General features: G+C 62.7%; 43 protein-coding genes (1 of these 43 running past the window's edge). 11 read left to right on the top strand and 32 right to left on the bottom strand.

Annotated elements, in window-relative coordinates:
- Positions 1-1,135, top strand: the 3' portion of a protein-coding gene (gene gnd / locus NCR39_RS14695) for an NADP-dependent phosphogluconate dehydrogenase (protein ID WP_250452838.1). It extends 272 nt beyond the left edge of the window; the window shows 1,135 of its 1,407 coding nt (coding positions 273-1,407); its start codon lies off the left edge, out of view; the stop codon is at positions 1,133-1,135.
- A 49-nt stretch (positions 1,136-1,184) separates the two neighbouring features.
- Here gnd and NCR39_RS14690 read toward each other — a convergent pair whose 3' ends face one another.
- The 15 genes from NCR39_RS14690 to NCR39_RS14620 form a co-directional block, all read right to left on the bottom strand.
- The gene (locus NCR39_RS14690) at positions 1,185-2,306 is read right to left on the bottom strand and encodes a Gfo/Idh/MocA family protein (RefSeq protein ID WP_250452837.1); all 1,122 of its coding nucleotides are present in this window, start codon (positions 2,304-2,306) and stop codon (positions 1,185-1,187) included.
- A complete protein-coding gene (locus NCR39_RS14685) occupies positions 2,303-3,370 on the bottom strand; it encodes a sugar phosphate isomerase/epimerase family protein (RefSeq protein WP_250452836.1) in 1,068 nt (355 codons plus the stop codon). Before NCR39_RS14685 ends, NCR39_RS14690 begins: the two co-directional genes overlap by 4 nt.
- Before the next feature lie 45 nt (positions 3,371-3,415).
- Positions 3,416-4,381 carry a substrate-binding domain-containing protein gene (locus tag NCR39_RS14680; RefSeq protein ID WP_250452835.1) on the bottom strand — a complete coding sequence of 322 codons (966 nt, stop codon included), beginning with the start codon at positions 4,379-4,381 and terminating at the stop codon, positions 3,416-3,418.
- 31 nt (positions 4,382-4,412) lie between these two features.
- Positions 4,413-5,429 carry an ABC transporter permease gene (locus NCR39_RS14675; protein WP_250452834.1) on the bottom strand — a complete coding sequence of 339 codons (1,017 nt, stop codon included), beginning with the start codon at positions 5,427-5,429 and terminating at the stop codon, positions 4,413-4,415.
- Positions 5,410-6,897, bottom strand: a complete 1,488-nt coding sequence (locus tag NCR39_RS14670; RefSeq protein WP_250452833.1) for a sugar ABC transporter ATP-binding protein — start codon at positions 6,895-6,897, stop codon at positions 5,410-5,412. Before NCR39_RS14670 ends, NCR39_RS14675 begins: the two co-directional genes overlap by 20 nt.
- A 2-nt stretch (positions 6,898-6,899) precedes the next feature.
- Positions 6,900-7,919: a LacI family DNA-binding transcriptional regulator gene (locus NCR39_RS14665; protein WP_250452832.1), complete on the bottom strand. Its 1,020-nt coding sequence runs from the start codon at positions 7,917-7,919 to the stop codon at positions 6,900-6,902.
- Positions 7,920-8,158: 239 nt separating this feature from the next.
- Positions 8,159-10,027, bottom strand: a complete 1,869-nt coding sequence (tssF, locus tag NCR39_RS14660; RefSeq protein ID WP_250452831.1) for a type VI secretion system baseplate subunit TssF — start codon at positions 10,025-10,027, stop codon at positions 8,159-8,161.
- Positions 10,024-13,575 (bottom strand): ImcF-related family protein, encoded by a 3,552-nt coding sequence (locus tag NCR39_RS14655; RefSeq protein ID WP_250452830.1) that lies wholly within the window; start codon positions 13,573-13,575, stop codon positions 10,024-10,026. The genes tssF and NCR39_RS14655 overlap by 4 nt, the downstream gene beginning before the upstream one ends.
- On the bottom strand, positions 13,541-14,869 hold the full coding sequence (locus tag NCR39_RS14650) for a KPHS_23130 family T6SS system protein (RefSeq protein ID WP_250452829.1): 1,329 nt from the start codon (positions 14,867-14,869) through the stop codon (positions 13,541-13,543). Before NCR39_RS14650 ends, NCR39_RS14655 begins: the two co-directional genes overlap by 35 nt.
- A 3-nt stretch (positions 14,870-14,872) precedes the next feature.
- Positions 14,873-15,133: a PAAR domain-containing protein gene (locus tag NCR39_RS14645; protein ID WP_250452828.1), complete on the bottom strand. Its 261-nt coding sequence runs from the start codon at positions 15,131-15,133 to the stop codon at positions 14,873-14,875.
- The gene (locus NCR39_RS14640) at positions 15,134-15,796 is read right to left on the bottom strand and encodes a hypothetical protein (protein WP_250452827.1); all 663 of its coding nucleotides are present in this window, start codon (positions 15,794-15,796) and stop codon (positions 15,134-15,136) included. It abuts the gene before it with no gap.
- 506 nt (positions 15,797-16,302) lie between these two features.
- Positions 16,303-16,797, bottom strand: coding sequence for a hypothetical protein (locus NCR39_RS14635; RefSeq protein ID WP_250452826.1), 495 nt, complete (start codon positions 16,795-16,797; stop codon positions 16,303-16,305).
- 937 nt (positions 16,798-17,734) lie between these two features.
- Positions 17,735-18,211, bottom strand: a complete 477-nt coding sequence (locus NCR39_RS14630) for a hypothetical protein (RefSeq protein ID WP_250452825.1) — start codon at positions 18,209-18,211, stop codon at positions 17,735-17,737.
- Complete coding sequence (locus tag NCR39_RS14625; RefSeq protein ID WP_250452824.1) at positions 18,208-20,400, bottom strand: M23 family metallopeptidase; 2,193 nt, start codon at positions 20,398-20,400, stop codon at positions 18,208-18,210. Before NCR39_RS14625 ends, NCR39_RS14630 begins: the two co-directional genes overlap by 4 nt.
- Before the next feature lie 84 nt (positions 20,401-20,484).
- On the bottom strand, positions 20,485-22,854 hold the full coding sequence (locus tag NCR39_RS14620; RefSeq protein ID WP_250452823.1) for a type VI secretion system Vgr family protein: 2,370 nt from the start codon (positions 22,852-22,854) through the stop codon (positions 20,485-20,487).
- Positions 22,855-23,135: 281 nt separating this feature from the next.
- On the opposite strand from NCR39_RS14620, the gene NCR39_RS14615 reads away from it, so the two are divergent.
- The gene (locus NCR39_RS14615) at positions 23,136-23,552 is read left to right on the top strand and encodes a YciI family protein (protein ID WP_040049691.1); all 417 of its coding nucleotides are present in this window, start codon (positions 23,136-23,138) and stop codon (positions 23,550-23,552) included.
- Positions 23,553-23,570: 18 nt separating this feature from the next.
- Here the strand turns inward: NCR39_RS14615 and NCR39_RS14610 are convergent, their stop codons facing one another.
- Positions 23,571-24,278 (bottom strand): SDR family oxidoreductase, encoded by a 708-nt coding sequence (locus tag NCR39_RS14610; RefSeq protein ID WP_250452822.1) that lies wholly within the window; start codon positions 24,276-24,278, stop codon positions 23,571-23,573.
- A gap of 79 nt (positions 24,279-24,357) precedes the next feature.
- Positions 24,358-24,786 (bottom strand): MarR family winged helix-turn-helix transcriptional regulator, encoded by a 429-nt coding sequence (locus tag NCR39_RS14605; protein WP_250452821.1) that lies wholly within the window; start codon positions 24,784-24,786, stop codon positions 24,358-24,360.
- 344 nt (positions 24,787-25,130) lie between these two features.
- On the opposite strand from NCR39_RS14605, the gene NCR39_RS14600 reads away from it, so the two are divergent.
- Positions 25,131-26,291 carry a branched-chain amino acid ABC transporter substrate-binding protein gene (locus NCR39_RS14600; RefSeq protein ID WP_250452820.1) on the top strand — a complete coding sequence of 387 codons (1,161 nt, stop codon included), beginning with the start codon at positions 25,131-25,133 and terminating at the stop codon, positions 26,289-26,291.
- On the opposite strand, the gene NCR39_RS14595 is transcribed toward NCR39_RS14600, so the two are convergent.
- A complete protein-coding gene (locus NCR39_RS14595) occupies positions 26,272-27,201 on the bottom strand; it encodes a LysR substrate-binding domain-containing protein (protein WP_250452819.1) in 930 nt (309 codons plus the stop codon). The genes NCR39_RS14600 and NCR39_RS14595 overlap by 20 nt on opposite strands.
- A gap of 115 nt (positions 27,202-27,316) precedes the next feature.
- Between NCR39_RS14595 and NCR39_RS14590 the strand changes: the two genes are divergently transcribed.
- Positions 27,317-28,471 (top strand): methionine aminotransferase, encoded by a 1,155-nt coding sequence (locus tag NCR39_RS14590; protein WP_250452818.1) that lies wholly within the window; start codon positions 27,317-27,319, stop codon positions 28,469-28,471.
- A gap of 24 nt (positions 28,472-28,495) precedes the next feature.
- On the top strand, positions 28,496-29,278 hold the full coding sequence (locus NCR39_RS14585) for an ABC transporter substrate-binding protein (protein WP_250452817.1): 783 nt from the start codon (positions 28,496-28,498) through the stop codon (positions 29,276-29,278).
- Positions 29,279-29,319: 41 nt separating this feature from the next.
- Here the strand turns inward: NCR39_RS14585 and NCR39_RS14580 are convergent, their stop codons facing one another.
- Positions 29,320-29,658 (bottom strand): type II toxin-antitoxin system PemK/MazF family toxin, encoded by a 339-nt coding sequence (locus NCR39_RS14580; protein WP_250452816.1) that lies wholly within the window; start codon positions 29,656-29,658, stop codon positions 29,320-29,322.
- Entirely contained in the window at positions 29,655-29,942 is a 288-nt protein-coding gene (locus NCR39_RS14575) for an AbrB/MazE/SpoVT family DNA-binding domain-containing protein (protein ID WP_250452815.1), read from the bottom strand. Before NCR39_RS14575 ends, NCR39_RS14580 begins: the two co-directional genes overlap by 4 nt.
- A gap of 204 nt (positions 29,943-30,146) precedes the next feature.
- On the opposite strand from NCR39_RS14575, the gene NCR39_RS14570 reads away from it, so the two are divergent.
- Positions 30,147-31,718, top strand: coding sequence for a DHA2 family efflux MFS transporter permease subunit (locus NCR39_RS14570; RefSeq protein WP_250452814.1), 1,572 nt, complete (start codon positions 30,147-30,149; stop codon positions 31,716-31,718).
- Between the two features lie 32 nt (positions 31,719-31,750).
- Here NCR39_RS14570 and NCR39_RS14565 read toward each other — a convergent pair whose 3' ends face one another.
- From NCR39_RS14565 to NCR39_RS14555, 3 genes are all read right to left on the bottom strand, one after another.
- Entirely contained in the window at positions 31,751-32,242 is a 492-nt protein-coding gene (locus tag NCR39_RS14565; RefSeq protein ID WP_250452813.1) for a DUF29 domain-containing protein, read from the bottom strand.
- Between the two features lie 39 nt (positions 32,243-32,281).
- Positions 32,282-35,956 carry a DUF748 domain-containing protein gene (locus NCR39_RS14560; RefSeq protein ID WP_250452812.1) on the bottom strand — a complete coding sequence of 1,225 codons (3,675 nt, stop codon included), beginning with the start codon at positions 35,954-35,956 and terminating at the stop codon, positions 32,282-32,284.
- 115 nt (positions 35,957-36,071) lie between these two features.
- Positions 36,072-37,538, bottom strand: a complete 1,467-nt coding sequence (locus tag NCR39_RS14555) for a DUF1254 domain-containing protein (RefSeq protein ID WP_250452811.1) — start codon at positions 37,536-37,538, stop codon at positions 36,072-36,074.
- 279 nt (positions 37,539-37,817) lie between these two features.
- On the opposite strand from NCR39_RS14555, the gene NCR39_RS14550 reads away from it, so the two are divergent.
- The 5 genes from NCR39_RS14550 to purU all read left to right on the top strand — a co-directional run bounded on the left by NCR39_RS14550 (position 37,818) and on the right by purU (position 47,153).
- Positions 37,818-38,468, top strand: coding sequence for an FMN-binding negative transcriptional regulator (locus NCR39_RS14550; protein WP_250452810.1), 651 nt, complete (start codon positions 37,818-37,820; stop codon positions 38,466-38,468).
- Positions 38,469-38,574: 106 nt separating this feature from the next.
- Positions 38,575-40,869: a heavy metal translocating P-type ATPase gene (locus NCR39_RS14545; RefSeq protein WP_250452809.1), complete on the top strand. Its 2,295-nt coding sequence runs from the start codon at positions 38,575-38,577 to the stop codon at positions 40,867-40,869.
- Between the two features lie 684 nt (positions 40,870-41,553).
- On the top strand, positions 41,554-44,622 hold the full coding sequence (locus NCR39_RS14540; protein ID WP_250452808.1) for an acetoacetate--CoA ligase: 3,069 nt from the start codon (positions 41,554-41,556) through the stop codon (positions 44,620-44,622).
- Positions 44,623-44,820: 198 nt separating this feature from the next.
- Positions 44,821-46,137, top strand: a complete 1,317-nt coding sequence (locus NCR39_RS14535; protein ID WP_250452807.1) for a glycosyltransferase family protein — start codon at positions 44,821-44,823, stop codon at positions 46,135-46,137.
- A 140-nt stretch (positions 46,138-46,277) separates the two neighbouring features.
- Complete coding sequence (purU, locus tag NCR39_RS14530; RefSeq protein WP_250452806.1) at positions 46,278-47,153, top strand: formyltetrahydrofolate deformylase; 876 nt, start codon at positions 46,278-46,280, stop codon at positions 47,151-47,153.
- 69 nt (positions 47,154-47,222) lie between these two features.
- On the opposite strand, the gene NCR39_RS14525 is transcribed toward purU, so the two are convergent.
- The 9 genes from NCR39_RS14525 to NCR39_RS14485 all read right to left on the bottom strand — a co-directional run.
- A complete protein-coding gene (locus tag NCR39_RS14525) occupies positions 47,223-48,077 on the bottom strand; it encodes a glycine betaine ABC transporter substrate-binding protein (protein ID WP_250452805.1) in 855 nt (284 codons plus the stop codon).
- Between the two features lie 110 nt (positions 48,078-48,187).
- Positions 48,188-49,378 carry an FAD-binding oxidoreductase gene (locus NCR39_RS14520; protein WP_250452868.1) on the bottom strand — a complete coding sequence of 397 codons (1,191 nt, stop codon included), beginning with the start codon at positions 49,376-49,378 and terminating at the stop codon, positions 48,188-48,190.
- A gap of 23 nt (positions 49,379-49,401) precedes the next feature.
- Complete coding sequence (locus NCR39_RS14515) at positions 49,402-50,697, bottom strand: aromatic ring-hydroxylating oxygenase subunit alpha (protein WP_250452804.1); 1,296 nt, start codon at positions 50,695-50,697, stop codon at positions 49,402-49,404.
- Between the two features lie 58 nt (positions 50,698-50,755).
- Positions 50,756-51,514, bottom strand: coding sequence for an electron transfer flavoprotein subunit beta/FixA family protein (locus NCR39_RS14510; RefSeq protein ID WP_250452803.1), 759 nt, complete (start codon positions 51,512-51,514; stop codon positions 50,756-50,758).
- Positions 51,511-52,671 carry an electron transfer flavoprotein subunit alpha/FixB family protein gene (locus tag NCR39_RS14505; protein ID WP_250452802.1) on the bottom strand — a complete coding sequence of 387 codons (1,161 nt, stop codon included), beginning with the start codon at positions 52,669-52,671 and terminating at the stop codon, positions 51,511-51,513. The genes NCR39_RS14510 and NCR39_RS14505 overlap by 4 nt, the downstream gene beginning before the upstream one ends.
- Before the next feature lie 3 nt (positions 52,672-52,674).
- Positions 52,675-54,588: a (Fe-S)-binding protein gene (locus NCR39_RS14500; RefSeq protein ID WP_250452801.1), complete on the bottom strand. Its 1,914-nt coding sequence runs from the start codon at positions 54,586-54,588 to the stop codon at positions 52,675-52,677.
- A gap of 15 nt (positions 54,589-54,603) precedes the next feature.
- Positions 54,604-56,667, bottom strand: a complete 2,064-nt coding sequence (locus NCR39_RS14495; protein ID WP_250452800.1) for an NADH:flavin oxidoreductase — start codon at positions 56,665-56,667, stop codon at positions 54,604-54,606.
- Positions 56,668-56,722: 55 nt separating this feature from the next.
- Positions 56,723-57,265, bottom strand: coding sequence for a DUF5943 domain-containing protein (locus NCR39_RS14490; protein WP_250452799.1), 543 nt, complete (start codon positions 57,263-57,265; stop codon positions 56,723-56,725).
- 22 nt (positions 57,266-57,287) lie between these two features.
- Positions 57,288-57,671 (bottom strand): membrane dipeptidase (locus NCR39_RS14485; RefSeq protein WP_250452798.1); only part of this gene is annotated, 384 nt, incomplete at its 5' end.

Below are 57,671 nucleotides of genomic sequence, written 5' to 3'. Positions count from 1 at the left end.
GGAAAAGGGCGACATTCTCATCGACGGCGGCAACACGCATTTCACCGATACCATCCGCCGCAATCAGGACCTCGCGAAGTCGGGGCTGCATTTCATCGGCACGGGCGTGTCGGGCGGCGAGGAAGGCGCGCTGAAAGGGCCGTCGATCATGCCGGGCGGGCAAAAGGAAGCGTACGAACTCGTCGCGCCGATTCTCACCGAAATCGCCGCGAAGGCGCCGGACGGCGAGCCGTGCGTCGCGTACATGGGACCGGACGGCGCGGGCCACTTCGTGAAGATGGTGCACAACGGCATCGAGTATGGCGACATGCAGTTGATCGCCGAGAGCTATGACGTGCTGAAGCGCGTCGCGGGCCTGTCGAACGAAGAACTGGGCAAGGTGTATGTCGAGTGGAATCAGGGCGAGCTGGACAGCTATCTGATCGAGATCACGTCGAAGATCTTCTCGAAGAAGGACGAAGAGACGGGCAAGGATCTCGTCGATGTCATTCTGGATCGCGCGGCGCAAAAGGGCACCGGCAAGTGGACGAGCCAGAACGCGCTGGATCTCGGCGCGCCGCTGCCGCTGATCACCGAGGCGGTGTTCGCGCGCGTGCTGTCTTCGCTGAAGGATCAGCGCGTGAAGGCGAGCAAGGTGCTGAGCGGCCCGTCGCCGAAGTTCGAGGGCGATCGCGAGGCGTTCGTCGAATCGGTGCGGCGTGCGCTGTATCTGTCGAAGATCGTGTCGTATGCGCAGGGCTTCGCGCAACTGCGCGCGGCATCCGACGACTACAACTGGAATCTGCAGTACGGCGAGATCGCGAAGATTTTCCGGGCGGGCTGCATCATCCGCGCGCGCTTCCTGCAGAAGATCACCGACGCTTATGCAGCAGACAAGGATCTTGCGAACCTGCTGCTCGACCCGTATTTCAGCGATATCGCGGCGAAGTATCAGGACGCGTTGCGCGATGTGGTCGTCGCGGCGGTGAAGGCGGGAATTCCGGTGCCGGCGTTCTCGTCCGCGATTGCTTATTTCGATGCGTATCGTTCGGAGCGGCTGCCCGCGAATCTGGTGCAGGCGCAGCGGGATTTCTTCGGCGCGCATACGTTCGAACGGACGGACAAGGCGGGGAGTTATCACGCGAACTGGGCGTGATGCGTTAAGAGGTTCATCGAACGGGGCGGCTTGCGGGCTGCCCCGTTTTTCATTCGACGCCAACCCAACGGCCATCCTCCCCACTACTCCGCAACACCGCCTCCACGAACCTCAACCCCGCGACGCCATCCTCGACCGTGGTCAGCCACTCGTCGCCCTGCGTGGTCCCGCTCGCGATGCACGCCGCCGCATCCGTATAAACCTGCGCGAACGCCTCGATATACCCTTCCGGATGCCCCGCCGGCACGCGCGTCGCATGCTGCGCTTCGGTCCCTTGCACGCGCCCGCGCGTGATTCTCTGCGACGCCTCGCCAACCGGCGTGAACCACAACTCATTCGGCGATTGCTGATCGAAGCTCAAGCCCGCCTTCGTTCCATACACGCGCAGCCGCAAGCCGTTTTCCTCGCCCGCCGCGACCTGGCTCGCCCACAACATGCCGCGCGCGCCGCTCGCGTAACGCAGCATCGCCTGCACGTGATCGTCGACACGTCGCCCCGGCACGAACGTCGTCACTTCCGCCGATAGCTCCGAAGGCCGCATCCCCGTCACGTACTCGGCCAACTGATACGCATGCGTGCCGATATCGCCGAGGCAACCGGCCGGACCGGCAAGCGCGGGATCCGTGCGCCACGCCGCTTGCCTGTTCGACGCGTTCTCCACCGGCAACGACAGCCAGTCCTGCGCATACTCCACCTGCACCACGCGGATATCGCCGAGCAAGCCCTGCCGCACCATCGCGCGCGCATGACGCACGAGCGGATAGCCCGTGTACGTGTACGTCACCGCGAACACGAGTCCCTTGTCGCGCGCGAGCTTCGCGAGCGCTTCGCCTTCATCGAGCGATACGGCGAGCGGCTTGTCGCAGATCACGTGGATGCCCGCTTCGAGAAACGCCGTCGCGATCGGCGCGTGCAGATGATTCGGCGTGACGATCGCCACCGCTTCGATGCCATCGGAACGGCCCGCTTCGATGCGCGCCATCTCGCGATAATCGTCGTAGCTGCGCGCGAGGCCGATCGCCGCCGCGCTCGACGCCGCCCGCCGCGCATCCGACGACAACGCGCCCGCCACCAGCTCGTATCGATCGTCGAGCCGCGCCGCCATCCGATGCACCGCGCCGATGAACGCGCCCTCGCCGCCGCCGACCATCCCCAAGCGAACGCGATTCATCGCTTGCCTCCCGCATCGATGCCGAGCACGTCGCGCATCTTCTCGCGGCTCGCGCCGCTGCCCGCGAAGTCATCGAACGCGCGCTCGGCCACGCGGATGATGTGGTCGCGTATGAACACCGCGCCCTCGCGCGCGCCGTCTTCCGGATGCTTCAGCGCGCATTCCCATTCGAGCACGGCCCAGCCGCCGAAGTCGTATTGCGCCATCTTCGAGAAGATCGCCTTGAAGTCGATCTGACCGTCGCCGAGCGACCGGAAACGCCCCGCACGATCCACCCAAGCCGAATAGCCGCCATACACGCCCTGCCGTCCGTTTGGGCGAAACTCCGCGTCCTTCACATGAAACGCCTTGATGCGCGCGTAATAAATGTCGATGAACGCGAGATAGTCCAACTGCTGCAAGACGAAATGACTCGGATCGAAGAGAATGTTCGCGCGCGGATGATCGTCCACGGCGGCGAGAAAGCGCTCGAACGTCACGCCGTCGTGCAGGTCTTCGCCGGGATGCAACTCGTAGCACACGTCGATGCCCGCGCGATCGAACTCGTCGAGAATCGGACGCCAGCGTGTCGCGAGTTCATCGAATGCCGCTTCGACGAGACCCGCCGGACGCTGCGGCCACGGGTACACATACGGCCACGCGAGCGCGCCCGAAAACGTCACGTGCGCGTTCAGTCCCAATCGCTTCGATGCCGCCGCCGCATGCTTCAATTGCCCGATTGCCCATTCGGTGCGCGCCGCCGGATTGCCGCGAACGTGCGGCGCGGCGAAGCCATCGAAGAGCGTGTCGTAAGCGGGATGCACCGCGACCAGTTGCCCTTGCAGATGCGTCGACAACTCCGTGATCTCGACGCCGGCCTCTTCGACGGTGCGGCGGATATCGTCGCAATACGCATCGCTCGATGCGGCTTTCTCGAGATCGATCAGACGCGGATCGCACGGCACCTGAATGCCCTTGTAGCCGAGCGAAGCCGCCCACGCCGCGAGGTTCTTCAGGGAATCGAACGGCGCGGCATCGCCCATGAATTGCGCGAGAAAGATCGCGGGGCCCTTGATGGTCTTCATCTTTCGCCTCGATAAGAATGCCGGCCACGCGTGACCGGCCTGCGCTCAGAACGGCGAGTTCGGGTAATAGAACTGCTTCGCGTTGTCCTTCGTGATGAGCACGGAAGGAATGATGGTCGTCGGCGGCAGCTTGTCGCCCTTCAGGCGCGCTTCGGCGGTCAGCTTGATCGCGTCGTAGATGAACTTCGGCGAATACGACACATCGGCCTGCACGCGCTTGTCGCCGTCGATGATCCGCTTCACCGCTTCCTTCGATCCCGCGCCGCCGAACACGATCTTGATGTCCGTGCGCTTCGCCTGATCGATCGCCTTCAGCACGCCGACCATCATGTCGTCGTCGGCGGCCCAGACCGCGTCGATATGCTTGAAGCGCGTGAGATAGTCCTGCATGACCTTGAACGCGTCATCGCGATTCCAGTTCGCGTACTTCGCATCCAGAATCTTCATGTCGGGATGCTGCTTGATCACGCCTTCGAACGCGGTCCAGCGTTCGTTGTCGAGCGTCGTCGGAATGCCGCGCAACGCGACGATATCGCCCTTGCCGTTCAACTGCTTCGCGAGATACTCGGCGGGAATCTTGCCGAACGCGGTGTTGTCGCCGGCGACGTAGGCGTCCTGCGCGCTGGTGTCGGTGAGGCCGCGATCGACCACGGTCACGTACACGCCCTTCTTGTGCACCTGCGCGACCGGTTGCGTGAGCGACGCCGATTCCTGCGGGAAGATCACGAGCGCATTGATCTTGTTGACCGTCACGAGATCCTGCAACTGATTCGCCTGCTCGGGCGCGCTGCCGGCCGTTTTCACGATCACCTTCAGATCGGGATGCGCCTTCTCCAGCTCTTTCTTCGCCTCGTTGGCCCACCACACGATGCCGCCCGTGAAGCCGTGATCGGCGGTCGGAATGGCGACGCCGAGTATCACCTTGTCGGCGGCGAGCGCGGACGACGAAGCGAGCGCGACCGCGCTTGCCGCAAGCGTGAGCGCGCCGAGCGCGCGAAGCATTTTCTTCATGACGATGTCTCCGGTTTTTTGAAAGCTCTTGCTATCGACGACCGCGCTGCAGGAAAGCAACGAGAATGATGACGGCGCCCTGCACCGCCGCGTTCAGATACACGCTGATGATGCTCGTGAGATTCAGGATGTTGTTGATGACCGAAAGCAGAATCGCGCCGATGACCGTGCCGATCACGCGCCCTTCGCCGCCCTTGAGCGCCGTGCCGCCGACGACCACCGCCGCGATCGCTTCGAGTTCCCACAAGAGACCCGTCGTGGGCGTCGCGGAACCGAGGCGCGGCACGTACAAAACGGTCGCGACGGCCACGCACAGACCGAGCAGCACGTACGTCGCGATCTTCACGTTGTCGACGCGAATCGCCGCATAACGCGCGACCTGTTCGTTCGATCCGATGGCCTGCACATGCCGCCCAAACACCGTGCGATTGAGCACCAGCGCGCCGCCCGCCGCGACGATCGCGAAGACCCAGATCGGCACGGGTATGCCGAAGAGACTCGCGTAATACACCGGGCCGTAGAGATCCACGAGCGAGTTGTCGAGCGTGAGCGCGCCGCCGTCCGCGAGCCACGTCAAAAGCGCGCGAAATACGCCGAGCGTGCCGAGCGTCACGATGAACGGCTCGATGCGCCCCTTCGTCACGAGCAGGCCATGCGCGAGTCCGAAGAGCGCGCCGAGCACGAGCGCGAGCACGATGCCGAGCGCGATGATCAGAAGCGGCGGCACCGTATGACCATGAAAGCCTTGCATCAGCCCGTTCATCATGTAGATCATGCTGCCCGCGATCAACGCGGCCATCGATCCCACGGAGAGATCGATGCCGCCCGAGATGATCACGAACGTCATGCCCACCGCGATGATCCCGATGAACGACGTGCGCGTGAGCACGTTCATCGCGTTGTCGAAGGTGGCGAAGTCGCCGTTGAGCAGCGTGCCGCCGACGCACAGCGCGATCAGCCCGATGAGCGGCCCGACGCCGAACAGAACGCGCGAGAACGCGGCAAAGCGGCTTTCGCTCGCGGTGTCTTCAGTGTGTGCCGGTCGCATGCGCGATCAACCTCTCTTCGGTCAGAAGGTCCATGCCGAGCGTCGCGACGAGTTCGCCCGCGCGCATCACCGCGACGCGATGGCATAGCCCGATCAGCTCGATCAGCTCGGAAGAAATGACGATCACCGCGCGCCCTTCCGCGGCGAGGCGATGAATCAGGAAATAGATGTCGCGTTTCGCGCCGACATCGACGCCGCGCGTGGGTTCGTCGAGCACGATCACGCGCGGGTCCGGATGCAGGAACTTCGCGAGCGCGAGCTTCTGCTGATTGCCGCCGGACAGCATGCGCGCGCGGCTCGACGGATTGCCCGTGCGAATGCCGAAGTCCTTCAGCGCGACGGAAAGCGCCCCGCGCTCCGCACGCTTGTCGATGAGCGGATGCGCGTAGCGTTCGAGCGTCATCATCGTGAGATTGTCTTTGAGCGCCATGTCGACGTGCAGGCCGCGCCCTTTGCGGTCTTCGCTCAGATACGTGATGCCGTGGCGCATCGCGTCGCGCGGACTTTTTAGCGTCGCGGTTTCGCCCGCGATCGACACGCGCCCCGCGCTCAGCGCACGCAAGCCGACGAGCGCTTCGAACAGCTCGGTGCGCCCCGCGCCGACGAGTCCCGCGAAGCCGAGCACTTCGCCTTCGCGCACGGAAAAGCTCACGCCATCGGCCCAGCCCGGCACGGATGCGCCTTCCACTTCGAACGCGACGCGCGCATCGTCGATGAGCGCGGGCTTCGGCGGAAACATGTCGGAGACTTCGCGGCCGACCATCAGATTCGCCATTTGCCGCCGCGTGAGATCGGACGTCGGCGCGCGCGCGACGAAGCGGCCGTCGCGCATCACGATCACTTCGTCCGTCACGCGCTCCACTTCATCGAGCTTGTGCGAGATATAGACGATGGTCGTGCCCGCGTCCTTCAGGCGCGCCATCAACGCGAACAGGCGCTGCGTTTCGGACGGCGTGAGCGTCGCGGTCGGCTCGTCCATGATGAGCAGGCGCGCACGGCGCAGCATCGCCTTCGCGATCTCGACGAGCTGCTTCTCCGCGACGATCAGTTCGCGCACCTTCGTATCCGGATTCTTGTGCAGGCCGACATCGGCGAGCGCGGCGCGGGCGTCGTCGCGCATCGCGGCTTCGTCGAGAAAGAAGCCCTTGCGCACTTCGTGCCCGAGAAACATGTTCTGCGTGATGCTCAGGTGATCCGCGAGATTCAGTTCCTGATGAATGAGCACGATGCCCGCGCGTTCGGCATCGCGGGAGTTGGTGAAATCGACGCGCGCGCCGTCGATCGACACGTCGCCCGCGTTCGGGCGCTCGTAGCCCGCGAGAATCTTCATGAGCGTGGACTTGCCCGCGCCGTTTTCGCCGAGCAAGCCGTAGATGCGGCCCGGCGCGAGATCGAAGCTCACGCCGTGCAGCACGCGCACCGGGCCGAACTGTTTCTCGATTCCGTCGAAACGCACGGCAAGACTCATCGTCAGGCGCTCCTTCGTTGAATCAGCCGATGCGGCAGCAGCACGCCCGGCACATGCGCGCGCGGATCGCGCAGGCGCTTGAGCAGCAGATTGGCGGCGGCTTCGCCGAGCGCCTGCATGGGTTGCGCGACGGTGGTGAGCGGCGGATCGACGTGCGCGGCCACGGCGATATCGTCGAAGCCGACGACGGCGACATCTTCCGGAACGCGAAGGCCCGCACCGCGCAGGCCGTTCATCACGCCGATGGCGAGCGTGTCCGAGACCGCGAAGATGGCCGTCGGCCTTTCGCGTCCGAGCGATGCGAGTTGCGCGGCGGCGCGCCCGCCTGCGTCGTAGTCGAGGCTGTCGAGTTCGATCTGCCACGCCGGATTCGCCGCGATGCCGGCGGCTTCGAGCGCATCGCGATAGCCCGCGAGCCGCTGGCGTCCGTACAGATAGCCGTGGCCGGAATTGATCAGCGCGATGCGGCGATGGCCCTTCCCGATGAGATATCGCATGACGTCGCCCGCCGCCAGATGATTGTCGATGCCGACATACGGCACTCCCGCGTCGGGATCGAATTCGCAGCACGCGACCCACGGCAGCGCCGATGCTTCCTCGGCGAGCGCGTTCTGCACGGCGGCGGGATCGAGACAGATGGCGCCATCGGCGCGGCGGCCGCGCAGGAGATCGAAGTAGCTTCGTTCGCGCAACGGGTCCGCGCCGGTATCGCAGAGCAGCATGAAATAGCCGTTCTGACGCGCGACGCTGTCGATGCCGCGCACGATCGCCGCGTAGAACGGATTGCCGAAGTCGGGCACCATGGTGAGCAGCAGGCGGCTTTCCGCCGTGCGCAGATTGCGCGCAAGCTCGTTGATGCGATAGCCGCTCGCCGCCACCGCCGCGCGCACCTTTTCGCGCGTCGCCTCGCGCACGTTCGTGTGGCCGTTGAGCACGCGCGACACCGTGGCGACGGACACACCGGCGCGCTCGGCGACATCGGCAATCGACACTTCCTCGCGGGAACGAACGGTATCGGACATGCTGCGCGCCAACTGCGGCGGACGAGATGTAATGGATTACATTATTTGGTCCGATGTGCGCGCAAGGCAACCGGAAATGGATAGGGATAAACGCTTAAGGCCTTGTCGTCTTGACCTTACGACAGACGACAGGATGGCTTCCGGTGGGGCGTCCGAAGCTTCGGCGGTCAGTTCTAGTGAGAAGGCTATCGCCATCCTGCGCATTGCACCACGCGCCTTCTGCACGATCCATCTCCTCGTTAGAACGGCGCTCCTTCGTATTTCATGACCGGATAGAGGGTTTCCTGACCGTCGATTTCGAGCGCGAGCCGCATCGCATGATGAAAGCTCGCATAGCGGCCTATGAACCGGGCCAAAACATCGCCGAAGAGCGCTGCGTCGCCCGGCCCGTCGAATGCGGTCGCGTCGAGCCGAATGTGCATGCGAATCTCGCGCTCCATCCGCCCCTTTCCGACCGTCTCATGGTGGCTCAACCGCACTTCCTCGATCGCGTCGATGCGCCGCGCAATCCGGTCGTCCGGCGACCAGTCATAGAGTTCCAGCGCTTCGCGCAGCACCGGCGAGCCCGCTATTCCGATCATGTTCAGTTCATTGGCGCCACCCGCCGCGAAATGCCCGAGCACGCGCCAGTCGTACGTTGGGTGATGACGCGGCGGATACAGCGGCAGCGTCGGTGCGCTCAAGTTGCGCACGGACGCGATGCCAGTGAAACCCGTCACCGTCTCGGTGATCGTCGCCTCCGCGAGCGCCATGCGCGGCAGGCGGCCGTTGTTCGCAAGCGTACGCACCGTCAGATATCGGTCCGGTTCGGACCGGTCTTCGTCATAGCGCGCGTCATCGTGGAAACGCTCCCAGAGTTGGCCCGAAAGCGTCAACCACAGTTCACGGCCGGTCACGCCGAAGCGCTTCGATGTATGAAAATACCGCTCCGGCTTCTCGTAGCGCAACTTCCAGCCACGATGCCGGAAACTCGTGAACGCCTGATAGGCATGACGCGCGCTATCTTCGGGATCGGCGGCGGTCACCGCTAGCACCTCATACGGCTCGATGTGATCGGCCGCGCCGGGCTGCACGAAAACGCGGTGTTCGCGGTCATGCCAGTCGGTCGGCCGCAGCGGCAGTGCATCCACTTCGAACAGATTGATCACGGGCGTGCAGAAGAGACGGAAGCTCTCGCGGCTGACTGAATAATCGCCCGGCATGCGACCGTCCAGCTCGATCTCGAACGTCATTTGCGACTCGCCCGGCGGCAACATCGAGGCGTCGAAGCCGCACAGATCGACGAAATGGAATTTCTGCGGAAACACAAAATACTCGAGCAGCGTCTGCTCGCGATCCAGCCGCCGATCACGCGCGGGCTCCGCCACCGGCCATAGGCGGGTAGACGGCCCGAAGCCTGCTGCTTCAAAGTGCACACGATGCACGCCGTCAAGCGGCCGCAGTTCGCCGTTGCGCACCGAAGGCAGTCGCAGGCCGATCGACGCGACCTGATGCATCAGCGCTGCGTACAGCGCGGCTGCGGCAGGACGGTCGCCGTGCAGGTATAGCCGGATGCGTGACAGGTCCGTGGCCTCGCGCTGCTCGCCCAGCCACAGTTTGAACGTGAGACGGACGACCGTGCGTCCGCCATCGCCCACCGCGATCTGCGCATCCTCGACCGAGAGCGGCAGCAATTGGACGGCCTGAGTCGTTCGATAAAGACACCGCACCTGACCGGGACCGACTGGCGCCGAGCGCACGGTGGCGCCGACGGGGATCTGCGCCGCAGCAGCGGCCCCACGGCCCAGCGGCGTACATTCGATGATCGAGAGTGAAGGGATCGCCCGGGCAGCATGTTCGTAGACGTTATCGAGCAGCGCCTCAGTAAATTCCGGGCCGCCATCATCGAGCTTCATGCGCAGACGCGCCATGAGCAACGCAAAGCCCTCGAAGGTTGCGTGCACACTGTCACCCGCCTCGCCATAGCGCATATCGAGCCGCCGTGCGGCGTCTGGTTGCCCTCGAGCGAATTCCGACGACGCCGCGCGCAGATAACGCATCTCCGCGTCGAAGTATTTGAGGTACGGATTCTCGTGCTCGAGCGCGGAATGTTTCCACGGTGCGGTCATGGCAGCATCTCCGGTGGCAACGGCGGCAGCGACGCGACGCCTGCGGGCACGCCGCCACGACGCAGGGTGAAGATGCGCTGTGGCATCTTGAACCCGCGCAGCTTGAGCAAGTCGAGCGGTCCCGCGCCGACCTGCGCCTTGAGGTCATAGTGCAGCGGGAAGCCGTTGCCTTGATTGAAGGTCAATGCGTAAGTCGTGCTGTCCAAAGGTTTCACCTGTGCCGTGCCGAGCAAGCGCAGCCAGGCCCAATCGCCGTTAGCGGCAAATGCTATGCGCGTACCGGCGCCAACGGATTCCCACTTCAACTGCACGCGTCCGTTCTGGGCATTACCCGGCCACACAATCGACGTGTTGGTTTCCAACTGGTTGAAGTACTCGATCTTCGTGCCGTCGATGGTAAGGATGCTGCGTGTCACTTCGGGCGTCGGATGCGGCATGATCTGCAACCTATAGCTAGCGTCGCCCTGCGCGTAGAGCTGTGCACCGATTGTCGATAGCTGCCGCAGTGCCGAGAGAAACCCGGCATCGAATTGCAGTGCCTGGGGCGCGAGTTCATTCGGCGCCCAAGCGTTGCCTTGCTGTTGAAGAATGCCAGCGAGTTGCGTCGTCACGAAGCGCGAAATTAACCCGGTATCGGGTTTGATGTAACGACCGAGTTCAACGAACGAAGCATCAGCGTCGGTATCCGAGAACGGGTAGTGCCCATCGAAGGCGCTGGTGAAGGGTCCGGCCACCGACACGCGCCATGCTTCGTTCAGGCTCGCTGCTGCTGGTTGGAGAATGGTTTCCCACGCCACGTCGAGAGGTCGCGCGAACAGCGCTTCGCCTAGGCCGGACCACTGCGAGCCGAGGCTCGCGGCCGTAAGCGCCGCATCGTCGCGCGCCTGCGTGAGTTCGGAGAGCTTGCCCTGAAATACCGCCTGCGCCATCTGTCGCGCCATCGACTGCGCGTCAGCGCTGGCGGCGATCTGCTGCAACTTCAAACGCATTGTCGTGGCCACCGTCAGAAAGTGCGCGAGACTCACACCGCTGAAATCGGTGGCGCTCTTGGTCGATTTGCCGCTGGATTTGCGGTTTAAATCGCCATTGCCGGTGACTACGTCATCACCCATGAGCGCGAGTAACGGCCCGAACGGTTTATCGAGCGGATTGATCTCCGCCGGAGTCGTGATGCCTGTCTTATTTCCGATCAGATCCTGCGCCTTTCGAACCAGAGTATCGGCCAGCGCCTGAGACGGACGCCCCGCCTGCGCCTGATACTGGACCGACTTCATCAACGCAATGAGCGGCGACGTTTGCGCATCGGTGAGGCGCGTGAGTTGGCTTATGGCGTCGCTCAGATTCGAGGCGTTGCGCCACTGGATGCTATTCAGCATTGCCTGCCAGGCGGCGGTGTACTCAGCAAAATAGCGCGCGCGCAGTCGCTGCTTCACTTCTTCCGTATCCTGCTGCGCCTCTAACGCCGAGCCGGGAACGCGTGCGGCGCGCTCATCCGCGAGCACCCAGTCGGCGGCGACGCGGCCTTCCCTCGCTGCTTTATCGATCGCGTCGCCGATCATGCCGTCCCACGCGGCGCGTGTGTACACGCCCGGCACCGTCTGGCTGGTCGAGAAGAGGCCGCGCGCATCCGCGCCACTGATGAGCGTGGTCAGCGACATGTCCGCATACTTGCCCTTCGCCTGCTCGAGCACGGACTGATAGAGCGTGTCGTCGGAGTTCTGCAGGCCGATCTGATTGACGAGCATGTTCCGCGCGGCGCTGGTTAGATCGTTCGACGCAGCGAACTTCAATTCCGGATGCGTACCCAGATGCGCCGCGTAGAACGACGCGAGACGTCCCGACGTGTCGAGCCATTCGCCCGTGCTCATGCCGGCCACGACGGGCCATATGGCGGATAGTTGCTTGGCGAGATAAGTCGCATCGACGTGTTGAATCTGCGCCAGCATTAGATAGGTCTTGAGCGCATGGTAATCGTGCTGCTGTTCCTCGGTGCTCGGGAGGGAATCGGCGCGTGCCTGGGCCAGCTGGGCGAGCATCGCTTCGAGCTGGCGCACGGCAGGGTCGCGCAGGTTACGCACAGCTACCGTCGCATACGACGGCCAGAGCGCGGCGAGAATGGCATCGTTGTGGTTAAGGCCCGCGCGCAGATGCCACGGTGCGCCGTGCTGCTGACGATGCTCCAGTACGTCGATCTGTTGCTGCAGCGCCAGTTGGGCGCGCAATGCGGCCGGCGTGCCTGGCGTGGCGGCGAGCGCCGTGTCGGCTGCCGCTTGCGCATCTGCCATCACCGCTCGATTTCCGATAAACGAAACGGTCATCGCCACGCACCAGCCGATCGCCCCAATCATCAACAGGACTGCGAGCGCGTTCGGCCAATGGAGCCCAATGCGGCGTCCGTCGTGCGGCTTCACGCGGGCGGCTATCTCCTGCCAAACGCGTTGCAACGCTCGAGGCTGCTCGCGTACTACCCCGGCGCGCTGCGCAAGACGCTCGGCGACATCTTTCGCAATATCTTCGGGATCGGCCGGCACAGGCGTCGGCACGACGGGCGCGGCGAAGACCGGGGCGAACATCACGCCCGCCAGCGGCGCGCGCCGCCATTTCGACAAGCAGTGCGTCCGCCACGTCTCCACAATGAATTCGCGGTGTGCGGTAATGTACTGCGATACCTGAGCGAGCGAGACGATCGGCTTGGATCGCGCGCAAAGCCTGATGCTCGCGTGCGCAGTCATCTGATCGAGTATCTCCAGATGATGATTGAAATCGTCGGCCGCGCCTTTCGCGTCCGCATGCAGTGGCGCGTTGACGAAAGCGCCTATCGCGCGGAACGCGTTTTGATCCTCGCCCCTCGCCTCGATGGCGTGAAGGAAGACGACGGGCGCAGCCCAACGGAGCTCACGAGCGAGCTTTGATAGGGTGCGCGGCAGTTCTTCGGCGGAGGGCGACGGCGTGCCTGTCCGTACCACAGGGATCACCGCATCCACTGGACTTGCGCGGCCCAAGCGGCGAAGCTGGCGGTGCCACGTCTGCGTATCGATGCCATTGGGTTCAGCGTGCACGAGCACGATATCGCTCGTTCGCATCACGCCCGCCTGTTTGAGATCCGGCGCGACTGCGTCGATCAGCCCGTCATCGCCCGTGAGCATGAGCCACGGCATTGCGCGACGCCATCGCCAGCCGAACGCCGTGCGCAGTTCATCGTGAAGATATTGCAGGCGAGCGTCGTATTTGCTTGTCTCGCCCTTCGCGTCATCAGCCACGCGGCCGATGCGGTGCGCAAGCTTTTCGTAGACCCCAAGCCAAAGCGCCAGGAGATGCATCGCCAGCACAATGCCAAGCGCCCCGAAAATCTTTAGCAGTGCCGAAATATGCATTTCGAGCGAGTTGAGTCCGGTGATGCCGGGCTGACCCCACCACGCCAGTGCGGCAAGTGCAGCCGCGAACAGGATGGCGGCCAGCGGCACACCCCAGAGTTTCAGGACGCCGGAGGAGGTGCTTTCGGCATGTTGAGAGTCAAACGACTTCAGGTTGCTGCTCGGGCTGGTCATGCGCAAGTGGATGTACGTGAAGAACGGATGCCTGCGTTCGATCGAGGATCAGGTGCGGGCCGGTTGTGCCGGATTCGATGGCTCCCGCGATGGAAAGCCACGGGGTGGCTGCGCCTGTATCGCCGACAAGCCGATCGAGACGGCGGTGTGCCTGGTGCGACGCAATGCCGGCGAACCGCGCTCGTTTCAGTTCATCGAGCAGCGTGCGATCGTGGTCGGCGTCCAGGCGTGTAATCCAGGCCTGTCGGAGGTCGCGCGGTTCGGTTTTGCCCCATAGCGCAGCGTTGAGTGCCAAGTCGCGGAGCGTTTCGGCCTCGGCCCGGTCTTCAATCGGCCGATGGAGGATCGCCAGTGCTTGCACCGAATCGGGCAACTGATAAAAGCCACCGTTCAGCAGCACCGCAACAGCGGCTTCGCTACTTCTTTCCGGCGGCTCTCGGTCGTGCCATGCATATGCGAGGACGAGGAGCGCACGCCGTTCGCGGGTGTCGAGCCAGCCATCGGCAATCATTAGGCTTTGCGATTCCCCTACGGCGACGCAATCCAGCGCGGGCAGGCCTGAAAGACGCAATGCGTCGCGCGCGTGCTGTTCGGCATGGTGGGCCTGGTCGTCAGTGGCGTCCTTATCGGACGGAACCAATATGCGCACGAGCGGAGCGTATTGAGGCCCATATTGCGACAAGGCCTGCAATACGGGCACGAGCGGCTCGATCGCTTTAACCAGTTTGAGGACGATCGTGGCGACGCGGGCCGGCGGCTTATGCGTGGACGAGCTCGACTCGCTATCAAATGCCTCTTCCCACTCGTCCGCAAGCACAGCCTCTTCGGACCACGATTCTCCATCGAAGCGGTTATGAACCACATGGCCGACGCCATCGCGTGGGCGTTGCGATTTGAGCAGCGAATTTTTCGCCGTGACGACATTCGCAAGACTTGATGTCACAGAGGGCACGCAATAACCAACACCCAAGACTTGCAAGGGCTTCTGCGCAATACGGAGGCGTTCAGTGAGCCGTCTCGCTCTGGCCCGATTGCGATTATGCGCGTTGGTCCACAACGCCTCATAGCCCAGGCGCGCGATGCATAGCAGCAAAAAAAATAGCAAATTTGGCAGACCGATAACGGCGCCCCAAAACGACGGCCCGCTCGCGGGTTCCTTCGCCGGCCAGGCGAGCAGGATCAACGGCACGCTAAGCGCGAAACACGCGAGCCATATCCCGAGCCACGGCAACAGCCGCGGGCCGCAGGCAGGATACGGGCAAACCTCACCGACCTCGGACAAATCAACCGGCATGCGTCAGGCGAAGTTTACGTTCTGCAAAGACGAGAGAAGACGGCAGCCGCATGCGCAGCGATGGAGATGCATCGCGTATGGCTGACCGTCCCGGTCGGGGAAACGTGTGTCGCCTTCGGCGATCATCGTGTTGCCGTGAAGATCGCACTGCGCACTGTCGCCCACGCGCGCGAGCCTGCGCCCCATAAAGGTGGTGAACGGCGAGCCACTCGTGACTTCGCCGCCGTGTTCGAGTATGTCGTATTCGCGGATTGGGGAATGCATTCAATTTCTCACTTGCTCTAAAATCTTATCGGCCAAAAAGAGGGCCGAACAAGAACTTTGATCAGTAATCACTCGCTCATTCTTCGATATATCCCACACGCCGGGATAGGAGTCTCCAGCACAAGTTATTTCCCCGCTGGGTGAAACGTAACGGCCACTTGGCGATATAATCGACGTTCCTGCGTCGCCGCTGCCACCGAAGGCGTGCCTTCTCATTTCACTCGGCAACTCACCCAATCTGTAGGCACCGTTCAAAGAAACTAGATTTCTCGACGAGCCAATGCGGGCGACAGTTGCTAACCACAAGTAAGGTTGCACTGAAACGAACTCTAAAGCCACATATACGCGTCTCGACAAATTGATATCGGACAATATTCCCAGCTTTCTCGATATATGGGAGGCATGCAAGACCCCGCTAGCCGAACATTCGCCGAGGGCTTTTGTACTCACGTATCCTGTGTCAGATATTATGAGAGCTGATTTATCGAAGCTTTCGATGGCGTAGATGGCTTTGTCGTCTAACTTGCACTTGCGAGAATGCAAGCCGTGACTAGCTATCTCAATCTCACCTCCGACAACCTTGTATTCAGGTTCCGCAAAAACCGTCACCGCAAAAATACCTGTTAGAACAGTACAGCCAATTGTAAAAAGCAACTTCCACATCGCCCGTGACTCGATTTTCCGATTTGCTCTGCTAAAACCTTTCGTCGATTTTTTTAGCGAAAAGTGCCCCTGGTTGCGTCACTGTTAGAAAAATTTCAAATTTTCATACAACCTCCAAGACCTTGCGGCGGCTAATCTCAAAATAAATCAGCCGGATATTCGCATCTCGCTGCCTAAAAGTCGAATGGCCGTCGCAAGAAATTCATCATTCGTACGCTCATGCCACTTTGTATTGAGATGCTCGTCGTGCGCGTCGGAATTTCGTTAACGCGTCTCGCTCTAAGCGCGTCGAGAAACGCACGCCGCACAGACGTTTGGTGTTGCGAGATATAGTAATATACAGACCACAAAGCCTGCGGCTTGAACCCAATCGGAATATTCATCACTTCCTTGAAAATACAGCGGTCCGTTGGATTGTCGGTTCGACACGAATAAAAGGTATTGAAAACGTGGCGAACAGCACAGCGACTGCCGGCCGTTCCACCATAAAACCAAATCATTTGCGTTCACATCGTTGCATTTTTTAATTGCGGCACAAATGCCGCTTCAAATGATTGAGTATCCTTCGTTTTTATATTTATCACATTCACGCCAACCTGATTTTCTACGACAGTAACCTTCTGACCGCTGTCAAACGAAGCAATATATACGCCGCCACCATATCGGCTCTTTACGATAAGGCGAAATCTTGGTCTAAGAGAGTAGAGGGAAATATGGGTCACTTGCGCGTAACGCACATTTGCCTCTCTGGGCAAGCCGAATACAATCAAGTAGGAATCGTCGAGGCTGAACGTCCCGCCGTCAATGGCGTGATCTAACATGATTGAGCCGATAACCTTTCCTGATTGCTCAACCGCCATGCTGCCGTGCTCGCCAATTTTTGCCGAATATTTTCCATGGCAAGAAGAGACCATCTCTGCTTTTGCAGCGCCTACAAACATCGAAAACAAAAAGAATATGGAGCGTGTTTTGATAGCTGATTTTCTAGTGCCTTGTTCCATTCGCGCGGCGCCTTGCATACGATACGGCACAACCGTTAGCGCATTGAGGCATTTAAACAGTCGCACTGAAGTCTGTTTCTCACCTTTACCGTGCGCGCCATAAGCGCAGCCACGGCAACAGATGCGGACGGTGAGCCAGATGGCATGTGCCCGATTAGGGTCTGTCGTCTCGCCAACCCAAACAAAGTCAGCCGGGTCTCGCATCTCGTTGCCTGGAAATTCGAATGGTTGTCGCAAGACTATCGCCGTTCGTACGCTCATGGCAACCTGTATTGAGTAGCTTGTTCTGCGCTTCGAAATTTCGCGAACGCGCCTTGCTCCAGACGCACTCCATGAAAGCACGCCGCAGATACGTCTGACGCTGCGTAATATAAAATTATAGAGCCATCTGACTGCGGCGAGAATGTGATTGGAACATTTATCAATTCGAGCTCCCACCCTGCGCGATCAAGGCACTCCCGCTCGTTCATATTAACCCGCCGGTAGCTGGCCGCCGCCGCGTCGATAAGCTCGGCCCTAAGAAATAAGCGATCGCCAGATCTAGTGCCTATGTTATATATACGGTTCAAGTCGAGGCGCTTCCCACTGTCCTTTTCGAACGCTACACCATATCGATACGACGATGAGTGTATTCCGTCACAAATCATAGAACCTGAGACTTCTAAAACGAGAACTCGCCCCGTATCAAGCATGTTCTTGAACGCCGCGCTATATTGCCCGACAGCTTCCATCTCCTTTGCTGTCTGCAGACAAGCTCGCGCGTCAGCCTGAACGCGGATCCTTATTGCGTTAAGCGAACTTTTCAGTTCTGGAGAAGCATTTCTGATTGTTGGAAGTAAGCCGATCCCTGCTACCTGCGGTCCGGCACGAACGAAGGATGCCGCCGACATGGCGAACAGCACTGCGAGTGCGAAGTGTTTCACTACTCAACCCCATATCACTTACGTTCGCATCGTTGCATTCTGAACTGAGGAACATATGCCGCGTCAAACGATCGAGTGCTCTTTCTCTTTATATTTATCACATCCACTCCGAACTGATTTTCCACCACAATGAATCTTTGGCTACCATCGAAAGCAGCACTATACACGCCTCCACCATACACGCTCTTCTTCACGAGGCTAATTCTTGGCCTAACCGAGTAGAGAGAAAGTTGGGTCGCTTGCGCGTAACGCACATGTGCTTCATTAGGTAAGCCGAATACCACCACATAGGAATTGTCAAGGCTGAACGTTCCGCCGTCAATGGCGTGATCTAGGGGGATCGAACCGACGATCCTTTTTGATCGCTTGATCACCATGCTGCCGTGATCACCAACTTTTGCCGAATATTTGCCATCGCAAGAAATGACGATTTCTGCTTTCGCGCCGCCTACAAATATCCAAAGCAAAAAAGATACGAGGATTTTATTCATAGCTGATCTCCTAGCACCTTATAAGCGTAGACGGTCTCATCGCGACGCAAAGGTGGGCTTTTCGTATCGTAAGGATTTACTATTTTCGTCACCGCGAATGAGGCCATTTGTGAAATACCAATGTCCGCCGCTCTTGCAACGACATAACGTGCACAAAAAAATCCGGCTGTATCAACACATGAATAAACGTCATTTCCCACCACCTCAGGATGATCAATTACAGGGCCAGCCTTAAAAAGCCCGTTCTCTTTCTTATTGAACCAGCCATGATCATATGATTCCCTATTGAGCCATCCTCTGAATGCCCAGTATTCCGAATAATTATAACGACCTGTCAGCTGCTTGAATCCTCTTCCCCGAAACTTGATTCCGTCATCTCGATCTGTATTACCCAAACTGAGCCTACCCTCATACCGCCTTAGATAGGAGACGTCAGCTTCGGCGGCTGGCGGAGATTTCAAGTAACCATTCAACTCAGGCATGATTGAGACATGACTCGTCCTAACCGCTTTAGCGATAGCAATAGCGGACTCTCGAACCACCATCATATAGTAGGATTCGACTGCGCTCTGACCAAAGAAATGTGCGCCACGAACCGGACTGTTGAAACCGTATTTTCTCAAGACCGCATTAATGCTCCCTCGATAACGCTCTTTGTACTCGTTCCCTGTCTTACCTAGAGTCGTATATCTCGCCTCGTCATAAATCTGCGATAATTCGTCCCTGCTCAGCCACCCGCATTTCCTAAAGTGCCGAATAAACGCAAGCGGATGAAAATGCCAAAGCTGGTGCCCCGGGGCGAGGCCGGTTTTGTCCCAGAACTGAAACGACTTCAGCCGCTTCAAGAATGCCGCGTAGCCCGCCTGGTCCCCGTGATAGAACTCGCCTTCGTCCTTGAGCTTGCTGTACCGAGCTTCGTTCTGCGAGCTGTCCCATTCGCTCGGCGCTTCGCAGACAAACCCGCGCAACTGCTCGCGCACCGAGTCATTCGATTTGACGTACTGCGCAAGCACGTCCTCCTTCTTGTTGTCCTGCCGCAGTGCTGCTTCCTCGGGTGTCTGATGGTCCTTTACATCCTTTAGGAGCTTTTTAAGCGCATCGATATCGCACAAGCCGTCGGCGCTAAATGGCGTATTGCCCTCCGTGATTTTCTGCCAACCCATGAAAGTCGAGAAATCCGCGTCCGACAACTTCACGATTGACTCATCACTCATGTCGATGTAGCCCTCTTGCCCAGCCGCGAACGTCGCGCGCATCCAGGTGGTGCGGGCCGCAGGCGTAGCGAGCGTCACGGGCGTCGAAAGAATTCGCCCGAAGCGCAACAACTCGTATCCGTCGCTCGCGCATGTCGAGTACAACGCGGTAGCACGCTTGTACAGGTCGTACTCATAGTCGTCCTCCTTCACGGGCGTGGGTGTGAGCAAAGTCCGCTTACCGTCGCTCGCCACTGCCCACGCATTCGTGTACTTGCTGCCTTTGTGGAAGAAAACTTCCACGAACAACTGCACGGCGTTCTGCCCTGCCTGCAATGTGCTGAAGCGGATGCCCTTGAGCTTGCCATCCGGTCCAGCGCCATCCGGTAATCTCAGGAACGATTTGCCGGCAGGAATCGTGAAATAACTATGCCCCCAACAATCGCTGCCTGTCGCCATGCTCGGCGTTGCATGACCCAGTTGAGTACGTGCGAAATACGCATCGTGATCCGTTTGGGTCATGAATACCTCAAAGTGCAAAAGCCGCTGCCCCTGGCATCCGCCGACCCAGCCGAGCACATCTTTTCTCCGCACCTTGTGCGTGCCACCGGCCTGCGCCGGCGCAGGTTCCAGGTCGCCACCGGGCGAAGATGTGCGCAAAAACTTAGGAAGCAGGTTGCCATCCGCGCTCATCGACGGGTAGCTGCTTAAGTCCAGCAGATGCATGTACAGCGAATAGAACGTCAGAGTCCTGCCTTCGCCGGTTTCCGTCGTGTGCTTGAGCAGCACGAAGCCCGCATGGCTATCACACGCGCCATCCCCGCCGTCGTAGGCCTTCTGACACACGCGGTAGGCCACGACGTCGCCGTCGGCGATGGCGCGGACTTTCTCGTTCTGTGTCGACGGCATCAGATGCACGCCACAATGCCATCGGCGATCGAACGCTATCGGATAAATGCCGTGCGCAAGTTCGAACGTGTCGACCAGATCCATCATCGCATCGGGCTTCGGCGAACGGGCTGCGTTGTCACCAGCGGTCAGGCCCGCGGCTGGAAGAAAGGGAGGGCTGATAATCATGAATCAACGGGTAAGCGGATACGAATTGGTCGGGTTGAACTCACTTGCAGGCAGCATGGGCAACGGGAGATCGGCGTTTTCCGGCCCCTCAAACGTGAACGAACCCGCCTTGATCTTGAAGTCCCCCGGACAGATCACCTCCACGCTGCCGTTCTCGATCTTGATTGCCGCACCGCCGCTGGCCAGCACCGCCTTCGTCTTGCCGTTGACCAGCACGTTCGCGTTCGCGCTCGACACGTGTAGCTGCTGGTCGGCGAACAGGTCCAGGGGCGCCTCTTGCGCCTGCACTTCAATCTTTCCTTTCGAGAAAATCCGGATGCCCAGCTTGTGCGCGCACAGGGAGATGAGTTCTCCCGCCACCATGCGCAGCCGCTCCGTGATGCTCACGTCCATATGACGGCCCGCCGTGACGATCACGTTCTCGCCCGCCGAGTGCTGGACCGATTTCGGCGTGGTGAATGCCATCCCGCCCGGTGCACTGGCCAATAGCCCCGCGTCGCAGAGCTGGCTCAGGCCATCGAGCAGCGCCGCCTGGGTGGCCTTGTCCGCGGCATCGCCCTTGGCCTGCGTTGTCGCTGTCGCCAACTCCGTTACCCGCTGCAGCGCCGACTTTAGTTGCCGAATGGCTGCAGGCATGTCCAGATGCGGCGTATCGGCGCCAGCGGCCGTATCCGCCGATAAGAACAGCCCCTTCGCCGCGCGAATCGTGCCCCATGCCTGGGTTGTCGCTTCGAACCCCTCGCCTCGGGGAAGCTTCTTGCTGTCAAGCAAATAGCCCTGATTGAATGCCGACTGCTTGTAGACCGTCGCAATGCGCGCGCTTTCCTTGCCCTGCAGGTCGTTGAACACGACCTCCGCGCCCAGCAGCGGCGAGCGCCAGATGGCATAGCTGAACAACGAATCCGTACCCCGCACCAGGTCGGGATGCGAATAGTCATGCAAGGCGCCAGCGATATGCAAACGATCGATGTCCGCATGTGCGCCCCACAGTAAAACTTCCGTGGTCGGGAGCAAGGGCGCATGAAAGCCGCCCTGGTATGACGAAGACGGGCGCAAGAGGCGCAGCTTGAGCAACTGTTTGTCGGCGTTGGCCGTGCCCTGCAGGAACTTCGGCAGGACCGGATACCGACCATGCTCATCCATGCACCCGTAGGGCGACGAGTCGAACGTCGTGACGACGCCGACGACAGGACCCTTCAGAAACCGCCAATCGCGCTCGTATACGAAAGCGGGACGGTACGCGAGATGCGCGGGCAGCGCTTTGAAACGCACGAGCGCCGGTTTCGTGCGGCTACCCGTCATCGTCATCGATTCGATCACGAACCCGTAAGGCGCACTCGTCAGCTTTGCATTGGTCAGCTTCACGACGACGCCCGGCGCCACGCCCTTCGCGTTGGTCGTGCCCGAGAGTCTCGCCTGCCTGGCGATCTGCTCATCGCGCCGCGTCAGCGCCAACGCCTCGCCCTGCGCCTGCGTCAGATGGAACTCCGCACTGCGATTGATCTGTCCGAATACCGACCGATCGTCTACCTCATCGGAGACATTCGCCGTGGCCCGCAACGCATCCTCCGGCGTGCGATAGTTGCGCTCCCACACCTCGATGGTGGCCGGCACCAACGTGCGCGCCTCGCTGACCGACAGCACCGCTTCGTGCCAGTTGTTGTTGAGGCCCGACTCCGGCATCAACGGAACGTCGATCGAGCGCACGTAACCGCGCGGGTTGTCGGTGAATACGAGCGTGTCGAGTTGCCCTTCCTTGCCCCTGCCTTGTTTATAAAACCAGACAATGCCCTTGCGTTTCGCGTGACGGGCAATCATGGCCCACACGGACTCCTCGTACATCACGATCTGCTCCATCTTCTGCTGCGCGCCTTCCAGATGGAACTCGACATCGAAGGCGTCGAAGTTCTTGCGGTCGATCAGCAGTTGGGTGACGAGCTCCTGAAACGTAATGTCCTTGAAGACATCTGATTTATGCACTCGCTTGCACAGGGCGGCAAACCTTGGCTCGATTCGAATCTTGTAAGTCGCCTCGTCGCGACTCGCGCGAATGCGCTTGCAGCGGGTGACGATGCCGTTGAAGGTAGCGGCCGCATGATCGACGGGCTCGAAGTAGTTCACTGAGGGTACGGCGACCCGCTCGTCGATTTGCAGACCCGCGCGCCGCCCGACCACCAGCTTGCCGTCGATATCGAGCAGTGACGAGGTCGCGGTCACTTCGACCTTGTAGTCGCCGCAGAACTTTGCCTTGACCTTGAATCTAAGTACGTCGAGGTGGAGATCGAGCGTACCGATCCATATGCTTAGTTGCTGCGTGAGGCGCGCGCCTGGATGGCTCAGTGCGTCTGTCAGCGTCTTCGTTACAGCGTTCATTCGCATTCCTATCTCATCATAAGGGACGTTAGGCGATCCACGGTCCCGCCCCTTCACAGAAATTTAGGGTTGCAACAGCAGCGTGTCAATAAATAGTCTGACCAATCCATAAAAATCGGATTAATCTTGCTGCCGTGACAAGACACTCTACGCACTGACGGCTTGAAAACATGCGAACTATGTCGATTATCAATGTCGAGCCGGTCGATCCAACGCTGGCTCGCTCGTCGTGATGTATGAGCACCTCACCGCTCGCCGACAAGCCCACACGGAGCACTTACATGCGATTCATGATGCTGATGATCCCGCACGGCTACGAGAACGCCGAGCCCGGCACGATGCCGAGCGCCGAAGCCGTCGCCGCGATGATGAAGTACAACGAAGACCTGCAGAAGGCGGGCGTGCTGCTCGCGCTCGACGGGCTGCATCCGCCGTCGATGGGCGCGCGCGTCACGTTCGAAGGCGGCAAGCCGCGCGTCACCGACGGCCCGTTCGCCGAAGCGAAGGAAGTGCTCGGCGGCTACTGGATGATCCAGGTGAGTTCGCGCGAGGAAGCGATCGAATGGGCGAAGCGCTGCCCGGCATCGCCGAACGAAATGATCGAAGTGCGGCAAGTGCAGGAGTTCGGCGACTTCCCGCCCGATGTGCAGAAAGCCGCCGCAGGCTTCGACGACATGCAGAAAGCGGCGAAACGCTAACGCGCGTTCATCGCGCTCTCAACGCGGAATGCCCGTGATGTAGATCGGCGTTTGCGTGGAAAGCGATTGCTTCACGGCGCGGCCGGTGTCGTCGACGAGCACTTCTTCCTCGTCACGCTCGACTGCCGCCAGCACCTGCTCGACCACGCTCGCCGGCGATGTCTTCGGCGCGGTGACTTCCGCGACCATGTCCGTGTCGATGTAGCCGGGATGCACGCCGACGACCAGCGTGCCCTGGCCGCGCAACTCGTCGCGCAACGCGTTGGTCACCGCCCACGCCGCCGACTTCGACACGCTGTACGCGCCGCCATCCGGCAACACGACCCAGCTCAGCACCGACAGCACGTTGACCACCGCCCCGCCGCCATTCTTCCTGAGCGCGGGCGCGAACGCCTGCGTGACATTGAGCGGACCGATCGCGTTCACTTCGATAAGATCGCGCACGCCCTGCGTCGATGCCGCATCGAGCAGCGCGCCGCGCGTCAACGCGCCCGCGTTGTTGACGATCACCTGCACGTCCGTGTACTTCGCCGCGGCCTGCGCGATGTCGGCGGCATTCGTCACATCGAGCCTGATCGCTTGCGCGCCTTCGATATCGACGCTATCCGGATTGCGCGCCGCCGCATAGACTTTCGACGCGCCCGCATCCAGCAACGACTTCACGAACTGCTTGCCGAGACCGCGATTCGCGCCCGTGACGAGAACGACCTTTCCCTTGATCTGCATGACGGCTTCTCCATAGTGCATATGCACTTTTAGCGACTTAAAAAAGCCCGCGCGAATGCGGGCCACGATTCGATTCAACTCACTCCATCGCGGTCAATTCGAAAAGCGACTTGCGCAACGCTTTCGCGCGCTTTTCGCCGACCTTCGCTTCGAATTCCGCCTGCGCCGCGCGCCATTGCTGCACGCCTTGCGCAAGCATGGCCTTGCCCGCCGCCGTCAGCGTGAGACCGACCGCGCGCGAATTCGGCGATTGCTGCTCCATCTCGACGATGCCATCGCGCTGAAGCGGCTTCAGCGCACGCACGAGCGTGGTGCGGTCCATCACCATCGATTCGGCGAGTTCCGCCATCTGCACGCCCGGCTTGCGATCGATCGACGCGATCAGCGTGAATTGCGCCGACGTAATGCCGACCACGCTCATATGCCGCTCGTAAAGCTGCGACACGTAACGCGCGGCCTGACGAATGGCAAAGCAGTTGCAGTCCAGAGGAGATGAGTTCGTTGTCATGGCACGCAGCTTAATAGTGTATATGCACAACCGTCAAGCGCGGCGTTTCTATCGATGCGATAGACGCGGCACAAATCGTCGCGTGCGGAGAGACGTTGAAACGCGCGGCGCCGCGTCCGACGTGCGAAAGCGCGTGATCGCACCTGTGCCGAAATCCGCATTCAGTCCGCGACGATTCGACAAGACGCGGCGAATTTGGCTTCCTACATTGCGCATGTCCGCCGTTCTGGCGAGGGGAATTCCGTCTTGCCGGCGGGTAATTGGTCGTGTTCCATGCGGTGGTCACGCGCAAACGCGGCGGCCACGTTCGATTGGATTGCCAAACCACAACAGGAGAGGAAACCATGCGTATCCGTACGAACCTCAAACCGGCGGCATGGCTCGCGGCCTGCGCCACCGCCGCGTTCGCCGTCGCGCCGATGACGGCCGCAGCCGAAGACGTCACGGTGAAAGTCGGTTTCGCCGCGCCGCTCACGGGCGCGAATGCGGGCTACGGAAAGGATCTCCAGAACGGCGTGCAGCTCGCGCTCGACGAAGCCAACGCGAAGAAAATCAGCATCGGCGGCAAGACGGCGAAGTTCGAGATCGCGGCGGAAGACGATCAGGCCGATCCGCGCGTCGGCGTGCAGGCGGCGCAGAAACTGGTCGATGACGGCGTCGCGGTCGTCGTCGGTCACTTCAATTCGGGCACCACGCTGCCCGCGTCGCCCATCTACAACAACGCCGGCATCCCGATGATCGATCCGGCCGCGACCAATCCGACGATCACCACGCGCGGCCTCGAAAACGTCTTCACGGTCATTTCGAGCGATGCGCAGAACGCGGGCAACGCCGGCGTCTACGCGGTGACGACGACGAAGGCGAAGCGCATCGCGATCATCGACGATCGCACGGCCTTCGGTCAGGGCGAAGCCGACGAGTTCGAGAAGGCGGTGAAGGCGAAGGGCGGCAACATCGTCGCGCGCGAATTCAGCGACAACCAGACCGTCGATTTCAGCGCGCAGCTCACGCGCCTGAAGGCCGCGAACGCGGATCTGATCTTCTTCGGCGGCCTCGACCGGCAGGCGGCGGCCGTCGTCAAGCGCATGAAGCAGCTCGGCGTGAACGCGCAGTTCGTGGGCGGCGGCGGCGTGATGGACGCGGATTTCCTCAAGCTCGCGGGCGACGCCGCCGAGGGCGCGCAGGCCTGGGAATACGGCAGCCCGCTCGACAAGCTGCCGCAAGGCAAGGCGTTCGGCGACAAGTTCCAGAAGCGCTTCGGCGTCGCGATTCTTTCGTATGCGCCGTTCGGCTACGACGCCGCGTGGGCCGCCATTCACGCCATGGAACAGGCGAATTCCGCCGATCCGAAGGTGTATCGGCCGGTGCTGAAGAAGATTTCGTTCGAAGGCATCACCGGCCCGATCGCGTTCGACGACAAGGGCGCGCTGAAGAACGCGTCATCGACGCTGTATCAGGTGAAGAACGGGCAGTGGGAAACCATCGTCACGAAGCACGGGATGTAGCGTGCAGCCGCTCGCGCGTCGTCGCGGCTTCGTTTTCGAGCCATAGCGCGAACTGCTGCAAGGCGGGCGACGGCGCGGGCCGCTCCGGATAGACGAGGGAGTAGGCCGCGCCGCTCGGCACGCGCAGCGGAAACGGCGCGATCACGCGTTTCGCGCGCAAGTCTTCCTCGATCAGCGATACATCGCCGATGGTCACGCCAAGCCCCTGCATCGCGGATGAGATCGCGAGGTCGAGCGTATCGAAATGCTGCGCCTTCGTGGACGGCAAGCCGTCGTAGCCATACGCGCCGAGCCACAAGAGCCAGTCGCGGCGATCGCGCGTCGGGTGCAGCAGCGTCTTGCCGGCGAGGTCGTCGGGCGTGGGCGTCGCGTGCCTGCGCGGCTTCCAGAGTTCGGGCGCGCACACGGGCGTGAGCACTTCGTCGAAGAGATGATGCACGGTCACGCCTTTCATCGACGAAGCGACGCCCGGCACGCCGAACACGATGGCGGCATCGAAATGTTCGGCGTTGAACTCGACGCCATGCGACACCGACGCCGTCACTTCCACCACCAGTTCCGGCCGCTCGTTCTGCAGGCGGATCACGCGCGGCAAGACCCAGCGCATCGCGCAGGTCGGGCATTTCACGCGCAGCGTGCCGGACTGGCTGCCGCTCTTGGCGAGCGCGTCGCCGATCTGCGCGAAAGCCTGCTGCAACGGCGCGACGAGCAGCGCGCCGTGCTGCGTGAGCGCGAGGCCGCGCGCCTGCCGCACGAACAGCGCGTAGCCGAGATGCGCTTCCAGCCCCGCGATCTGCCGGCTGACCGCGCCTTGCGTGACGTTGAGCACGTCGGCGGCGCGCGTGAAATTCAGCTTCTGGGCGACCACCAGAAAGGTCTTGAGCACGTCGAGGGAAGGCAGCGGTTTCATCGGGTTTTTGGCGAGTAGCCATGATCGGCAAGCATGGCTAGTATGACAAAGTTTCGATTGTCGGCGCTTTATTGCCGCGGTTGAATCGCCGGAACGCAATCTGGAGTCATCCGTCGTGCAAAGCGCCTGCAATCCCGAGTCGAAGCTGCCTAACGTCGGCACGACCATTTTCACCGTCATCGGCCAGCTCGCCGACGAACACGGTGCGCTCAATCTGTCGCAAGGCGCGCCCAACTTTGCCTGCGATCCGAAGCTCGTCGAAGCCGTCACGCGAGCCATGCAGGCAGGACATAACCAGTACTCGCCGATGGCCGGCGTCTTCGCGCTGCGCGAGGCGATCGCGCTGAAGACGCAGAAGCTCTACGGCGCGCAGTACGATCCGGGCACGGAAGTGACGGTCGTCGCGAGCGCGAGCGAAGGCCTGTACGCAACGATCAGCGCGCTCGTGCATCCGGGCGACGAGGTCATCTACTTCGAGCCGTCGTTCGACAGCTACGCGCCGATCGTGCAGCTTCAGGGCGCGACGCCGATCGCGATCAAGCTGTCGGCCGCGGACTTCAGCATCGACTGGGACGAAGTCGCCGCCGCCATCACGCCGAAGACGCGCATGATTCTCGTCAACACGCCGCACAACCCGACGGGCAGCGCGTTCACGTCCGCGGACATCGAGCGGCTCACGGCGCTCACGCGCGGCACGAAGATCGTGGTGCTGTCGGACGAAGTGTACGAGCACGTCGTATTCGACGGCGCGCTGCATCACGGCATGGCGCGCTATCCGGAACTGGCGGAACGCAGCGTGATCGTGTCGTCGTTCGGCAAGTCGTATCACGTGACGGGCTGGCGCGTCGGCTATTGTCTCGCGCCCGCCGCGCTGACCGCCGAGCTTCGCAAGGTTCACCAGTTCATGACGTTTTCCGCCGATACGCCGATGCAGATGGCGTTCGCCGAGGCGCTCGCGGATGAATCGAGCTATCTGCATCTCGGGCCGTTCTATCAGCACAAGCGCGACGTGCTGGCGAAGGCGCTCGAAGGTTCGCGTTTCGAGCTATTGCCGAGCGCGGGCAGCTTCTTCATGCTGGCGCGTTACAGCGGCATCTCGGACGAGCGCGACAGCGACTTCGTGCTGCGGCTCATTCGCGAGGCGCGCGTCGCGACCATTCCGCTGTCGGCGTTTTATACCGACGGCACCGACAATCGCCTCATTCGTCTTTCCTTCGCGAAGGACGACGACACGCTCATCGAAGGCGCGCGCCGCCTTTGCCTGATTTAGCCTTGTTTCCCGGAGACCATTACGATGAAGAAGAACCACATTGCGGCCGCGCTCGTTTTCGCGTGCTCCATCGCGAGCGGCGTCGCGCATGCCGCCGACACGCTGCGTTTCGGCCTCGAAGCGCAATATCCGCCGTTCGAATCGAAGTCGGCGACGGGTGAGCTGGAAGGGCTGGACATCGACGTGGGCAACGCGGTTTGCGCCGCCGCGAAGATGCAGTGCAAGTGGGTCGAGACTTCGTTCGACGGCCTCATTCCCGCGCTGCAGGGCCGCAAGTTCGACGCGATCAACTCCGCGATGAATGCCACCGAGCAGCGCCGCCAGGCGATCGACTTCACGACGGTCGTGTATCGCGTGCCGACGCAACTGATCGCGAAGGCGGGCAGCGGCATCGAGCCGACGGCGGCGTCGCTGAAAGGCAAGAGCGTGGGCGTGCTGCAAGGCTCCATTCAGGAGACGTTCGCGAAGGCGCACTGGGAGAACGAAGGCGTGAAGGTCGTGCCGTATCAGGACCAGAATCAGGTCTATACGGACCTGAAATCCGGCCGTCTCGATGCGACGCTCGTGCTCGCGCCCGCCGGACAAAGCGGCTTTCTCTCGAAGCCGGACGGCCAGGGCTTCGCGTTCGTCGGCGCGCCGGTGCGGGACGACAAGATTCTCGGCAGCGGCATCGCGTACGGCATCCGCAAGGGCGACGATGCGCTCAAGACGAAGCTGAACGCGGCGATCGCCAAGGTCAAGGCGGACGGCACCATCGACAAGTACGCGAAGAAGTATCTGGGCAATATCGATATTTCGGCGAAGTAAAGGTGCTGCGCGCGCGGTGGCGGCGCTGCGCGTGCGTCGTGTCATAGCTGCAGAAAGGCGCGAATGGCGAACTTGGCGGCATCGAGTTCGTCTTCGGTCACGGTTTCGCCTTTGAACGTGACGTCCCGGGCGACGTGGCTCCAGCTTCGAATCTGATCGACGAGCGCCACGCCAGGGCGCTTCAGGCTGTCGATCGGCACTTCCGTTTCCCAGCCTCGAATGGACGTCGTGACCGGCAAGCCGGTGAAGCGCCCGGTGATCTCGTTGACCACGAGATCGGAAATGACGAGCACCGCGCGATAGCCGTCCTGTTCGTTGCCCTTCGATGGCCCGACGTGCAACCGCACGATGTCGCCGGCGTCTGGAATGCCATATTTCATTCGATGCCCTCGCGCGTCGGATCTTCCGGGCCGCCCCATTCCGCGCCCGCCGGATCGCCGAAATCGATCTCGTCATGGCGCTCGAGTTTGCCTTCCCGATGTTGACGAATCAGGCGTTCACGCGAGAAACGCCGGATGACTCTATGCGGCCGCACGATGACCTGGCCGTCTGCTACTTCGACTTGCACTTCCTGCCCCTCCTCTAACGAAAGCTCGCCAGCGATATTCGCAGGAATGCGCACCGCAAGGCTATTACCCCAACGTTTTAGGATTTGTACCGGCATGACAGCTCCTTGCATGTAGATACGCGTAGATACATCGATCGTAGTCTTGGCGTTCGTCATGTGTCAACGTGTCGATACGCGCTACGACGTGCGTTTAGCGCAGGCATCGTCCACCTGGCCAGCAACATTCGCTGACAACAGGCACACTTGCGGATCGACCAACCCGCCGTGACCCGAAAGTCGCGGCGCTTTCATTGGAAACGCATGAGCACGCCGCCGTCAGCCAACGCCGCGCCGCCCGCTGCGCCGCCGCTTCAGGGCGCGCAACTCGTCCTCGCCACGTTCGCCGTGGCGCTCGCGACCTTCATGAACGTGCTGGATTCGTCGATCGCGAACGTCGCGATTCCGACGATCTCCGGCAATCTCGGCGTGTCCGTCAACGAAGGGACGTGGGTCATCACCGTGTTCGCGGCATCGAACGCGGTGTCGATTCCGCTCACCGGCTGGCTCACGCAGCGCCTCGGGCAAATCCGGCTGTTCGTCGGCGCAATCCTGATGTTCGTGCTGTCGTCGTGGCTGTGCGGGCTCGCGCCGAATCTGCCGGTGCTGCTCGTCGCGCGCGTGCTGCAGGGCGCGGTCGCCGGGCCGCTCATTCCGCTTTCGCAGGCGATTCTGCTCGGCTCGTATCCGAAAGAGAAATCGTCGATGGCGCTCGCGCTCTGGGCGATGACCGCGACGGTCGGCCCGATCGCCGGTCCCGCGCTCGGCGGCTGGATCACCGACAGCTATTCGTGGTCGTGGATCTTCTACATCAATATTCCGGTCGGCATTTTCGCGGCGGGCGTGACGTGGTTCATCTACCGCGATCGCGAATCGCCGACGCGCAAGGCGCCCATCGACGTGATCGGCCTCGGGCTGCTCGTCACGTGGGTCGCGTCGCTGCAGATCATGCTCGACAAAGGGCGCGACCTCGACTGGTTTTCGTCGCCGGTGATCGTCGTGCTGGGGGTGATGGCGGCCATCGCGTTCGCGTTTTTCGTCGTGTGGGAGTTGACGGAGGAGAATCCCGTCGTCGATCTGAGGCTCTTCGCCGGGCGTAACTTCTTCGGCGGCACGGTGGCGATTTCGGTGGCGTACGGCGTGTTCTTCGGCAATCTCGTGCTCCTGCCGCAGTGGATGCAGCAGTATCTGAACTACCGTTCCGTCGATGCCGGCCTCGTCACCGCGCCGCTCGGCGTGTTCGCGGTGATCCTCGCGCCGGTGATGGGCAAGGTGCTGCCGCGCAGCGACGCCCGCGTGATCGCGACGATGGCGTTCGTCGGCTTCGCGTTCGTGTTCTGGCTGCGCTCGAAGTATGTGATCGAGATCGACACCTTCCATCTCGTGCTGCCGACGCTGCTGCAAGGCATTCCGATGGCGATGTTCTTCGTGCCGCTCACGGCTATCGTGCTGTCGGGCTTGCCGCCATCGAAGATTCCGGCGGCGGCGGGGTTATCCAACTTCGCGCGCGTGTTTTGCGGCGCCGTGGGGACGTCGCTCGCGGGCAATGCGTGGGACAACCGCATCGCGCTGCATCACGAGCGGCTCACCGAGCAGGCGAATATCTATAACCCGGCGTTCCTGCAGTCGCTCGGGATGTCGCAATCGACGCTCGATATCAGCGAAGCCCAGGCGCGCGGCATGTTCAATTTCACCGTCAATTCGCAAGCCGCGATGATGGGACTGAACGATATCTTTCTGATTTCGGCGGTGATTTTCATTCTGATCATTCCGCTGATCTGGATTACCAAGGTGGCGAAAGGCGGTGGGGGTGGGGCGGCGGCGGGGGCGCATTGAGTGCGCGAGCCCGGCTGCTCGCGCGTCGACCGCTAGTCGGGCAAGAATCCCTCGTCGAGCACCGATGACACCGGCCAGGGGCAATTCTCCGGAAACGCATCGAAGTCGATGCCCGTTTCCGCTTCGGCCTGCGTCCGCGCTTTCGACCAGACCAGATCGAGCCACTGGACATCGTCGAAGCGTCGCCGCAAGCTCGGCGCTTCTTTCAACACGAACAGCGCTTCCCTTCGCTGCGTGCGGATCGTGCTCGTCCAGCTTCTGCTTCGCCGCTCCGGCTGATACTGCCATTTGAGCAAATGCGCGAGCAGCACGGCCAATCTGCTTCGCAACTCGCGTGATTCGGTTTTCCCCACGTCCTCGATTTCCTCAGCGATATGCTCGATATCGATGGACGCAAATTTCCCCGCACGCAGCAGCGCGGCCTGTTCTTCGGCCCACGCCACCACGTCCTTCTCATAAGGCGTTCCCATCGGCTGACTCCCGTTCTCTTCTTCGTTCCCGGTGTCGCCGATATTAGTTTGCATTCCTTTCTTCATCCAGATCGTCCGTTTGGCTAACGGTGCTCACTTCAGCCCCAACTCCACCCGACTCCCCGCGCCCTTGTCGTCGATGCCCTTCGCGTCCAGCTTCGGCGCGACCACGAAAATCCGGCTGCTGTCGATCTTCCCGTCGAAGTACTCCTGCACCGCCTGCGCGCGACGCTGCGCCAGGTCGCGCAACGACGCGTCGTCGACCGGGGCGTTCTGCATCAGCGCGGCTTTCATGTCGGCGTCGGGCAAGCTCTTCGTCAAGCCGATCATGTTGCGCGGCTTCTTGAAATCCGCCGACTTGTAGACCTTCGTCAGATACTTCTCGTAGTCGTCGCCCGACACCTTCACCGCCGACCAGTCGACGGCCTCGCCGTTCCCCGACATATCCCGCACCTTCGCGCGCTTCACCTGCGCGTCCACCCACGCGCTGCGCAAGCCCGGCTCGTCCACCTTCGGATCGACGCGGCCCGTCACCTCCAGCTTGACCGACGGCTTGTCCGCCAGCGCCTTCGCGATGGTGTCGAGCTTCTTCTGCGCGGCATCGCCGAGCGTGGCCGAACCTGCATCGAACTCGACGTAGTTCAGCTCCGCGCCGTCGCCACCGAACGCGTGCGCGAGCAGCGTGAACGGCGCGGTCACGGCCTTCTGCACCAGATTCAGGATGGCCTGCCACACGAGCCCGCCGATCGAAAACTCCGGATTCGACAGCGACCCGGAAATGGGAATGTTCACGTCGATCTCGCCGCGCGAATTCTTCAGAAGCGATACCGCGAGCCGCACGGGCAGCTTCGTCGCGCTCGGATTGTCGATGTGATCGCCGAACGTCAGTTGATCGATGAACAGGTGATTGTTCGCGGTGAGCTTGTCGTCGGCGAGCATGTAGTGCAGATCGACGTTGAGCTTGCCCTTCGTGATCGGATAGCCCGCGTACTTCGCGGAATACGGTGTGAGATTCGTCAGTTCGACGCCGTGCGCGCTCGCGGTCAGATCGAGCGCCGGCTTCTCGATCAGCGGATTCACCTGCCCCTTGATCGACACCGGCCCGTTCGCCGCGAGCTTGGCGGTGACGTCGACCGGCGCGGGCGTCGTCGAATGCGTGCCGAACGCGCCGATCGTCCCGTTGATGCCGACGAGATTCGCCGTGAAATTCGGCTTGATGAAGTTGTCGCTATACGTGACGCGGCCGTTCTGCAGCACGAGCTGCCCGAAGCGCATGTTCACGGGCGGCCCCGACTTCGCGGCGCTCGGGGGCGCGCTGGCCGCGACGGGCGCCGAAGCCGAAGCCGCCGGCTGCGTCACCGACTGCGCCTGGCCGGTGTCGCTCACCACGACGTTCTTCAGATTGAGCTTGCCCTGCGAATCCAGCAGCACGCGACCGTAGAAATTGGCGAACGTGATGCGCGCCGCCTCGACGTCCGTGCCGCGCTCGCCGTACGCCGCCTTCACGTTCGTCAAGCCGAGCAGCTTCCAGCCGGCGAAGCGGTCGGAGGTCGCCTTGTCGAGCATGCGCACGTCCGTGAGCGACACGTCGCCCTTGTACGATGCCGCGAGCGTCTTGCCGCTGCCCGACAGCGCCACGTCGCCGTTCGCGTTCAGGTACGCGCCCGTCACCGCGACGTTGAGCTTGTCGCCGAAATACGGCTCGAACGCGGACGCATCGACCTGGTCGCCCTTCACGTGCAGCGCGAGCTTCAGCGGACTGACCGTGACGTTGCCCGTCACGCCCAGCGCGCCCTTGCCGTTCAGCGTGAGCGTGCCGTCGACGGCGAGCGGCTTCGAGAGGTCGTCGCTGAACTGCGCGACCTTGACCGATATCGGCGCGACATGCAGTTTCACCGGCCGCGCGGGCGTTTCGTCGACGACATTCGCCGATGCGTTCGCAAGCGTTATCTCGCCGATCCGGTAGCGCCACGCCGGACCCGCCGCCTGCGCCTTCTGGATCTTGCGCGTGGCGCTGGCCTCGGGCGCGGCTTCGTGCGGACCGGCGAGCGAAGCCAGATCGATGCTGCCGTCCTTGCGGCGCGTCGCGTCGAGCGAAAGACCGTTCACCTGCACGCTGTCGAGCGCGGCGGTGCGCGCGGCGACATCCACTTGACTGATCTTCGCGACCGCCGAGCCGAGCTTGATGGGCGCGGCGCCCGTGACGTTCGCCGGCACGAGCGTGAGCGAATCGAGCTTCACGTCGCCCGCGCCGACCTTGATGGCCGCGTCCGGCTTCGACCAGTCCACCGACACCGGCAGATTCGCGCCGAGCGTGCCGCCCGCGACGCGCGCCGCCACCGCATTCGCGATATACGGCTGCAGCGGCGAGAGCGCGAACGCATCGAGCGCGAGCTTCGCGTCGGCGGTTTTGGCGGCGAGCGTCACGTTGCCGGAGGCATCGAGCGCGCCGCCCTTGTCGAACGCGGTCTTGAGCGTGTAGCGCGCGGGCGTTTTCGAAAGCGTCGAAAAGCCGTCGAGCGTCACGGCGATGCCGGTCAGCGCGCCTTGCACCGGCTGTTTCAGCAAGTGGTCGTCGAGCGTGATCTTGCCGCCGTCGATGGAAAGATGACGAATGGCAAGGTCGAGCGGCGGCGTCGTGTCTTTGGTGTCGGCGGGCTTCTTGTCCGCAGGCTTCGACGGCGACGCGAGCTTGCTCACGTTCAGCGCGCCCGACGCGTCGCGCGCCAGATGCACGTCCGGCGCGGACAGCGCGATCTCGTCGAAGCGATACACGTTTCGCAACGGCTCCATGTCCGCGATCTTCACGTGCAGCGCGCGGGCCGCGACGAGCGGCGCGCCGGCGCGATCGGTCACGGCGGCATCGGCGAGATTCGCGGTTCCGTCCATGCGAATGGTCGGCACGTCGCCGGCAAACGCGAATCGCACGTTGAGGTCGGTCGAAAGCCGCCCGCCCTTCACGATCACCGGCACCGACGCGGGCGCATACGACGCCATCTGCGGCACGTCGAGGCCGTCGAGCGTGAGCGCGATTTCCGATTCTCGCGACGTCGCGAACGGCTTCGTGCGGCCCTTGATCACGAGCGGCGAGCCGTCGATGCGCGCCTGCAAAAGCGGCGTCACGAAGATATCCGTCGCGGAAGGCAACGTTGCGATGAACGGAATGCCGAGCGCGAAACGATCGATCACGTGCTTCGCGTTCGTCAGCCGGTCGTCGAACTCGATACGCCCGTTCTCCAGCTGAATATTCGACACCGAAAAGCGCGCCGGGCCGCTCGACGGCGTGGGCGACGGTTTCGAGAACTTCGCGATCAGATCGGAGAAATTGAAATGTTCGGCGTCATAACGCGCGATTCTGAAGCGCGGCGAGTCGATCTTCAGTTCATCGACGACGGGCGCGAGCCTGAAAAGCGACGCCCACGACGTGCGCACGACGAGCCGCGAAACATCGACGAAATTCGCCGCGCCGCCCGGCGTTCGCGCCACGTTCGCCGCCGATTCGCCGATATGCACGTCGTCGGCTTCGAAGCGCAGCGTGTACGGATTGAGCGCGATGCGGCGGATGGTCACCGGCCGGTCGAGCTGTCGGGAGAGCTGCGTTTCGGCAACGTGACGAATGATCGGCGGCGCGGCGAAAAATCCGAGCGCGCCGATGATCAGCAGTGCAACGATGAGCCCGATTGTGATGCGCCGCGTACGCCGCGCATGGACGACGTCGCGCAGCGTTCGCCCGGCTGTAGTGAAGGTTGACTTCGTGGTGCTTGACATTCGATGCGAGGGCGGCGCGTGCGCGCGGGATCGCCGTTCGGAAGGGGATGCACGAGTATACGACGATGCACCCCGCCCACGTTGTCAAAACTTTTGGTCTTTGCGCGCGGAAAAACTATTGCCGCTCGATGGCCGGCGGCGCCCACGTGCCGTCGCTTGCCTGCGGCTTCGGCGCGTAGAGGCGCATGGTCAACTGAAATTCGCCGCCGGGCGCGGGAAGCCAGTTCGACGCGTGCGCCCTGCCCGGCGATTCCGCGGACACGATCACATCGATCGAGCCATCGCGATTCTTCTTCAGCCGGTCGCGGTCCGAGAGCGCGATGCGCGCGAGTTTGTCGTCGGCGAGCGCGCCATCCTTCGTGTACGCGGTGAGCGACCAGAAGCCGCGCACGGGCGGAAGCTGGTTCGGCGCGAAATGCATGACGTAACGGTTCGCGCCGTTGAGCGCGTGGCCTTCGCTGTCGAGATGCGCGACCGGCTTCACTTCGCCTTCCTTCGTGGTCGCCGCCATCTGATGGCGCGCCAGATAAGCGCGCAGGATGTAGTCGGTTCCATAGATGCCGACGCCATCGCCGAACCAGGTCCAGCCGTTTTTCGTGATCGCGTTCGTCGGAACCGTCGCGAGGCGCGTGCGGGCGTCGGCGAGGCCCGAGTCGAGCAGCGGCGCGTCGGTCTTCCTGAACTGCACCGGCTCGCCGGGCTTCACGCCGAGCGAGGCGAGGCGATTCATCGCGGGCGTATCGGCGGTGGCGGGCGGATTGGCGTCGAGCGAACGGGCGAGTCGCGCGAAAAACGCGTTCGCGTCGAGCGCTTCGGCCTGCGCACCCGGCGATGCCGTCGGCGACACGGAAGGCAGCGGCGGCACCGCAGCCTGCTGGCCGCTCAGATTCCCCGGCCACGCGCCGGTGACCACGGACGTCGCATCGCCGTCCGCGCCTTTGGCGGGCGAAAGCGTCTCGATGCGCATCGCCGTTTGCAGCTTGCGCGCCTCGCGCACGTCGCGCGGACCGTTCACGCGCACGCGCACCGACAGCCACACGTAGCGCGTGCGCGTTTCGACGCGCGTTGCGTTGGCGGGCAGCGTGCCCGTCCATCCGGCCGGCGCGAACGCGATCAGTTGCATCTTCGGATACGGCGTCGTGTCGGCGCTGGAATAGAGCGCGTTGGTCCACGCGTCGAACGCGCGGGCGTCGAGATAGCGGCCGCGCGGCGCGGCGGGCAGCGAAACGATGACCGGCTCGGCCGATACATCAAGCCACGCGGTCGAATCGAGCGTATCGACGCTCAGCCAACCGCTCGCGCCCACAGGCGGCAGCGCGGTGGCATGGCGGAACGTGTTGAGCGGCGCGCGGCCCGGCTGGCCGGCGCTGCCGCTCGCCCGCTCGCGCGCGATGTCCGACACGACGAGCGGAAAGCCGAACGTATAGGCATCGGCGACCTGATCCTTCACCCAGCCGCCGCTGGCCTTGGCCTCGGGCGCCTTCTCGGCGGCGCAACCGCCGAGCAGCCCCGCTCCGGTCAGGCCGGCAGCCAGCCAGAAAGCGGCGTTGAGCGGTAGCGTCCAGCGTCGTTCTTGGTTCATTCGATTTGGAATCCGGTTCTTGTTTTGCATCGGGCGCGCGTGGGCGATGAGCGACGATCCAACGCCCCGCCTCGTCCGCCGTCGCAGAGCCAGCCGGCGCCATCTCAGAATTCGGGTTTTATCGTATCCGCTGACTATAGGCAAGCTCGTTGCAGATTCGCGCACGATCGCGTGCGTTTTGCCTATGCCATACGGCTAGCAAGCCGCGTGCGCCGGCATCGCGTAGTATCGGAGTTTCGTGTCGTTTTCCTGTTTTCTTACCCTTGACGAGTCGCCAAGATGTATTTGCCCGCCCATTTCGAAGAAAACCGCACCGACGTTCTGCACGCGCTGATCGCGGCCAACCCGTTCGGCGCGCTGGTCACGCACGGCCCGAACGGTCTCGACGCGAACCACATTCCGTTCGAGTTCGATGCCGCCGCCGGCGAACACGGCACGCTGCGCGCGCATGTGGCGCGGGCGAATCCGGTCTGGCGGGAAGTCGCGCCGCGTGAAGACGTGCTCGTGATCTTCCAGGGCAATGAGGGTTATATCTCGCCGAATTTTTATCCGAGCAAGCAGGAGACGCATCGGCAGGTGCCGACGTGGAATTACGCCGTCGTGCACGCGCATGGCCGCATCACCGTTCGGGACGACGAAGCCTACGTGCGCGGCGTGGTCGCGCGGCTCACGCGCAAGATGGAAGCCGGCGAGCCCGCGCCGTGGAAGATGGGCGACGCGCCGCGCGATTTCATCGACCAGATGTTGTCCGCGATTGTCGGTATCGAGATCGAGGTGACGCGGCTCGTCGGCAAGGCGAAGCTCTCGCAGAACAAGGCCGACGCCGACCGCATCGGCGCGATCGACGGCCTGCGACAGCGCGGCGGCGACGCAGCCGGCGGACTCGCCGACGCGATGCTCGCCACGTTCGACGGTTTATCGCGCACTTGAGACGCTCAATCGCTCCTTGACCTTCCAAACGTTGGAAGGTCGATACTGGTGATATTGCACGACGGACCCTGGCGTCCGTCCAGCCAGATCGGGAGCGTTGTACATCATGTCGTCGAATACACCTACATCGGAACGCACTGCGGAATTTGCCGTCGGCGGCATGACGTGCGCGTCCTGCGTCGCGCGCGTCGAAAAAATGCTGAAACGCGTGCCGGGCGTCGATGCCGTCGCGGTCAATCTCGCCACCGAGCGCGCGACGGTTCACGCGGCCCGCACCGTCACCGACGATCAGCTCGTCGCCGCCATCACCAAAGCGGGCTACGAAGCGGCGCTGATCGTGCCGGAAGCGCCGCCCGCTGCGAATGCCGCGCGCCGCTGGGACGGCGAACTCGCGGCGGTCGCCGGCAGCGCGTTACTGACGCTGCCGCTGCTCGCGCCCATGTTCGGCGGCGCGCTCCCGCCGTGGCTGCAACTCGCGCTCGCGAGCGTCGTGCAGTTCGGCTTCGGCGCGCGCTTCTACGTGAGCGCGTATCGCGCGGTGCGGGCGTTCGCGGGCAACATGGATCTGCTCGTCGCGCTGGGGACGTCGGCGGCGTGGGGATTGTCGGTCTATCAGATGTTCGCGCACGGCGGCGCGCACATGCATCTGTACTTCGAGGCGGCGGCGGTGGTCATCACGCTCGTGCGCTTCGGCAAATGGCTGGAGGCGCGCGCCAAGCGCCAGACGACCGACGCCATCCGCGCGCTCAACGCGCTTCGCCCGGACAAGGCGCGCGTGCGCGATGCCGCCGATCCGTCGCGCGAACGCGAAATCCCGCTCGCGGACGTGCGCATCGGCGATATCGCCATCGTGCGGCCGGGCGAGCGCGTGCCGGTGGACGGCATCGTGCGCGAGGGCCGCACGCACATCGACGAATCGCTCATCACCGGCGAAAGCCTGCCGGTCGCGAAGGAGCCGGGCGCGCGCGCGACGGGCGGCTCGATCAACGGCGAAGGCGTGATCGCAATCGAAACGACTGCCATCGGCGCGGAAACGACGCTCGCGCGGATCATCCGCCTCGTCGAATCGGCGCAAGCGGAGAAGGCGCCGATCCAGCGGCTCGTCGATCGCGTGTCGGCGGTGTTCGTCCCGGCGATTCTCGGCATCGCGCTCGTGACGCTCGGCGGCTGGCTGCTGCACGGCGCGAGCGTGGAAACGGCGTTGCTGAACGCGGTCGCGGTGCTTGTGATCGCGTGCCCGTGCGCGCTCGGCCTCGCGACGCCGACCGCCATCATGGCGGGCACGGGCGTGGCGGCGCGCCAGGGCATTCTGATCAAGGACGCGCAGGCGCTGGAACGGGCGCACGCGATCACCGTCGTCGCGTTCGACAAGACCGGCACGCTGACCGTCGGGCATCCGAGCCTCGTCGCGTTCGATGCCGCGCCGGGGCAGGATCGCGGCGAGGCGCTCGCGCGGGCGGCGGCGGTGCAGCGCATGAGCGAGCATCCGCTGGCGAAGGCGGTGGTATCGGCCGCCGATATGCAAGAGCACGCGCCGCGCTACGAAGCCGCCGATGCGCGCGCGGTCGCCGGACGCGGCGTGGAAGCGACGGTGCGCGCCGCTGGCGCATCGGCTGACGAAGCAACGCGGCGTATCGCCATCGGCAGCAGCCGGTGGCTCGCGGAACTGCACGCGGACGTGCCGCCATCGCTCGCCGCGCGTGCGAGCGAACTCGAAGGCCAGGGCAACACGGTTTCATGGCTGATCGACGTCGAACGCCCCGCCGCCCTCGCGCTGCTCGCGTTCGGCGACACCGTCAAGCCGACCGCCCACACCGCCATCGACCGGCTTGCGCAGATGGGCGTGAAGAGCGCGCTCGTCACCGGCGACAACGCGGGCAGCGCGAAAGCCGTCGCGCGCGCGCTGGGCATCGCGCCGGACGCGGTCTTCGCAGAGACGCTGCCCGGCGACAAGGCGGCCGTCGTCGCGCAATTGAAGGCGGCGAGCACCGGCGTGGTGGCGATGGCCGGCGACGGCATCAACGACGCGCCCGCGCTCGCCGCCGCCGATATCGGCATCGCGATGGCAGGCGGCGCCGACGTGGCGATCGAAGCGGCCGGCCTCACGCTGATGCGCGGCGACCCCGCGCTCGTGGCCGACGCCATCGACATTTCGCGGCGCACGTATCGCAAGATCAGGCAGAACCTGTTCTGGGCGTTCGTCTACAACCTGATCGGCATTCCACTCGCCGCGTTCGGCATGCTCGACCCGATGTTCGCCGGCGCGGCGATGGCGTTTTCCAGCGTGAGTGTCGTGACCAACGCGCTGCTGCTGAGAACGTGGCGCGCTCAGGCCGGATCGCCGGCGGGCGCGGACGCCGGGGAAGCGCGGCCGTCCACGCCGGTCACGCGGCCCGCGTAACACGCGTCTTTTACGGCGGTATCTTCGTCCAAAGAAGCGGACTTCGGCCCGTTCGAATCGATATGCAGCGGCATTCGCTCGCATGCGCTTTCAGATAAAGACCGATGCGCTTTGCATCATGCGTGATTACGCATGGGCGCTTTTCTTTGTCTCACGCACATTGCCGCTGCAATCACTCATGCGGGTTTTACCGTATCGCGATAAATGGTGCGCGCATGCTCTCTAAAACGAGTACGGCGTCAATGTATAACGGCTAGAAGCGAATACAACGACCATTGTCACGTCCGCGAAATACATCTGCAGAATGAGTTAGACGCAGCCGTTTCTTCATATTTTACGGAAAAGCAATTAGCTTCCCGAGAATCGTACTCATTCAGTCGAAATGCCTTGTTCCGCAAAGCCCCATTTGTATGCGCTGCGCACCGACTCGGGTACTTATTTCCATGAAAAAGGCGATAAAGCACATTTTCTTGCATTATCGCAAGGGCGTTCTTTCCTGAAACGCCACATACTTTTGTGGTTGCTCGCACATTGCGCCGCTTTGGCTCGCGGTACTCTCAGCGACGAGGATGTGAACCTGCCTCCGGCGAACACGCGCACCACCGGGAAATGAGAGATTTCCGGAGCGTATCGCCGAGCACACTACAAGCTTATAACCCCGTGCAATTACAGGTGCTTCGAGAGATGGAACGTCAAAACGCCATTCGAGAGAGTGCGCAGTTCTATTTGCGCCAGTCCCTTTACGAGCCGACGCCTGAGCGCATATCGCGTTCACGCATGACCCGCTTTATCGACAGCTTCGGGAAGCTGACAGGCGAGCGCTTCGCCGATTATTCCGCTTTTCACGATTATTCCGCCCGGAAATACCGGCTCTTCTGGCAATGTTTTCTGGAATCGGCTGAAGGACTCGAATGGTCCGGTATGGCCGAACCCGTATGCGTCGGCGATGAAATCGAAACCGCGCGCTTTTTTCCCAACGTCGAACTGAATTACGCCGAGAATCTGCTCGCGCCGCGCATTGCACCCGATGACGCAGCCGCGCTCGTCGCCTGTTACGCCGATGGCGGCCGCGTCTCCTATACGCGCGGCGAATTGCGCGAGCGCGTGATCCGGCTCGCGCAGTCGTTGCGCGAACTCGGGCTGAAGCCCGGCGACCGCGTCGTCGCGATCATGCGCAACGACGCCGAAGCGGTCACCACCGCGCTCGCCGTCACCGCGCTCGGCGCGACGCTGTCCACCGCCGCGCCCGAGAACGGCGTGCAGGCCATCCTCGACCGCTTCGCGCCGCTCGCCCCGCGCATGCTGTTCGCGCACACCATGCAGCGTTCGTTCGATACCGCCGGCGCGCTCAGTGCGCACGTGGCCGCGGTGGCCGCCGCGCTGCCGACGCTCACGGACATCGTCTGTCTCGACGAAACGCCGCTGCCGAGCACGGTCACGACGCGCCAGCACGAGGTGCGCGAACTGATCGCGCTCGGCGACCCGGCGCGCTTCACGTGGCGTCGCTTTCCGTTCAACCATCCGCTCTTCATCATGTTTTCGTCGGGCACGACGGGCAAGCCCAAGTGCATCGTGCACGGCGCGGGCGGGACGCTCATCGAGCACGTGAAGGAACATCGGCTGCATAGCGATTTCAGCCCCGACGACAAGCTCTTCTTCTTCACGAGCTGCTCGTGGATGATGTGGAACTGGCAGTTGTCCGCGCTCGCGTCGGGCGTGCAGATCGTCACGTACGACGGCCCCGTGGCGGCGGTGGACACGTTGTGGCGCATCGTCGCGAACGAGCGCGTGACGGTGTTCGGCACGAGCCCCGCGTATTTGAAGATGAACGAGGACGCCGGCCTCCAGCCCGGCGTGCTCTACGACCTGTCCGCCCTGCGCGCGATGATGTCCACCGGCGCCGTGCTCTTCGACACGCAATTCCAGTGGGTGAATCGGCACGTGAAGCCGCTGCAGTTGCAGTCCATTTCGGGCGGCACGGACATCATCGGCTGCTTCGTGCTCGGCAATCCGAACCTGCCCGTTCATGCGGGCGAGGCGCAATGCAAGACGCTCGGGCTCGACGTGCAGGCGTTCGATCACGGCGCGCCGACGAACATGCCCGGCGAACTGGTCTGCACGAATCCGTTTCCGTCGCGCCCGCTCGGTTTCTTCGGCGACGACGACGGCTCGCGCTTTCACAAGGCGTATTTCGCGGAGAACGCGGGCGTCTGGACGCATGGCGATGTCATCGAGTTCTCGCCGGACGGCGGCGCGCGCCTGCATGGCCGCAGCGACGGCGTGCTCAACGTGCGCGGCATCAACGTGAGTCCGGGCGAGATTTATCGCATCCTGAGCGAAATCCCCGAGATCCGTCAGGCGATGGCCGTGCCGCAAACCGGACCGCGCGCGGGCGATGGCGGCCAGCGTATCGTGCTGCTGCTCGTGCTGCGCGACGGCGCGCAACTGAACGCGACGCTCGCCATCCGCATCCGGCGCGAGTTGACGCGCAACGGATCGGCGGCGCTCGTGCCCGATGTCATCGTGCAGGTGACGGGGCTGCCGCTCACGCACAACGGCAAGCCGTCGGAGGCCGCTGCCCGCGATGCCGTCAACGGTCTGCCCGCGCGCAACGTATCGTCGCTGGCGAATCCCGACTGTCTCGATGGCATCCGCGAACATCCGCTGCTCGCGCGCGCGCCGACCGAACTGCCCGCGCCGGGCGAATCGGCGGACAGCATCGAGGCGTATCTGCGCGCGCTCTGGGAACAATATTTCAGCTTCTCGCCGATCGGCCGCGACGACAACTTCTTCGAGCTTGGCGGGCATTCGCTGCTCGCCGCGCGCATGCTGGCCGACATCAGGCGCACGACGAATCGCACGCTGCCGATTGCGACGCTGATCGTCGCGCCGACCATCGCGCGGCTCGCGGCCGTCATCGCCGCCGATCCGAGCATGAGCGCGGAAAGTTCGTCGCTCGTGCAGATGCGCGCGGGCCGCGGACGGCCGCTCTTCATGGTGCACAGCATTACCGGCTCGGTGATGGAATGCCTCACGCTCGCAGGCACGCTGCAAAGCGAGCGCCCGGTGTACGGGCTGCAGGCGCAAGGTCTCGACGGCGACGAAGTGCCGCAGCGCAGCGTCGAGGACATGGCGCGCGCGTACGTGCTGCGCATGCGCGGCGTGCAGCCGAGCGGGCCGTATGCGCTCGTCGGCTATTCGTTCGGCGGGCTGGTGGCATTCGAAATCGCGCAGCAACTCGTGAAAGCGGGCGAGAAGATCGAAATGCTCTGCCTGCTCGACACCTACGTGCACGAGCGCTGCCTGCCGCTCACCGCGTGGACGCGCTATCAGGCCAGCATGTTCGTGTACCGCCTGCGCGAGTTCCGGGCGCTCAGCGGGCGCGAGCGGGTCGATTACGTGCGCGGCAAGGCGCTGGCGATGACCGATCGCGTGCGCATGCGCTTCGGCCAGACGGCGCAGCGTCCCGGTCCCGAAGCGCGCGGCCTCCCGAAGCCGCTGATGCTCGTGCGCGAATCCATGCGCGTCGCGATGACGACCTACAAGCCGCGTCTCTATCTCGGCGGGCCGATCGTCTATGTGCGCGCGTCGATCCAGCAGGACGATCGCGGCGATCCGCTGCCGGTCTGGCGGCGCGTCGCGAAGCACGGCCTGCGCATCATGCAGGTGGAAGGCAGGCACACCGATCTCGTCGTGGAGCCGCAACTCGCGACGGTCGCGCTCGCGCTGACGCAGGTGTTGTCGACCATCTGACGCTGCTGCAAGGCGCGCAATCGGCGGAACGGCCCGATTGCGCGCCCGCTTCGCGTCTTGCCCTCGCGGTGCTCATCGTCCATAGAATTCGTTCGAATTCAGATATGCCCGATTCCGCCGCGCGGCGGGAGTGCGGATACTTGCGGATCTGTAAAAAAGCTGCATCGACGTACCGTCCGCATTGATCCGTTTCGAGATATGACCACCCGCTGCCTGAGCTTTCTTCAAGTCGACGCCCCCGAAGTCCTCGCCAATCACAAGCACTATTGCTCGCAAATGGGCTACGAGCACGAAGCCGTCTCGCTCGCCGCCCTCGGCACCCGAGCCCAACGCGTGCTGCTGAAATACGAAACCGTGCTGCATCACTTGCGGCGGATGCCCGAGATGGCGCTGCTCGTCTGTTTCAGCGAAGACTGTCTGGTGCTCAACCTGCATCCCGTCGAGCCGATGACCGAAGGCCGTCAACATCTGCTGCCCGCACTCGACGGCACCACGGGCCGCGAACAGACCGCCGTGCAGGTCTGGCGCAATACGCAGGCGATCCGCGACTTCATCGTTCACTGCATCGGGCAATGCAAGATTTGCGGCGCGACGGACGACGAAATCGCGATGCTGTCGCCGCTCGACTATATCGAACCGAACGGCGAGCGCGGCGGGATCGTCTGCACGACGTTCTGCAATCCGCGCTTCAATCCCGGCTGGGCGACGAACCCGAAGCTGTGGACCATCGTGATGGCCGAAGAGGAAATCTACGGCTTCATTCATCCGGCGTTCCGCAACGCGCTCGCCGCGCACGTCAACGAATGCCAGCACGACGGCACGCGCTTGCTCGATCTCTCCGGCTTCCCGCGCGTGCCCGACGAGCCGTTCAGCGTCTACAACCCCGGCCGCGCGATTGCGCTCGTCACGTATTACACGGCGAACGTGCGCGCGTATGGCGCGATCGCCGAGCGCAACATGCGGCGCTATTGCGAGCGTCACGGCTACACGCTTTACGTTTATCGCGATACCCCCGCCGACGCCGATCCGGGCGCCACCGGCACGTGGCTCAAGCCGTGGTTCCTGCGCAGGCATCTGCCGAATCACGACTGGATCGTGTGGATCGATGCGGACATTCTCTTCGTGAATCAGCGCGAGCCGCTTGAGCCGCTGCTGGCGAATCGCGACATCCTCGCCGCGCACGATATCGGTCCGTGGGTCATCAACGCGGGCGTGCTGGGCTTCAGGCGCACGGAGCACAACACGGCGTTCGTCGAGGAGATCTACGCGCACGTGAGCGCCGCGCCCGACAAATCCAGCACGTATGCGAACGGCGGCGATCAGACGATCATCGCGAATCTGCTGCGCGAGCGGCTCGGCTGGACGCTCGACAATGGGCTCGATTGCGTGAGCATCAATACGCCGTGGTATTTCCAGCAGGCATCCAGCCTGATGGTTCACTTCGTCGCGATCTGGACGCCCATGCGCGCCCTGATGATGGCCGCGCAAGAACGCGTGAGCCTGCAACTCGGCTAAACCTTCAAGGAACGGAAACGCGCTGGCGCTTCCGTTCCATCGCGACGGCGCATCTCTTCTATCCCCGCGCCCGGCGCGTTTGCTCTACTAGCGGCACGCTCGCCGATCTGCGGCGACGATCATCTGCAATGGAGCCGCGCATGTCAGCCGAATCACGCCTCAATCAACTGGTGCTTACCGTCGCGTGCCCGAGCGCGGCGGGACAGGTGGCCGCCATCGTCGGCTTTCTGGAGCGGCATCATGGCTATATCGACGAACTCACCGTATTCGACGACGATCTCAGCGAACGCTTCTTCGTGCGCTGCGTTTTCCATGCAGCGAGGCGCGATGAAACGCTCGATCCCGCCATGCTGCAACGCGAGTTCGGACCCATCGCCGAACGCTTCTCCATGACGTGGGCAATACACGATCTCGCCGTGCGTCCGAAGGTGCTCATCATGGTGTCGAAGCTGGAGCACTGTCTCGCCGACCTGCTGTTCCGCTGGCGCATGGGCGAGCTGAAGATGGATATCGTCGGTATCGCATCGAATCACATGGACCTTGCGCCGCTCGCGCAGCAGCATGGCTTGCGCTTTCATCATCTGCCCATTGCCGCCGATACCAAGCCGCAGCAGGAAGCGCGTCTGCTCGATCTGTTCGACACGTCCGGCGCGGAACTGATGATTCTCGCGCGCTACATGCAGATTCTTTCCGGCGAGACGAGCCGCAAGCTGGCGGGCCGCGCGATCAATATTCATCACTCGTTTCTGCCGGGCTTCAAGGGCGCGAAGCCGTATCATCAGGCGCATACGCGCGGCGTGAAACTCATCGGTGCGACGGCGCATTTCGTGACCGATGACCTCGATGAAGGTCCGATCATCGAACAGGAAGTGGAACGCGTCGATCATTCGTATAGCCCGGATCGCTTGCTGGCGACGGGACGCGATGTCGAATGCATCACGCTCGCGCGCGCGGTGAAGGCGTTTGTCGAGCGGCGTGTGTTTATCAATGGGGAAAGGACGGTGGTGCTACGGTGAGCCCTTAAAAGCCGCATAAAAAAATAGCGCCGCTCGGAAGCGGCGCTTTTCAGTGCCTTTAGAACCGAGTTACTTCACCCAGCTATCCACCCGGTCCCCATGCGCGCTGATCCACGCATCGGCTGCGGCTGCCGGCTTCTCGCCATTCTGCGTGGCGAGCATCACGCTATCGATCTCACCCGGCTTCCACTGGAATTTCTTAAGGAACGCGACCACCGGCGGCGCCTTCTTTTCCAGTTCCGGATTCACGACGTTATCGACATGCTCCGCTTCCCCGAACACCTTCTTCGGATCGTCGAGAAACTTCAGCTTGTACTTCGCGAACATCCAGTGCGGCTTCCAGCCCGTCACGATGATCGGCTTGTTGGCCGCTTCCGATCGCGCCAGTTCCGCCGTCATCGCGCTGCCCGAACTCGGCAGCAGCTTGTAGTCGAGGTTGTACGCCTTGATCGCTTCGCTCGTCTTTTGCATGACGCCCGCGCCTGCATCGATACCGACGATGCGCGAATCGAATTCCGCCTTCTTCGCTTCGAGATCGGCGAGGCTCGATACATCGACGTTATCCGGCACGATCAAGCCGATCTTCGCGTCGTTGAAATTCGGCCCGAGATTCACGACCTTCGACTTGAAGTTGTTCCAGTAAGCGCCGTGCGTCACCGGCAGCCATGCGGAGAGCGTCGCGTCGAGATCGCCGCGCGCCACGCCTTGCCACATCACGCCCGCTGCGACGGGCACGAGCTGCACCTGATAACCCAGCCGCTTTTCGATGACGCGCGCCGCCACGTTCGACGTCGCCACGCTATCGTCCCAGCCTTCCACGTAGCCGATCTTGATGGTCGGCTTCGTATCGGCGCCTGCCCCCATGCTCGCAGCCAGGGCCGCACTCATCGCGCCCAGCACGAACAGTCTTCTCATCGCTTTCATATGGTTTCCCCTTTGCGGCCCCACGCCGTGCAGTCAGAATCGCCAGCCAGAATTGCCCCGTAACGCGCTTTTGCGACATCCAGTTGTCAAGAAACGACGCGCTCTTCCACTTACTTTTCGACGACGAGATCGCTCAACGGCTTGCTGCAACACAGCAGCACCATGCCCTGATCGATTTCACGCTGACGAATGCCGCCCGCGTGCTTCATCGCCACTTCGCCCGATACGAGCTTCACCTTGCACGTACCGCACATGCCTTGCGTGCACGACGACGGCAAGCGCACGCCCGCTCTCTTCGCCGCGTCCAGCACGTGTTCGCCGCTGCCGCATTCGATCTCGCGCCGGCTCTTGGCGAACGTGACCTTGTACGTCGTGTCGATTGCCGTGTCGATCGGCGCGGGCGCAAAGCCGTTGCCTTCGACGAGTTCGCTATCGGTGGCGAGCGCATCGGCGACATGCGCGGTAGTGAGTTGCGACGCCACGTCCGCAATCGTTTCGAACGAGAAACTCTCTTCGTGATAGTGCTTGCGATCAAAGCCGCCTTCATCGAGCAGATCGCGCACGGCCTTCATATAAGGCGCGGGACCGCACGTGAAAATCTCGCGGTCGAGATAGTCCGGTGCAATGAGTTTCAACAGCGGCAAGCTCAAAAACCCCGTGATTCCAGGCCAATTCGTGCGCGCGCCCACTCGCTCGCACACGAACGCGGTCCGGAAGTTCGCATGATTCGACGCAATGAGATCCAGCTCGCGCGCGAAGATGATGTCGTCCGGCGTGCGTGCGCTGTGCAGAAAGACGATGTCCGCATCGTCGCCGAGTTCGTGATGCGCGCGGCTCATCGACATGAGCGGCGTAATGCCCGATCCCGCCGAGAGGAACAGATACTTGCGCGCCGGATGCCGCGCGCACGTGAACTCGCCCGATGGACCGAGCACGCGCACACGCGATCCCGCCGCCACGTTGTCATGCAGCCAGTTCGACACCTTCCCGCCCGGCACGCGCTTCACGGTGATGGAAATGGTATGCGGGCGCGTGGGCGCGGACGAGATCGTGTAGCAGCGATTGATCGGCTCGCCGTCGATATCCAGCTCCAGCGTGATGAACTGTCCCGGCTCGAAAACGAACGCGCGTTCATCGGGCGCTCTGAACAAAAAGCTCTTCACGTCATGCGTTTCCTGCCGCACATGACAGCAGACGAGCGTGTCGTCGGTATCGCTGTTCCAGCGCGCGGGCAGCGCGCCCCAGAACTTCGGCTGGGTCACGCGGCTGGCTGTCGGCTCGAACGTCGCCTGATCGCGCATCATGTTGTGCCTCTCTAACGCGCTTAGCGCATGAAGGAAACGACTTTCTCGCCATGCGATGCGAGCTTCTCGTCGGGTGCGTCCGCATAGTCGTGAAGACGCGCGATGTACCACTCGCAGAACTTCTCGACGAGGCCTTCCGTATAGGGCGAATACGGGCCCGGCTCGTATGCGCTGCTGGATGCGCCGAGTTGCGAATATTCGACGAGCGTGCGGTCCTGATCGTTCGTCGCGCGCCACACGGCCGTGAGATTGTCGACGTCGTAATCCACGCCTTCTTGCGCGTCCTTATGCACGAGCCATTTCGTGCGAACGAGCGTCTTGCCCGCGGAAAGCGGAATCACGCTGAACGTGACGATGTGATCGCTCATGAAGTGATGCCACGAATTCGGCTGCGTCCAGAACGACAAGCCGCCCAAGTCCGCGCGTTCGAAGCCGCCCAACAGCTTCTTCGATGCGACCTTCGCATCCAGCGTCTGCGATTCGCCGTCGCGATCGAGCGGCAGCCGTTGCGTGCGAAAGCCGGTGACGAGATCGGACAGGCGTTCGATTTCAGCGGACGGCAGATTCATCGCTTCCCATTGCTTCGAGCGCTCGATCACGGTGCGTTCGAACGCGGCCATGCCTTCTTCGTTGGCGGGCGAGCGTTGATAGCCGAAGCCGTATTCATAGAGCGAAATGGTCAGCTCAGGATGATTCGCGACGCAGTGATAGCACTCGCGATTGTTCTCCATCGTGAGCTTCCAGTTGCCTTCCTCGACAATGTCGATGCTCGCCGCGATCTTGCAATCGTTGAGGCCGTGCGGCAGCAGATAAGGCTCCATTGCTTCGCGCATGACGGAGAAATCGGCGGGCGGTTCGTCGGCGAGACAGATGAAGATGAGGCCCGCGAGATTCTGCACATGCACTTTCTTCAGGCTGTGCTTGCAGCGGTCGAACTGATCGCCCATGTGCTCGGCGAACATGAGGTCGCCGTTCAGGCTATACGTCCAGCTGTGATACGGACACACGATATTGCCGAGCGAACCCTTCTCTTCATTGCACAGGCGCGCGCCGCGATGACGGCAGACGTTATAAAACGCGCGAACCTGCATGTCGTCGTCGCGCACGATCAGGATCGAGTCGTTGCCGATCTCGACCGTGGTGTAATCGCCGGGCTCGGGCACGTCCGGCTCGACTGCAACCTGAATCCAGTGCTGCCCGAAGATGGCCTTCATATCGAGCGCGTGAATCTCTTCGCTCGTGTAGAACGGCGCTTCGAGCGTATAGCCCTTCTTGCGGCGTTCGATCATTGCGCGAACGGCTGCCGAAACTTTCATCGTGTGCTCCTGCATCGCTTTTGGCCCGTGTGTCTGCTCGCCTGCTTGTCCGTCGAAATCAGTAATCGACGAGTTGATGCTCGCGCAAATACGCCAGAATCACTTGTGCTTTTTCGACGGAACTCCCTTCAATTACGACGCTGCCGCCACGGCTTTCCGTCGTCGTCGCGGACAGCATGCGCGAGTGGCCCGAACGCTTCTCGGGCGCGGCCAGGCGCCTGGGTCTCGCGGTGACGGCGCCGAGCGTCCATGCGCCCTGTTCCTTGCCGACCGGCGCGGTGGCCGCGACAGGCGCCACGCGGCCTTCCTTCATGCGCGCGTACGCATAGCGCGGCGCGGCATTCGCGAGCGGATGCACGGCGACGAGCGCGGGCAACGGCGCACGCACGCGCCGGCGCAAACCCTTCGGCATGAACTGGCGCACTTCCACGCCTTCGCTCGTCACGTTCACATCCACGGCCGAGCCGACGAGCGCCACGTTCAACGCATGCGCGAGCTTGTAAGGCAGCGTGCCGCTATCGAATGCGCCTTCGGCACGCGTGCCGGTCAGAACGAGGTCGTAGCCCGCGAGACGTTGTGCGAGCGCGGCGCAAGCATCGCCCGATGTATTGAGCACTTCCACGCGCGGCGCGCCAAGCGCGAGATATTCGGCGAGCGCGGGATTCGCGGGATCGCCTGCATGCAGCACATCGAGTTGCACGTGCTGCGCCTTCGCGATATCCAGCGCGATGGCGAGCGCCGCTGCATCGTTGCGGCTATAGCGCGCCGTGCCGCTCACCGGATGACGTCCCACGGAAACGAGTACGGCAATCTTCATGCGAACGCTCCTTCCGCAAGCGATGTTTCGACGATCGACGCACCGCTCGCACGCGCGGCTCGCGCAGCGGCGGCGGCATCGGTGAGCGCCTTGATGGTCTCTTGCGTATCCGCGACGATGGTGAGATTCGCGCGCTTCGCGATGGGCGCGCTTGCATCGAGATTCACGGCGATCACATGCCGGCAATCCTTGATGCCCTGCAAGTGCTGCACCGCGCCCGAGATGCCGAACGCGATATAGACGCTCGCTTCCACGGTCTTGCCCGTTGCGCCGATCTGCTTGTCGCGCGTGAACTTGCCGTCGTCGACGGCCACGCGGCTCGCGCCGATCGCCGCGCCCAGCGTGCTCGCAAGCGCTTCGAACGCGGGGATGTCGGACACGCCGTTGCCTGCGGAAATAATGAAGTCGGCTTCTTCCAGCGCCACTTGCGCCGCGTCCATCTCTTCGATGCCGAGATCGACATACGCGCTTTCACTCGATGCAGGCACGATGCCTTCGCTCGCCACGCGCTCGCCTGCGCCGATAAACGGCAGCTTTGCATCGACGGCATTCGGCGCGAGCAGCATGACATCGGCCAATGCGCGCGTGGCAAACGCGCGGCCCGCGTGCGCATACGATGCGACATGCGATGTATCGATCTCGACGACATTAGTCGCGATGCTCGCGTCCGCTTGCGCGGCGTAACGGCGGCCGAGATCGCCATCGCCCGTTGCGTTGTCGGGCATGAAGACATGCATGGGCGCGAATGCCGCCACGCATGCCGCGAGTGCGCGCAGTTCTTCATCGGGCGCATAGCGGCGGCGATCGAACGCATCGAGTGCGATATAGCGATCCGCACCGAGCGATGCCGCATCGTCGCTGAACGCGCCGAACGCGATCAGCACCACTTCTGTCTCGTCATCCGCGAGCAACGCGGCGGCCGCGAGCGCCTGACGCGCGTGATCGTCGAGCGCGCCGCGATCCGTATGCGCCGCGACTAGCATCGAGCGGCGCGCGGGCTTCGTCGTGCGACGCGGCTTCACGTCGCTCTTGTGGCCGCCATGCGCGAACGCCTGAACGTCACCGCCGTTGCCGATTTCACCGAGCGTGATGCGCTTGAGCCCTTCTGCCGTGACGATGAAAGGCCTGCGCGGATCGATTCGTTTGATCGTGTTCATGCGTTACTCCAGCGCTGCGGCGACCAGCTCCGCCACGTCGAGCACTTCGGGGCGAGGACCGACCACGCCTTCGAGCATCGCGGTGCATTGCGGGCAACCGACTGCGACCACGTCCGCGCCCACCGACTTCGCATCCGCAATGCGGATATCGGGAATGCGCTGCTTGCCGGGGATATCGGTCAACGGCGCACCGCCGCCACCGCCGCAACAACGCGCGCGCATGCCATGACGTTCCATCTCGACGACCTTGATGCCGATGGTCCTCAGGAGCTTGCGCGGCGCTTCGGTTTCGCCGTTATAGCGGCCGAGATAGCAGGGATCGTGATACGTGATTTTCTTGTCCGCGAGCACCGCCGCTGCCTTGGGCGTGAGCTTGCCGCCCGCGACGAGTTCGGCCATGAACGCGGTGTGATGCTGCACTTCGTAGAAGCCGCCGAGCGCGCGATATTCATTGCGCAGGCTATGCAGCACGTGCGGGTCCGTCGTGACGATGCGCCTGAACGTGTAGCGCGAAAGCGTATCCATCAGCTTCGATGCGCATTGCTGGAACGTGGCTTCATCGCCTAAGCGGCGGGCCGTGTCGCCCGTATCGGTTTCCACGCCGCCGAGCACCGCGTAGTCGACGCCCGCCTTGTTCAGCACCTTCGCGAACGCACGCAGCGTGCGTTGATAGCGCATGTCGAACGCGCCTTCGCCTGCTATCAGCAAGACATCGACAGCACGTCCCGGTTGTGCGACCTGCACCTGCAAGTCCACGGACCAGTCGTAACGCGCGCCGATGTCATAGCCGTTCGCGCTGCCCGTCTCACGCAGATTCGCAAGCGTGATCGGACCTTTGCCCGGCACGTCGCCTTCCACGAGCGTCTGGTTGCGGCGCATATCGACGATGGCATCCACATGCTCGATCAACATCGGGCACTCCTGCACGCAAGCGCGGCACGTGGTGCAGGACCAGATGGTATCGGCTTCGATCATGCTGGAAATGAGCGGCTTGCCCGGCGCGCCCGCATGCTTGCCGACGGGAATGCCCGGCGTGGGACTGCCCGCATAAGCCGCATCCGTTCCGCCGACCATGCCGGTCACGAGATCCTGAATCAGCTTCTTCGGATTCAACGGCTGACCCGATGCGAACGCGGGACACGCGGCTTCGCACTTGCCGCATTGCACGCAGGCATCGAAGCTCAACAACTGATTCCAGCGAAACTCGACGGGCTTGCCGACGCCGTATTCCTTCGCATCGAGCACGGGCTTCTTCAATGCAGTAGGCGGCACCACGTCTTCCTCGTGCTTCGCCTTGAAGCGTTCCTGTCGCGGATGAAACGCGAGATGCAGGAGACCCGCCATCGCGTGCTTCATCGGGCCGCCGCGTGCCGCGCCGAAGGTCATCGTGTAAGCGCCCGCGCCGATCAGCAATGCGACGATGATCGCGAGCGCACCCGACATCCACGATGCAGGCAGCAGCATGAACAACGCGAGTCCCAGCGCGAACGCGCCGAGCAACAGCGGCAGGCTGTCCCACGGTCCGCGCGACAGACGCGCGGGCACTTCCTTCGCACCATGCCTGCGCCGGTAGACGAAGAACGCGCCGGCCAGCATGATCAGCGCCGCGACGAAGATCAGCTTGTCGAGCCACGGCGAATAGATCGCGAGGCCGTAGTTGAGAAACACGAGCGCCATCGCGAGGATCGCACCGCCCGCCGTCGCGACGTGCGTTCTTGCGATATACGGATCGCGCGCCACGACATGATGCAGATCCACGAAATAGCGCTTGGGGATGGTGAAAAGATTGGCCCATCCATAAGCGCCCGCGACGGTGGCGCGTCCTTCGCGCCAGTAAGCCGCGCGCTTCATGATCGCGAAGGCGAGGCCCGCTACCGAAGCCCACAGCAAGACGGTGATGACAAACACGGGGTTCATCGCGCAATGCCCTCGTCAAAAGTCCTTGCAGAGACGCAGCGCGTCGTAGATCGCGCCATGGATGTTGTGCATCGAAATGCAATCGCCGACGCGGAACAGGAGGAATCGTCCGTTGCCAAGCTCTTCCGAAAGACACGGTTGCGCTTCCGATGCGAAGAGCTTCTGCACATCCACTTGCCCGCGATTGAGCGACTCCGGCTTGAGCTTCCAGTAGAGCGCGTCGTTCGGCGCGGAGCCGTTCTCGATCACCACCTGATCCACCGCGCGCTCTTCCTGCTCTTCCGTGTACTCGTTGCGCAGCACGGCGATCTTCTTGCCGTCTTCCTCGTACACCTTGTCGAGCCAGTAATTCGGCGTATGGATGACGCCTTGCGCATAGAGTCGCCGATAGAAGATGGGGAACGTGGTGCCGCCGACGTCATCGGCCACTTTCACATCGGGCGTCACGATCTCGACATTCGAGCCGCGCGACGAGATGAAGTCCGCGACGCCCGCGCCCGCATGCGTGCTCACGCCGTCATAGACGAGCACGTTCTTGCCGGGCTCGACCTTGCCCGACAGAATGTCCCACGCACTCACGGCAAGACCCTGCTCCACGCCCCACGCAGGCACCTGATCCGTGAACGACGAACCGCCCGTCGCGAGCACGACGATGTCCGGCTTCTCGGCCATGATCGCCTTGTCGTCGGCAGCGACGCCGAGTCGCCGGTCCACGCCGAGCCGCTTCGTTTCCATGTCGAACCAGCGCACGATGCCCGCCATCTGCTCGCGCTGCGGCGCCTTTGCAGCAAGCATGATTTGCCCGCCGACGTAGTCGTTCTTTTCGAACAGTACAACGTCATGCCCGCGCGATCGCGCGACGCGTGCCGCTTCGAGCCCTGCGGGACCCGCGCCCACGACCACGACCTTGCGCTTCGGGCCACGCGTCTTTTCGATGACATGCGGCATGGTCGCTTCACGCGATGTCGCCGCGTTCTGCACGCACAGCACATCGAGGCCGTTGTACTGACGATCGATGCAGTAGTTCGCGCCCACGCACTGCTTGATCTCGTCCTCGCGTCCATCGCGAATCTTGATGACCATATGCGGGTCTGCAATCTGCGCGCGCGTCATGCCGACGAGATCGACCATGCCGTTAGCAAGCAGACGCTCGGCCTGGCCTGCGTCGCGAATGCTTTGCGCATGCATGATCGGCAACTTCACGACCGACTTGATGCCGGCCGCGAGATGCACGAACGGCTCGGGCGGCAGCGCCATCGGCGGCATGCAGTTGGCAAGCGTGTTGTGCGTATCCGCGCCCGAACCGATCACGCCGATGTAATCGATGAGACCCGTTTCGGCCATCGCTTGCGCGATCTCTTTCAGTTGCTCGTGATCGAGGCCGTCTTCATGGAACTCGTCGCCGCACATGCGCAAGCCCACGCAGAAGTCCGCGCCGACCGCTTCGCGCACGGCCTTCAGAACTTCCACGCCGAAGCGCAGGCGGTTTTCGAGCGAGCCGCCCCATTCGTCGGTACGAAAGTTCGTGCGCGGACTCCAGAACTGATCGATGAGATGCTGGTGCGCCGCCGATATCTCGACGCCGTCCATGCCCGCGTCCTTCACGCGCTTCGCAGCCGCCGCGAAGTCTTCGATGATGCGGCGAATCTCTTCCACTTCGATGATCTTCGCGTTGCCGCGATGCACCGGCTCGCGCACGCCCGACGGCGTCATCAGATGCGGCCAGTTCTCGCCATGCCATGCCGAGCGGCGGCCCATGTGCGTCGCCTGAATCATGATCTTCGCGCCATGACGATGCATGGCTTCGGCGAGCCGCGAAAGCGGATCGATGATCTTGTCCGTCGACAGGTTCACCGACTTCCACCAGCCTTGCGGGCTATCGATCGATACCGGGCTCGATCCGCCGCACACGGCCAGCCCCACGCCGCCCTTCGCTTTTTCCTCGTAATAGCGGATATAGCGATCGCCGGGCAGACCGCCCGGTTCGGCATAAACCTCCGCATGCGCGGTGCTGACGATGCGGTTACGCAAGGTCAGCTTGTTCAGCGTGAGCGGCTTGAAAAGGTTCGGGTAACGCATGGCGGTCCACCTAAGATTGAATATGCCTCGATGCTTTCTATGCGTGCTATGCGTGCTATGCGTGGACGTGCAGCGGCGACACTTCGAACACGCAATGGTCGTGGCCTTCGGCGGCGCACTGCGTTTCGATGGAACGCGAGCGCGGGCCTTTCTTCGCGCTATCGGGCGCGGTGTCGTTGACCCAGTCCATCGCGCCTGCGAACCATCCCGCGAACATGTAGCAGAGCTTGCCCTGCTTACCGGGCTGTGCGAGCACGAACGACGAATGACGCAAGTGGATGCGCGCCATCGCGCTTTGCGGGTCGGATTCGACGATATCGAAGAGACCCCAGCCACGCTGCGAAAGACGCTTCAGGTAGTGCTCGAACACGGCCATGCCGACGATGCCGTGCTTCGCGGCTTCCTTGTCGCACCAGTGGTAAGCCGACTTGTAGCCGGCCTTATAGAGAATCTCGGCATACGTCTCGCGTCCGAGCGCTTCCTCGACGGCGACGTGATTGTTCGTGAAGAAATGGCGCGGCACGTAAAGCATCGGCAGCGCGTCGGTGGTCCAGACGCCGGTTTGCGCATCGACGTCGATAGGCAGTTGCGGTTGCATCGCGGGTTCCTCGTTCTTATGATCAGACGTTCCACACTTCGCCGAATACGCGCAGCCAGTTCTCGCCCATCACTTTCTTGATGCGCGATTCACTCCAGCCCGCGCGCTGCATCGCGGCAGTGAGATTCGGAAACTCGCCGATCGTGCGAATGCCTTCAGGGTTCACTACCTTGCCGAAGTTCGTCAATTGACGATAACGGCCCTTGTCGTGCGTGATCCAGTCGAAGAATTCAGTGCTATAGCCTTGCGTGAAGTCCGTGCCGATGCCGACCTTGTCTTCGCCGACTACATCGATCACATATTCGATTGCCTCGAGATAGTCATCGACAGTCGCGTCCGGACCTTTCTTCAGGAACGGCGCGAACATCGTCACGCCGACGAAGCCGTTCGCATCGACAATCTCTCT

The organism is Caballeronia sp. ATUFL_M2_KS44, assembly GCF_023630965.1.
GTDB classification, from domain to species: Bacteria; Pseudomonadota; Gammaproteobacteria; order Burkholderiales; family Burkholderiaceae; genus Caballeronia; species Caballeronia concitans.
Note: the sequence above shows the minus strand (reverse complement) of the source record. Positions and strands in the feature narration are given on the sequence as shown.

What these genes read in the sequence shown, in the direction of transcription:
- NCR39_RS14690 (WP_250452837.1), bottom strand. Translation starts at nt 2,306, where the DNA reads ATGAATCGCGTTCGCTTGGGGATGGTCGGCGGCGGCGAGGGCGCGTTC.
- NCR39_RS14685 (WP_250452836.1), bottom strand. Translation starts at nt 3,370, where the DNA reads ATGAAGACCATCAAGGGCCCCGCGATCTTTCTCGCGCAATTCATGGGC.
- NCR39_RS14680 (WP_250452835.1), bottom strand. Translation starts at nt 4,381, where the DNA reads ATGAAGAAAATGCTTCGCGCGCTCGGCGCGCTCACGCTTGCGGCAAGC.
- NCR39_RS14675 (WP_250452834.1), bottom strand. Translation starts at nt 5,429, where the DNA reads ATGCGACCGGCACACACTGAAGACACCGCGAGCGAAAGCCGCTTTGCC.
- NCR39_RS14670 (WP_250452833.1), bottom strand. Translation starts at nt 6,897, where the DNA reads ATGAGTCTTGCCGTGCGTTTCGACGGAATCGAGAAACAGTTCGGCCCG.
- NCR39_RS14665 (WP_250452832.1), bottom strand. Translation starts at nt 7,919, where the DNA reads ATGTCCGATACCGTTCGTTCCCGCGAGGAAGTGTCGATTGCCGATGTC.
- tssF (WP_250452831.1), bottom strand. Translation starts at nt 10,027, where the DNA reads ATGACCGCACCGTGGAAACATTCCGCGCTCGAGCACGAGAATCCGTAC.
- NCR39_RS14655 (WP_250452830.1), bottom strand. Translation starts at nt 13,575, where the DNA reads ATGACCAGCCCGAGCAGCAACCTGAAGTCGTTTGACTCTCAACATGCC.
- NCR39_RS14650 (WP_250452829.1), bottom strand. Translation starts at nt 14,869, where the DNA reads ATGCCGGTTGATTTGTCCGAGGTCGGTGAGGTTTGCCCGTATCCTGCC.
- NCR39_RS14645 (WP_250452828.1), bottom strand. Translation starts at nt 15,133, where the DNA reads ATGCATTCCCCAATCCGCGAATACGACATACTCGAACACGGCGGCGAA.
- NCR39_RS14640 (WP_250452827.1), bottom strand. Translation starts at nt 15,796, where the DNA reads ATGTGGAAGTTGCTTTTTACAATTGGCTGTACTGTTCTAACAGGTATT.
- NCR39_RS14635 (WP_250452826.1), bottom strand. Translation starts at nt 16,797, where the DNA reads ATGGAACAAGGCACTAGAAAATCAGCTATCAAAACACGCTCCATATTC.
- NCR39_RS14630 (WP_250452825.1), bottom strand. Translation starts at nt 18,211, where the DNA reads ATGAATAAAATCCTCGTATCTTTTTTGCTTTGGATATTTGTAGGCGGC.
- NCR39_RS14625 (WP_250452824.1), bottom strand. Translation starts at nt 20,400, where the DNA reads ATGATGGATCTGGTCGACACGTTCGAACTTGCGCACGGCATTTATCCG.
- NCR39_RS14620 (WP_250452823.1), bottom strand. Translation starts at nt 22,854, where the DNA reads ATGAACGCTGTAACGAAGACGCTGACAGACGCACTGAGCCATCCAGGC.
- NCR39_RS14615 (WP_040049691.1), top strand. Translation starts at nt 23,136, where the DNA reads ATGCGATTCATGATGCTGATGATCCCGCACGGCTACGAGAACGCCGAG.
- NCR39_RS14610 (WP_250452822.1), bottom strand. Translation starts at nt 24,278, where the DNA reads ATGCAGATCAAGGGAAAGGTCGTTCTCGTCACGGGCGCGAATCGCGGT.
- NCR39_RS14605 (WP_250452821.1), bottom strand. Translation starts at nt 24,786, where the DNA reads ATGACAACGAACTCATCTCCTCTGGACTGCAACTGCTTTGCCATTCGT.
- NCR39_RS14600 (WP_250452820.1), top strand. Translation starts at nt 25,131, where the DNA reads ATGCGTATCCGTACGAACCTCAAACCGGCGGCATGGCTCGCGGCCTGC.
- NCR39_RS14595 (WP_250452819.1), bottom strand. Translation starts at nt 27,201, where the DNA reads ATGAAACCGCTGCCTTCCCTCGACGTGCTCAAGACCTTTCTGGTGGTC.
- NCR39_RS14585 (WP_250452817.1), top strand. Translation starts at nt 28,496, where the DNA reads ATGAAGAAGAACCACATTGCGGCCGCGCTCGTTTTCGCGTGCTCCATC.
- NCR39_RS14580 (WP_250452816.1), bottom strand. Translation starts at nt 29,658, where the DNA reads ATGAAATATGGCATTCCAGACGCCGGCGACATCGTGCGGTTGCACGTC.
- NCR39_RS14575 (WP_250452815.1), bottom strand. Translation starts at nt 29,942, where the DNA reads ATGCCGGTACAAATCCTAAAACGTTGGGGTAATAGCCTTGCGGTGCGC.
- NCR39_RS14570 (WP_250452814.1), top strand. Translation starts at nt 30,147, where the DNA reads ATGAGCACGCCGCCGTCAGCCAACGCCGCGCCGCCCGCTGCGCCGCCG.
- NCR39_RS14565 (WP_250452813.1), bottom strand. Translation starts at nt 32,242, where the DNA reads ATGCAAACTAATATCGGCGACACCGGGAACGAAGAAGAGAACGGGAGT.
- NCR39_RS14560 (WP_250452812.1), bottom strand. Translation starts at nt 35,956, where the DNA reads ATGTCAAGCACCACGAAGTCAACCTTCACTACAGCCGGGCGAACGCTG.
- NCR39_RS14555 (WP_250452811.1), bottom strand. Translation starts at nt 37,538, where the DNA reads ATGAACCAAGAACGACGCTGGACGCTACCGCTCAACGCCGCTTTCTGG.
- NCR39_RS14550 (WP_250452810.1), top strand. Translation starts at nt 37,818, where the DNA reads ATGTATTTGCCCGCCCATTTCGAAGAAAACCGCACCGACGTTCTGCAC.
- NCR39_RS14545 (WP_250452809.1), top strand. Translation starts at nt 38,575, where the DNA reads ATGTCGTCGAATACACCTACATCGGAACGCACTGCGGAATTTGCCGTC.
- NCR39_RS14540 (WP_250452808.1), top strand. Translation starts at nt 41,554, where the DNA reads ATGGAACGTCAAAACGCCATTCGAGAGAGTGCGCAGTTCTATTTGCGC.
- NCR39_RS14535 (WP_250452807.1), top strand. Translation starts at nt 44,821, where the DNA reads ATGACCACCCGCTGCCTGAGCTTTCTTCAAGTCGACGCCCCCGAAGTC.
- purU (WP_250452806.1), top strand. Translation starts at nt 46,278, where the DNA reads ATGTCAGCCGAATCACGCCTCAATCAACTGGTGCTTACCGTCGCGTGC.
- NCR39_RS14525 (WP_250452805.1), bottom strand. Translation starts at nt 48,077, where the DNA reads ATGAAAGCGATGAGAAGACTGTTCGTGCTGGGCGCGATGAGTGCGGCC.
- NCR39_RS14520 (WP_250452868.1), bottom strand. Translation starts at nt 49,378, where the DNA reads ATGCGCGATCAGGCGACGTTCGAGCCGACAGCCAGCCGCGTGACCCAG.
- NCR39_RS14515 (WP_250452804.1), bottom strand. Translation starts at nt 50,697, where the DNA reads ATGAAAGTTTCGGCAGCCGTTCGCGCAATGATCGAACGCCGCAAGAAG.
- NCR39_RS14510 (WP_250452803.1), bottom strand. Translation starts at nt 51,514, where the DNA reads ATGAAGATTGCCGTACTCGTTTCCGTGGGACGTCATCCGGTGAGCGGC.
- NCR39_RS14505 (WP_250452802.1), bottom strand. Translation starts at nt 52,671, where the DNA reads ATGAACACGATCAAACGAATCGATCCGCGCAGGCCTTTCATCGTCACG.
- NCR39_RS14500 (WP_250452801.1), bottom strand. Translation starts at nt 54,588, where the DNA reads ATGAACCCCGTGTTTGTCATCACCGTCTTGCTGTGGGCTTCGGTAGCG.
- NCR39_RS14495 (WP_250452800.1), bottom strand. Translation starts at nt 56,667, where the DNA reads ATGCGTTACCCGAACCTTTTCAAGCCGCTCACGCTGAACAAGCTGACC.
- NCR39_RS14490 (WP_250452799.1), bottom strand. Translation starts at nt 57,265, where the DNA reads ATGCAACCGCAACTGCCTATCGACGTCGATGCGCAAACCGGCGTCTGG.